The sequence below is a fragment of the Actinoplanes sp. GCM10030250 genome (genome assembly GCF_042666575.1).
Taxonomy (GTDB): domain Bacteria; phylum Actinomycetota; class Actinomycetes; order Mycobacteriales; family Micromonosporaceae; genus Actinoplanes.
The window spans coordinates 115,344-173,014 of sequence record NZ_JBHTDO010000016.1; the positions used below are offsets into that span (position 1 = coordinate 115,344).

The 57,671-nt window shown below is 70.4% G+C and carries 49 protein-coding genes and 1 pseudogene (2 of these 50 cut by a window edge); 20 read left to right on the plus strand and 30 right to left on the minus strand.

Features of this window, described 5'->3' with window-relative positions; all coding sequences use genetic code 11:
- The 3 genes from ACFQV6_RS21420 to pyrR all read right to left on the minus strand — a co-directional run.
- Positions 1 to 159 carry the 5' portion of a dihydroorotase gene (locus ACFQV6_RS21420; protein WP_378029305.1) on the minus strand. It extends 1,107 nt beyond the left edge of the window, so only the first 159 of its 1,266 coding nucleotides appear in the window; it begins with the start codon at positions 157 to 159; its stop codon lies beyond the left edge, outside the window.
- Positions 156 to 1,076 carry an aspartate carbamoyltransferase catalytic subunit gene (locus ACFQV6_RS21425; protein WP_378029306.1) on the minus strand — a complete coding sequence of 307 codons (921 nt, stop codon included), beginning with the start codon at positions 1,074 to 1,076 and terminating at the stop codon, positions 156 to 158. Before ACFQV6_RS21425 ends, ACFQV6_RS21420 begins: the two co-directional genes overlap by 4 nt.
- Positions 1,077 to 1,222: 146 nt before the next feature.
- Entirely contained in the window at positions 1,223 to 1,807 is a 585-nt protein-coding gene (gene pyrR, locus ACFQV6_RS21430) for a bifunctional pyr operon transcriptional regulator/uracil phosphoribosyltransferase PyrR (protein ID WP_378029307.1), read from the minus strand.
- A gap of 354 nt (positions 1,808 to 2,161) precedes the next feature.
- On the opposite strand from pyrR, the gene ACFQV6_RS21435 reads away from it, so the two are divergent.
- Positions 2,162 to 2,650, plus strand: a complete 489-nt coding sequence (locus ACFQV6_RS21435; protein WP_014446326.1) for a transcriptional regulator — start codon at positions 2,162 to 2,164, stop codon at positions 2,648 to 2,650.
- A 470-nt stretch (positions 2,651 to 3,120) separates the two neighbouring features.
- A complete protein-coding gene (locus tag ACFQV6_RS21440; protein WP_378029308.1) occupies positions 3,121 to 4,182 on the plus strand; it encodes an endonuclease domain-containing protein in 1,062 nt (353 codons plus the stop codon).
- Between the two features lie 401 nt (positions 4,183 to 4,583).
- Here the strand turns inward: ACFQV6_RS21440 and nusB are convergent, their stop codons facing one another.
- The 4 genes from nusB to aroB form a co-directional block, all read right to left on the minus strand.
- A complete protein-coding gene (gene nusB, locus ACFQV6_RS21445; RefSeq protein ID WP_378029309.1) occupies positions 4,584 to 5,018 on the minus strand; it encodes a transcription antitermination factor NusB in 435 nt (144 codons plus the stop codon).
- Positions 5,018 to 5,575, minus strand: a complete 558-nt coding sequence (efp, locus tag ACFQV6_RS21450; RefSeq protein WP_378029310.1) for an elongation factor P — start codon at positions 5,573 to 5,575, stop codon at positions 5,018 to 5,020. The genes nusB and efp overlap by 1 nt, the downstream gene beginning before the upstream one ends.
- A 75-nt stretch (positions 5,576 to 5,650) precedes the next feature.
- A complete protein-coding gene (aroQ, locus tag ACFQV6_RS21455; RefSeq protein WP_378029311.1) occupies positions 5,651 to 6,070 on the minus strand; it encodes a type II 3-dehydroquinate dehydratase in 420 nt (139 codons plus the stop codon).
- Positions 6,067 to 7,143 carry a 3-dehydroquinate synthase gene (gene aroB / locus ACFQV6_RS21460; protein ID WP_378029372.1) on the minus strand — a complete coding sequence of 359 codons (1,077 nt, stop codon included), beginning with the start codon at positions 7,141 to 7,143 and terminating at the stop codon, positions 6,067 to 6,069. Before aroB ends, aroQ begins: the two co-directional genes overlap by 4 nt.
- Before the next feature lie 111 nt (positions 7,144 to 7,254).
- On the opposite strand from aroB, the gene ACFQV6_RS21465 reads away from it, so the two are divergent.
- Positions 7,255 to 7,962 (plus strand): Clp protease N-terminal domain-containing protein, encoded by a 708-nt coding sequence (locus tag ACFQV6_RS21465; RefSeq protein WP_378029312.1) that lies wholly within the window; start codon positions 7,255 to 7,257, stop codon positions 7,960 to 7,962.
- 26 nt (positions 7,963 to 7,988) lie between these two features.
- Here ACFQV6_RS21465 and ACFQV6_RS21470 read toward each other — a convergent pair whose 3' ends face one another.
- Complete coding sequence (locus tag ACFQV6_RS21470; RefSeq protein ID WP_378029313.1) at positions 7,989 to 8,492, minus strand: shikimate kinase; 504 nt, start codon at positions 8,490 to 8,492, stop codon at positions 7,989 to 7,991.
- Positions 8,492 to 9,670 carry a chorismate synthase gene (gene aroC / locus ACFQV6_RS21475; RefSeq protein WP_378029314.1) on the minus strand — a complete coding sequence of 393 codons (1,179 nt, stop codon included), beginning with the start codon at positions 9,668 to 9,670 and terminating at the stop codon, positions 8,492 to 8,494. The genes ACFQV6_RS21470 and aroC overlap by 1 nt, the downstream gene beginning before the upstream one ends.
- 134 nt (positions 9,671 to 9,804) lie before the next feature.
- Between aroC and ACFQV6_RS21480 the strand changes: the two genes are divergently transcribed.
- Entirely contained in the window at positions 9,805 to 11,025 is a 1,221-nt protein-coding gene (locus tag ACFQV6_RS21480; RefSeq protein WP_378029315.1) for a multidrug effflux MFS transporter, read from the plus strand.
- Positions 11,026 to 11,126: 101 nt separating this feature from the next.
- Here the strand turns inward: ACFQV6_RS21480 and ACFQV6_RS21485 are convergent, their stop codons facing one another.
- From ACFQV6_RS21485 to ACFQV6_RS21540, 12 genes are all read right to left on the minus strand, one after another.
- Positions 11,127 to 12,008 carry a shikimate dehydrogenase gene (locus ACFQV6_RS21485; protein ID WP_378029316.1) on the minus strand — a complete coding sequence of 294 codons (882 nt, stop codon included), beginning with the start codon at positions 12,006 to 12,008 and terminating at the stop codon, positions 11,127 to 11,129.
- Between the two features lie 740 nt (positions 12,009 to 12,748).
- Entirely contained in the window at positions 12,749 to 13,930 is a 1,182-nt protein-coding gene (mltG, locus tag ACFQV6_RS21490; RefSeq protein ID WP_378029317.1) for an endolytic transglycosylase MltG, read from the minus strand.
- A 243-nt stretch (positions 13,931 to 14,173) separates the two neighbouring features.
- Positions 14,174 to 15,352 (minus strand): endolytic transglycosylase MltG, encoded by a 1,179-nt coding sequence (gene mltG, locus ACFQV6_RS21495; RefSeq protein WP_378029318.1) that lies wholly within the window; start codon positions 15,350 to 15,352, stop codon positions 14,174 to 14,176.
- 1 nt (position 15,353) lies between these two features.
- Positions 15,354 to 15,815, minus strand: a complete 462-nt coding sequence (gene ruvX, locus ACFQV6_RS21500; protein ID WP_378029319.1) for a Holliday junction resolvase RuvX — start codon at positions 15,813 to 15,815, stop codon at positions 15,354 to 15,356.
- Between the two features lie 204 nt (positions 15,816 to 16,019).
- On the minus strand, positions 16,020 to 18,704 hold the full coding sequence (alaS, locus tag ACFQV6_RS21505; RefSeq protein ID WP_378029320.1) for an alanine--tRNA ligase: 2,685 nt from the start codon (positions 18,702 to 18,704) through the stop codon (positions 16,020 to 16,022).
- Positions 18,701 to 18,991 carry a hypothetical protein gene (locus ACFQV6_RS21510; protein WP_378029321.1) on the minus strand — a complete coding sequence of 97 codons (291 nt, stop codon included), beginning with the start codon at positions 18,989 to 18,991 and terminating at the stop codon, positions 18,701 to 18,703. Before ACFQV6_RS21510 ends, alaS begins: the two co-directional genes overlap by 4 nt.
- 19 nt (positions 18,992 to 19,010) lie before the next feature.
- Entirely contained in the window at positions 19,011 to 19,460 is a 450-nt protein-coding gene (locus ACFQV6_RS21515; protein ID WP_378029322.1) for a DUF948 domain-containing protein, read from the minus strand.
- 80 nt (positions 19,461 to 19,540) lie between these two features.
- Complete coding sequence (locus ACFQV6_RS21520) at positions 19,541 to 21,886, minus strand: hypothetical protein (RefSeq protein WP_378029323.1); 2,346 nt, start codon at positions 21,884 to 21,886, stop codon at positions 19,541 to 19,543.
- Positions 21,887 to 23,139: 1,253 nt separating this feature from the next.
- A complete protein-coding gene (locus tag ACFQV6_RS21525) occupies positions 23,140 to 24,753 on the minus strand; it encodes a replication-associated recombination protein A (RefSeq protein ID WP_378029324.1) in 1,614 nt (537 codons plus the stop codon).
- Positions 24,754 to 24,860: 107 nt separating this feature from the next.
- Positions 24,861 to 25,085: a hypothetical protein gene (locus ACFQV6_RS21530; RefSeq protein WP_378029325.1), complete on the minus strand. Its 225-nt coding sequence runs from the start codon at positions 25,083 to 25,085 to the stop codon at positions 24,861 to 24,863.
- Between the two features lie 18 nt (positions 25,086 to 25,103).
- On the minus strand, positions 25,104 to 26,375 hold the full coding sequence (locus ACFQV6_RS21535) for an MFS transporter (protein ID WP_378029326.1): 1,272 nt from the start codon (positions 26,373 to 26,375) through the stop codon (positions 25,104 to 25,106).
- Complete coding sequence (locus ACFQV6_RS21540; RefSeq protein ID WP_378029327.1) at positions 26,375 to 26,977, minus strand: helix-turn-helix domain-containing protein; 603 nt, start codon at positions 26,975 to 26,977, stop codon at positions 26,375 to 26,377. The genes ACFQV6_RS21535 and ACFQV6_RS21540 overlap by 1 nt, the downstream gene beginning before the upstream one ends.
- A 116-nt stretch (positions 26,978 to 27,093) precedes the next feature.
- Here ACFQV6_RS21540 and ACFQV6_RS21545 point away from each other — a divergent pair, with 116 nt between their 5' ends.
- The 3 genes from ACFQV6_RS21545 to ACFQV6_RS21555 are packed head-to-tail and all read left to right on the plus strand — an operon-like array spanning position 27,094 to position 30,307.
- Complete coding sequence (locus tag ACFQV6_RS21545) at positions 27,094 to 28,005, plus strand: ATP-binding cassette domain-containing protein (protein WP_378029328.1); 912 nt, start codon at positions 27,094 to 27,096, stop codon at positions 28,003 to 28,005.
- Complete coding sequence (locus ACFQV6_RS21550) at positions 28,002 to 29,546, plus strand: ABC transporter permease subunit (protein WP_378029329.1); 1,545 nt, start codon at positions 28,002 to 28,004, stop codon at positions 29,544 to 29,546. The genes ACFQV6_RS21545 and ACFQV6_RS21550 overlap by 4 nt, the downstream gene beginning before the upstream one ends.
- The gene (locus ACFQV6_RS21555; protein WP_378029330.1) at positions 29,546 to 30,307 is read left to right on the plus strand and encodes an ABC transporter permease; all 762 of its coding nucleotides are present in this window, start codon (positions 29,546 to 29,548) and stop codon (positions 30,305 to 30,307) included. Before ACFQV6_RS21550 ends, ACFQV6_RS21555 begins: the two co-directional genes overlap by 1 nt.
- A 69-nt stretch (positions 30,308 to 30,376) precedes the next feature.
- Here ACFQV6_RS21555 and aspS read toward each other — a convergent pair whose 3' ends face one another.
- From aspS to ACFQV6_RS21570, 3 genes are all read right to left on the minus strand, one after another.
- Positions 30,377 to 32,179 (minus strand): aspartate--tRNA ligase, encoded by a 1,803-nt coding sequence (aspS, locus tag ACFQV6_RS21560; protein WP_378029331.1) that lies wholly within the window; start codon positions 32,177 to 32,179, stop codon positions 30,377 to 30,379.
- Positions 32,180 to 32,341: 162 nt separating this feature from the next.
- On the minus strand, positions 32,342 to 33,100 hold the full coding sequence (locus ACFQV6_RS21565; protein ID WP_378029332.1) for a hypothetical protein: 759 nt from the start codon (positions 33,098 to 33,100) through the stop codon (positions 32,342 to 32,344).
- 642 nt (positions 33,101 to 33,742) lie between these two features.
- Positions 33,743 to 34,933, minus strand: a complete 1,191-nt coding sequence (locus ACFQV6_RS21570; RefSeq protein WP_378029333.1) for an alanine racemase — start codon at positions 34,931 to 34,933, stop codon at positions 33,743 to 33,745.
- A gap of 122 nt (positions 34,934 to 35,055) precedes the next feature.
- Here ACFQV6_RS21570 and ACFQV6_RS21575 point away from each other — a divergent pair, with 122 nt between their 5' ends.
- On the plus strand, positions 35,056 to 35,976 hold the full coding sequence (locus ACFQV6_RS21575) for an aminoglycoside phosphotransferase family protein (protein ID WP_378029334.1): 921 nt from the start codon (positions 35,056 to 35,058) through the stop codon (positions 35,974 to 35,976).
- 122 nt (positions 35,977 to 36,098) lie between these two features.
- Here the strand turns inward: ACFQV6_RS21575 and ACFQV6_RS21580 are convergent, their stop codons facing one another.
- On the minus strand, positions 36,099 to 37,736 hold the full coding sequence (locus ACFQV6_RS21580) for a beta-N-acetylhexosaminidase (RefSeq protein ID WP_378029335.1): 1,638 nt from the start codon (positions 37,734 to 37,736) through the stop codon (positions 36,099 to 36,101).
- 91 nt (positions 37,737 to 37,827) lie between these two features.
- On the opposite strand from ACFQV6_RS21580, the gene ACFQV6_RS21585 reads away from it, so the two are divergent.
- The 12 genes and pseudogenes from ACFQV6_RS21585 to ACFQV6_RS21640 all read left to right on the plus strand — a co-directional run bounded on the left by ACFQV6_RS21585 (position 37,828) and on the right by ACFQV6_RS21640 (position 50,044).
- On the plus strand, positions 37,828 to 39,255 hold the full coding sequence (locus ACFQV6_RS21585) for a transcriptional regulator (RefSeq protein ID WP_378029336.1): 1,428 nt from the start codon (positions 37,828 to 37,830) through the stop codon (positions 39,253 to 39,255).
- Entirely contained in the window at positions 39,252 to 40,466 is a 1,215-nt protein-coding gene (locus ACFQV6_RS21590) for an amidohydrolase family protein (RefSeq protein WP_378029337.1), read from the plus strand. Before ACFQV6_RS21585 ends, ACFQV6_RS21590 begins: the two co-directional genes overlap by 4 nt.
- Positions 40,466 to 40,846 (plus strand): RidA family protein, encoded by a 381-nt coding sequence (locus tag ACFQV6_RS21595; protein WP_378029338.1) that lies wholly within the window; start codon positions 40,466 to 40,468, stop codon positions 40,844 to 40,846. Before ACFQV6_RS21590 ends, ACFQV6_RS21595 begins: the two co-directional genes overlap by 1 nt.
- A 174-nt stretch (positions 40,847 to 41,020) precedes the next feature.
- Positions 41,021 to 42,661, plus strand: a complete 1,641-nt coding sequence (locus ACFQV6_RS21600; RefSeq protein WP_378029339.1) for a serine/threonine-protein kinase — start codon at positions 41,021 to 41,023, stop codon at positions 42,659 to 42,661.
- Positions 42,662 to 42,882: 221 nt separating this feature from the next.
- Positions 42,883 to 44,970 (plus strand): acyltransferase family protein, encoded by a 2,088-nt coding sequence (locus ACFQV6_RS21605; protein WP_378029340.1) that lies wholly within the window; start codon positions 42,883 to 42,885, stop codon positions 44,968 to 44,970.
- Between the two features lie 158 nt (positions 44,971 to 45,128).
- Complete coding sequence (locus ACFQV6_RS21610) at positions 45,129 to 45,431, plus strand: urease subunit gamma (RefSeq protein ID WP_208470219.1); 303 nt, start codon at positions 45,129 to 45,131, stop codon at positions 45,429 to 45,431.
- A 2-nt stretch (positions 45,432 to 45,433) separates the two neighbouring features.
- Positions 45,434 to 45,736, plus strand: a pseudogene (locus ACFQV6_RS21615) (urease subunit beta); the annotation flags it as partial.
- A gap of 104 nt (positions 45,737 to 45,840) precedes the next feature.
- A complete protein-coding gene (locus tag ACFQV6_RS21620) occupies positions 45,841 to 46,086 on the plus strand; it encodes a hypothetical protein (RefSeq protein WP_378029341.1) in 246 nt (81 codons plus the stop codon).
- Positions 46,083 to 47,801 (plus strand): urease subunit alpha, encoded by a 1,719-nt coding sequence (locus ACFQV6_RS21625; RefSeq protein WP_378029342.1) that lies wholly within the window; start codon positions 46,083 to 46,085, stop codon positions 47,799 to 47,801. The genes ACFQV6_RS21620 and ACFQV6_RS21625 overlap by 4 nt, the downstream gene beginning before the upstream one ends.
- A gap of 70 nt (positions 47,802 to 47,871) precedes the next feature.
- Positions 47,872 to 48,516 (plus strand): urease accessory protein UreF, encoded by a 645-nt coding sequence (locus ACFQV6_RS21630; RefSeq protein ID WP_378029343.1) that lies wholly within the window; start codon positions 47,872 to 47,874, stop codon positions 48,514 to 48,516.
- Positions 48,506 to 49,264: an urease accessory protein UreG gene (ureG, locus tag ACFQV6_RS21635; RefSeq protein WP_378029344.1), complete on the plus strand. Its 759-nt coding sequence runs from the start codon at positions 48,506 to 48,508 to the stop codon at positions 49,262 to 49,264. The genes ACFQV6_RS21630 and ureG overlap by 11 nt, the downstream gene beginning before the upstream one ends.
- 33 nt (positions 49,265 to 49,297) lie before the next feature.
- The gene (locus ACFQV6_RS21640; protein ID WP_378029345.1) at positions 49,298 to 50,044 is read left to right on the plus strand and encodes an urease accessory protein UreD; all 747 of its coding nucleotides are present in this window, start codon (positions 49,298 to 49,300) and stop codon (positions 50,042 to 50,044) included.
- Between the two features lie 87 nt (positions 50,045 to 50,131).
- Here ACFQV6_RS21640 and ACFQV6_RS21645 read toward each other — a convergent pair whose 3' ends face one another.
- From ACFQV6_RS21645 to ACFQV6_RS21665, 5 genes are all read right to left on the minus strand, one after another.
- Complete coding sequence (locus ACFQV6_RS21645; RefSeq protein WP_378029346.1) at positions 50,132 to 51,034, minus strand: sigma-70 family RNA polymerase sigma factor; 903 nt, start codon at positions 51,032 to 51,034, stop codon at positions 50,132 to 50,134.
- Between the two features lie 222 nt (positions 51,035 to 51,256).
- Positions 51,257 to 51,541, minus strand: coding sequence for a hypothetical protein (locus ACFQV6_RS21650; protein WP_378029347.1), 285 nt, complete (start codon positions 51,539 to 51,541; stop codon positions 51,257 to 51,259).
- 272 nt (positions 51,542 to 51,813) lie between these two features.
- Positions 51,814 to 53,856 (minus strand): serine/threonine-protein kinase, encoded by a 2,043-nt coding sequence (locus ACFQV6_RS21655; protein ID WP_378029348.1) that lies wholly within the window; start codon positions 53,854 to 53,856, stop codon positions 51,814 to 51,816.
- 400 nt (positions 53,857 to 54,256) lie between these two features.
- Positions 54,257 to 57,010, minus strand: coding sequence for a cyanophycin synthetase (cphA, locus tag ACFQV6_RS21660; RefSeq protein ID WP_378029349.1), 2,754 nt, complete (start codon positions 57,008 to 57,010; stop codon positions 54,257 to 54,259).
- Positions 57,007 to 57,671: the 3' portion of a cyanophycinase gene (locus ACFQV6_RS21665; protein ID WP_378029350.1), read on the minus strand. The gene runs 157 nt beyond the window's last position; the window shows 665 of its 822 coding nt (coding positions 158-822); its start codon lies beyond the right edge, outside the window; the stop codon is at positions 57,007 to 57,009. The genes cphA and ACFQV6_RS21665 overlap by 4 nt, the downstream gene beginning before the upstream one ends.

A 57,671-nucleotide genomic window follows, 5' to 3' on the forward strand; every position in this document is an offset into this window, starting at 1 on the left:
GGTGTGTACGTCCACCAGGCCCGGCAGGGCGACGAGCCCGGCGGCGTTGATGACTTCGGCGGCACTATCGGACTTGTCCGTTATTTCGCCATTTTCGATGAACAAGTCGGTCGGCTCGGCGCCGAGGATCGAGACGTCCTTGAGCAGGTACGCCATCACTTGCCTCCCAAAAGCAGGTAGAGGACTGCCATCCGGACGCTGACGCCGTTGGCGACCTGTTCGACGATCGTGGAGCGGGGCGAGTCGGCCACCTCGGGCGCGATCTCCATGCCGCGGTTCATCGGACCCGGGTGCATGACGATCGCGTGCTCCGGGAGCTTGCCCATGCGGGCCACGTCCAGCCCGTAACGGCGGCTGTACTCGCGGGCGGACGGGAAGTAGGAGTCCTGCATGCGCTCGGTCTGCACGCGCAGCATCATCACCACGTCGCTGTCCGGCAGCACCGTGTCCAGGTCGTAGGAGACCTGGGTCTTCTCCGCCAGCGCCGCGGCGATGTCCACCGGGATCAGCGTCGGCGGGCCGACGAGCGTGACGTGCGCACCGAGCGTGGTCAGCAGCAGGACGTTCGAGCGTGCCACCCGGCTGTGCAGGACGTCACCCACGATCGCGACGCGCAGGCCGTCAAGACGACCAAGACGAGACCTCATCGTGTACGCGTCCAGCAGCGCCTGTGTCGGATGCTCGTGAGTGCCGTCACCGGCGTTGACCACCGAACCGTCGACCCACTCGGCCAGCCGGTGCGGAGCCCCGCTGGCGCCGTGCCGGATCACCACCGCGTCGGCGCCCATGGCCTGCAGGGTCAGCGCGGTGTCCTTGAGGCTCTCGCCCTTCGAGACGCTGGAACCCTTGGCCGAGAAGTTGATGACGTCGGCGGAGAGCCGCTTGGCGGCCGCCTCGAACGAGATCCGGGTCCGCGTGGAGTCCTCGTAGAAGAGGTTGACCACGGTGCGGCCTCGCAGCGCGGGCAGCTTCTTCACCTCGCGGCCGGAGAGCGCCGCCATCTCGCCGGCGGTGTCCAGGATCAGCGTGGCGGTGGCCGCGTCCAGGTCGGCGGCCGAGCGCAAATGCTTGATCAACTGAGGCCTCCCGGCAGCGTGCCGGTGGCCACGCGTCCATGCTCGATCAACTGAGGCCTCCCGGCAGCGTGCCGGTGGCCACGCGTCCATGCTCGATCAACTGAGGCCTCCCAGCAGCGTGCCGGTGGCCACGTGTCCATGCTCGATCAACTGAGGCCTCCCAGCAGTTTGACCTCGTCGGTGCCGTCGATCTCGGTGAGCGAGACCTTGACGCTCTCGCTGAGCGCGGTGGGGATGTTCTTACCCACGTAGTCGGCGCGGATCGGCAACTGCCGGTGACCCCTGTCGACAAGCACCGCGAGCTGCACCGAACTGGGCCGGCCGACATCGTTCAGCGCGTCCAGCGCGGCCCGCACCGACCGGCCGGAGAACAGCACGTCGTCGACGATGATCACCCGCAGTCCGTCGATGCCGCCGCCGGGCATCTCGGTCTTACCGAGCGCACGGGTGGCCCGCATCCGCAGGTCGTCGCGGTAGAGCGTGATGTCGAGCGAGCCCACCGGGACGTCGACGCCTTCGAAGGCGTGGATGCGGGCGGCGAGGCGGTGAGCGAGCGGGACACCGCGGGTCGGAATTCCCAGCAGCACGGTGCCGGTCGCGCCCGAAGTCTTCTCGAGAATCTGATGGGCGATCCGGTCGACGACCCGGTGCAGGTCGGACTCCGCCAAAATGATCTTGCTTGGGGTGTCTGCGCGTGGTTGTGCCACGGCGGACCTCCTTCCCCGCCTCACTGGACGGGTCGTTAAAGGACGTCGGTGTGGTCGAACACATCCCGGGCTGCGCTTCTGGACCGTTTGACTGCGCTTCTGGACCGTTTGACTGCGCTTCTGGACCGTTTGACTGCCGGACCGTCTGCTCGCTGGACCCCGGATCTTCCGACCGTATGGCTGACGCTACGTTACCAGTGCACGCAGCGTTGACCATGGTGACGTGCCTGACCCGAATCGGCCCCGGATCGACGCGGGCGCGAGGACTCATCGGTAACCAGCACTTGACCGGCAGGCGCAAACTCCGTACCGTCACGCAGCGTAGCGATCCGTGAGGAAAGAACCCTCGCGGGCCAGCACAGTACCGGGAGTGTCCGTATGCCGTCTGAGTACGCGAAGTCGCTGGGCGCTCGCCTGCGCTCCATCCGCCAGCAGCAGGGCCTGTCCCTGCAGGGTGTCGAAGAGAAGTCCAACGGCCGCTGGAAGGCGGTAGTGGTCGGCTCCTACGAGCGGGGTGACCGCGCCGTCACCGTGTCGCGCCTTGCCGAACTGGCCGACTTCTACCGTGTGCCCGTCTCCGAACTGCTGCCCGACGGCAGTGGTATCCGCCTCGAGGCGACCAACAAGATCGTGCTGGACCTGGAGAAGCTGTACGACACCACCGGCGAGGACCTCGCCTACGTGGCGCGGTACGCCCGGGCCATCCAGCAGCAGCGCGGCGACTACAACGGCCGCGTCCTCTCCATCCGCGCCGACGACCTGCGCGCGCTCGCCATCGTCTACGACATCTCGCCGTCCGGCCTCATCGAGCGCCTGACCGAGCAGGGTGTCCTCGTCGCCGACCCGCGCGCGTTCTTCGCCAGCTGATTTTTCGCACCACCCGTAACGCCCCCCGTAAGCCCGCGTCGCCCCCCGACGCGGGCTTTCGCCTTTCCGGCCCTTCCCGCCGCGCCACCGCCCCGCCGCTCGGCCGCCCCGCCGCTCGGCCGCCCCGCCGCTCGGCCGCCCCGCCGCTCGGCCGCCCCGCCGCTTCGCCGCCCGCCGCTTCGCCGCCCGCCGCTTCGCCGCCCGCCGCTTCGCCGCCCGCCGCTTCGCCGCCCGCCGCTTCGCCGCGCGACCTTTCTGCCGGGCCATCTCTCTGCCGCGGTTCTCTGCCGCGATCTTGTGAACCTCGGGCTCAACAGGCTCGTACAACTCCACAAGATCGGCCGCTGTCCACAGGGCGCGAAGGAAGCCGAGCGGAGGCGGGCGGTCCGGACCAGGGTGGAGGCGTGCAGCGAGAGCCTCCAGGATGGGATGCGGGTGATTTCGAATGGTTGATCTTCGAACAGGCAGGCGTGCTGACCACGCACCAGGCCGTCGAACTACTCGGCCGAGCTGCGGTCCGCCGACACCTCAAACAGGGCCGCTGGCGATCACTCAGCCGCGGCTTGCTGCTGACCCACAACAGCCGGCTCGACCACGACCAGCAGCTCTGGACCGCCGTCCTGGCAGCCGGTGAAGGCGCCCACCTGGCCGGCCACACCGCCATGATCGCCGGCGGCGTGACCGGCCTCAACGCCGCAACCGCCGGCGCGACCGGCCCCAACGCCGCAACCGCCAGCGCGACCGGCCTCAACGCCGCAATCGCCAGTGGGGTGGCCGGACTCCAAGCTCAGCCGATCGACGTGATCATCCCGGCGAGGAGGACACCCAGCACCCTGATCAAGCAGCTGCCGCCCGACATGTCACGAATTCGCGTACACAGAACGACCGTGCTACCCCCGGAACACCGCCAGATCGGCCGCCCACCCCGCACCAGCCTGCCACGGTCCGTCATCGACACGGCCGCTTGGGCCCGCAGCGACAACGCAGCACAAACCGTGATCATGATTGCCTGCCAGCAACGCCGTGTAACCGTCACCGGTCTCGCCGAAACCCTCGCCGTCCTTCCCCGGCTCCACCGCCATCGATTGATCGCCGAAACGATCAACAACCTGGCGGGAGGCGCCCTGGCCCTGTCCGAGGTCAATCTGGTCGCTCTCTGTCGTCGTCACCGACTCCCGCCGCCCGTTCTGCAGCAGCGCCGACCCGACGCCGACGGTCGAATCCGGTACATCGACGCCTACTGGCCCGCCTACCGACTACAGGTCGAAGTCGACGGCGCCCATCACATGACCGTCGAACACTGGGCCGCCGACATGCTCCGCCAGAACCAACTGTGGATCCGAGGCGACCGCATCCTCAGGTTCCCCGCCGGCCTGATCCGCACCGAGCCGGCCCTGGTAGCAGCACAAATCCGCCAAGCCATAGCCGCCGCCGGCCCCGAAGCATCCACCTCACCACCAGCGCAACTCCGCACCACCACCGCCGTACGCACAGACACGCCCGGCCGGCAGCCCAACGCCGCACCGCCCTGACCACCCCGCGCCGACTCCCCGCCGCCCAACAAGCACCAAGCCCGCGCCGCATCGCCCCGCACCCGCCGCCCTCCCGCCCCGCCGCTCGGCAGCTCGGCCGCTCGGCAGCTCGGCCGCTCGGCAGCTCGGCCGCTCGGCCGCTCGGCAGATCTTGGGAAGTTGACCGCCAACGGTATGCCGCAACGTCTCAAGATCGCGGGTTGCGACCAGCGACCGGCGACCGGCGACCAGCGACCGGCGACCGGCGACCAGTCCCGCGATCTTGTGGACTTCCCCGGCAACGGTGCACCACAGCTCCACAAGATCGCGGAACGCGGCGCGGGAGCGCCGTACGGAAAACGCGAAACGGCCCGGACCCGAATCGGCCCGGACCGTCTCGACGCAGCCCGCAAGGGGTGGAATCACCGAGTTGCGAAAGCCGCAATCCGGTCAAGCAACCCGTTCAAGAACCGGGGACTGTCGTCCGTCGACATCTCCCGAGCCAGCTCCACAGCCTCGGTGATAGCCACCGGGTCGTCGATGTCGGGTTCGTAGAGAAGTTCGTAGACCGCGATCCGAGCCAGATTGCGGTCGACGGCGGGCATGCGGTCGATGGTCCAGCCCTCGGCGTAACTGGCGATCAGCTCGTCGATCCGGTCGAGGTGCTTGCCGACGCCCTCGATCAGGCTGATCGCATATCCGAGGTGCTCGGGGTGCGGCTTGGCGATCCGGTCCAGGTAGGTGACAAGCACCTGGCTCGGCGGCAGGTTACGCAGGTCAGCCTCGAAGAGGACGTCCAGCGCTCGCTTGCGGGCCTTGCGACGCGCGAGCCGTTCCTTCTTGGGCCCTTCGGCCATCAGCTGCGGCCGAGGTAGCGGCCGTCGCGGGTGTCGACCTTGATCTTCTCACCGGTGGTGATGAAGAGCGGAACGTTGACGGTGGCGCCGGTTTCGACAGTCGCCGGTTTGGTGCCGCCGGTGGAGCGGTCGCCCTGCAGGCCGGGCTCGGTGTAGGTGACCTCGAGGAACACGCTGGTCGGCAGCTCGATGTAGAGCGGCACACCCTCGTGCGTGGCGACCGTGGCCTCGGCCTCGGGCAGCAGGTAGTTGGCGTTCTCGCCGACCGTGCCGCCGGAGACGGTGATCTGGTCGAACGTGTCGAGGTCCATGAAGACGTAGTCTTCGCCGTCCTGGTACAGGTACTGCATGGTGCGCTTGTCCACGGTCGCCGTCTCGACCTTGGTGCCGGCGTTGAAGGTCTTGTCGACGACCTTGCCGGAGAGGACGTGCTTCAGCGTGGTCCGCACGAACGCGGGACCCTTGCCCGGCTTGACGTGCTGGAACTCCACGACGGCCCACAGCTCGCCATCGAGGTTGAGCACCAGGCCGTTCTTCAGGTCGTTGGTGGAAGCCATGTCCTACCTTGATCTTGACGCGAATCGGTGACCGAACGAGTCTAGCGGCGCGGGCCCGTTCCCAGCGAATCGGGCTTACCGCGCGATGTGTTCCAGCGCCAGACGGTAGCCGTCGAAACCGAGCCCTGCTATCACTCCGGTCGCGACCGCCGAAATCACCGAATGGTGGCGAAATTCCTCTCGGGTGTGAATGTTCGAGATGTGCACCTCGATGAGCTTGCCGCGCAGCATCGAGCACGCGTCACGGACGGCGTAGTTGTAGTGCGTCCAGGCGCCCGGATTGAGCACCACGTCAGCGCCCTCGTCGGCGGCCTGGTAGAGCCACTCCAACATCTCATGCTCGGCGTTCGTCTGCCGTACCTCGACGGTCACGTCCAGGTCCTTGGACACGTTCTGGCACAGTCCGACAAGGTCGTCATAGGTGGCAGAACCGTACACACCGGGCTCGCGCAGACCGAGCCGGCCCAGGTTGGGGCCGTTCAGCACGTAGATCATCGGGCCACCGCCGCGTAGGCCCGGCGCAGCAGATCGTCGTCGGGGCCGGCCAGGATGCCCGGTTTCGCCAGGCCGTCGAGGACGACGAACCGCAGGGTCGCCGCCCGCGCCTTCTTGTCGACGCGCATGGCGGGCAGGAGGTCGATCCAGGCCTCTTCGGGGTACGACGTGGGCAGGTTCAAACTTTCGAGTACCACTCGGTGCCGCGCTGCCGTCGCCTCGTCCAGTCGCCCGGTGAGCCGCCCGAGCTCGGCCGCGAAGACCAGGCCCACCGCGATCGCGTCCCCGTGCTTCCACGTGTACTTCTCGCGCCGCTCGATCGCGTGCCCCAGCGTGTGCCCGTAGTTGAGGATCTCCCGCAGACCAGACTCCTTGAGGTCGACGCTCACCACGTGCGCCTTCAGCGTGATCTTGCGTTCGACCAGCTCACGCAGCACGTCGCTGCGCGGGTCAAGGGCCTTGCGCGGATCGTCCTCGATCAGCTCCAGGATTCGCGGGTCGGCGATGAACCCGCCCTTGACCACCTCGGCCAGGCCGGCCGAGACGTCCTCGGCGGGCAGCGTGTCCAGGGCGTCCAGGTCGCAGATCACGCCGGCCGGCGGGTGGAAGGCGCCGACCAGGTTCTTGCCGGCCGCGATGTTAACCGCCGTCTTGCCGCCGACAGCGGCGTCGACCATGCCGGCCACCGACGTGGCCACCGGCACCCAGCGAACTCCGCGCAACCAGGCCGCCGCGACATAGCCGGCCAGGTCGGTGGTCGCTCCGCCACCAACACCGACCACCGCATCCGTACGGGTGAACCCCGCCGCTCCGAGCTCGTCCCAGCAGCGAGCGGCCACCTCGATCGACTTGCCGCGCTCGGCGTCCGGCACCTCGATCGGCACCACCGTACCGACGCCCGCGGCCTTCACGATCGCCTCGGCGCGCTCCCGCAGCGGTGGCGGATAGAGCACCGCGACCCGGGTCGCGCCGTCGATCAGGCCGGGCAGCTCGCCCTCCAGGTTCCGCCCGACGATCACGTCGTACGGACGGTCACCAGTCACCGGGATCCGCGTCGGCGGATTGCTCCTCACCACGGCGGTCACCCTATCGGCGCGGCGACGGACCGCCAGCCCCCACCACCCGCATTCCACCCCTCGGATGGGGTTATATACAGGTAACCCCGAGCGGGTTACAAACGTCGTATGCCGAAAATCAACGTCTACCTGCCCGACGATCTCGCCGACGCCGTGCGCGAGACCGGCCTGCCCGTCTCCCCGATCTGCCAGCGAGCCCTCGAGCACGCGGTCCGCCGGATCACCACGATCCGCCAGGCCGTCCTCGACGAACTCGACCCGGCCTGGCTGGCCGAGCGCCTGCCCAGCTTCACCCCACGCCTGGTGACGGCACTGACCCTCGCTGTCCGCCGCGCCCAGGAGACCGGCGCCGCCGCGGTCACCACCGGCGACCTGCTGCACGGCGTCCTCACCGAGGGCCAGAACCTCGCCCTCCAGATCCTCACCGCGATGGACGTCGCCCCCGAGTCGCTGACCGCCCCGTCCACACCGGAACCGCCGTCCACCGCCGGCTCCCTGCGGTTCAGCTCCGCCGCGGCTGTCGCCCTCGAACTCAGCGTCGGCGAGGCGATCGGTTTCGGTCACAACTACGTCGGCTGCGAGCACCTGCTCATCGGCCTGGCCACCGAACCCGACGGCACCGCCGGCACCCTGCTCCGCTCCCGCGCCGTCGACGGCAAAGCAGCGAGGCGTACCGTCGCTGCCGCTGTCGCCGGATACGCCCACCTGCGCGCCACCACCCCCAGCGCCGAGCCCTCGGCCCTGCTTCAGGCCGTCCGTGCCGAACTGGCACCGCTGATCCAGCGCATCGAGCGACTGGAAACCCGCCTCGACTGAAGGCTGGGTCCGTGCCGGGCCGCGGGCTAGGCCCCGAGCAGAGTGACCACTTCGGTCGCGATGTCACCGGGCTCGCGCCCGTCCGTCGCGATCGTGTGGTTCGCCACCTCCAGGTAGAGGGGCTTGCGCTGGTCCATCAGGTACTTCAGCGTCGCGCGGGGGTTGATGGCCAGCAGCGGGCGGCCGGCGCCCATGCCGACCCGCTTGATCGCGTCGGTCAGTTCCACGGACAGGAAGACGACGGTGTGTTCGGCGAGCAGCTTCCTCGTACCGTCGTCCAGGATGGCGCCGCCGCCCAGCGCGAGCACGCCCGGGAAGGTCTCCAGGGTCTCGGCCACGACGGTGCGTTCCAGGGCGCGGAACGCGGCCTCGCCGTCGTCGACGAACAGCTCCGGGATCGGCTTGCCGGCGCGCTCCTCGATGATCGTGTCGGTGTCGGCGAAGGGCACGCCCAGGCGGGCGGCGACCGCGGCGCCGACGGTGGTCTTGCCGGCGCCCATCACGCCGACCACGACCGCGACCGGAGCCATCAGCGGATCACCAGCGCGTCGAGGTACGACGTCAGGTTGCGCCGGATCTCAGCGACCGAGTCGCCGCCGAACTTCTCGGTGGCGGCCTCGGCGAGAACCAGGGCGACCATCGCCTCGGCGACGACGGCGCCGGCCGGGACCGCGCAGACGTCGGAGCGCTGGTTGATCGCCGTGGTGGCCTCGCCGGTGACGATGTCGACGGTCTGCAGCGCCCGGTTGAGCGAGGAGATCGGCTTCAGGGCGGCGCGGACCCGCAGCGGCTCGCCGTTGGTGATGCCGCCCTCGAGGCCGCCGGCGCGGTCGGTGACACGCCGGACGCCGTCCGCGGTCGGGATGATCTCGTCGTGGGCGACCGAGCCGCGGGAGCGTGCCTGGGTGAAGCCGTCGCCGATCTCGACGCCCTTGACGGACTGGATCGACATGAGGGCGGTGGCCAGGCGGGCGTCCAGCTTGCGGTCCCACTGGACGTGGGAGCCGAGGCCGGGCGGCACGTTGTACGCCAGGACCTCGACGATGCCGCCGAGCGTGTCCGCGTCCTGCTTGGCGGCGTCGACCTCGGCGACCATGCGGGCGCTGGCCTCCGGGTCGAGGCAGCGCAGCGGGTCCGCGTCGATGCGCTCGAAGTCGTCGGGGGTCGGGATCAGGCCCGGTTTCGCGGCGACCGAGCCGAGCTCGATCACGTGCGAGACGATGTCGATGCCGAGCGCCTGCTTGATCAGGTGCTTCGCGACCACACCGACGGCGACGCGGGCCGCGGTCTCCCGGGCGCTGGCGCGCTCGAGAATCGGGCGGGCGTCGGTGTGCCCGTACTTCTGCATGCCGGCCAGGTCGGCGTGACCGGGGCGCGGCCGGGTCAGCGGCGCGTTGCGGGCCTGCGCGGCCAGCTCCGCCGGGTCGACCGGGTCGGCCGCCATGACGGTCTCCCACTTGGGCCACTCGGTGTTGCCCACGCGGATCGCCACCGGGCTGCCCAGCGTGACACCGTGCCGGAGGCCGCCGATGACCTCGATCTCGTCCCGCTCGAACTTCATCCGGGCGCCGCGCCCGTAACCCAGGCGGCGGCGCACGAGGTCACGGGTGATGTCCGCGCTCGTCACCTCCACCCCGGCGGGAACACCCTCCATCAGCGCGACGAGCGCCGGTCCGTGCGATTCACCTGCGGTAAGCCAGCGCAACACGGGTGACAGTCTGGCACGGCACGCGCACCGGGTGGCATGCGGTCGGCGTCATCCCGCCTGCCGGACACCCGAACGGCGGAGTCCCTCGTCACACCGGCGGAAAAACGTCGTACCCCCGACGTAAGTTCGCGGCCGTGACCACAGTCGCCGAGGAGAAGAAGACGAGCCGCTGGCTGCTCGTGGTCATCCTCGGGCTGATCACGACGATCGGGCCGCTCTCGCTGGATATGTATCTGCCGGCGCTGCCCGAGCTCGCCCGCGATCTGGGGGTCACCCCGAGCGAGGTGCAGCTGTCGCTCACCTCGTGCCTGGTGGGGATGGCGCTCGGCCAGCTGATCTTCGGGCCGCTGAGCGACAGGTGGGGGCGCAGGCGTCCGGTCGTGGTTGGCCTCTCGGCGTACGCGATGTTTTCCTTCCTGATCGCCCTCGCCCCGACAGCGCCGGCCCTGACCGGCTTGCGCCTGCTGCAGGGTCTTGCCGGCGGAGTCGGCGTGGTCATCGCCCGCGCGGTGGTGCGCGACGTCAGCTCGGGCGCGGCGGCGGCGAAACTGTTCTCCAGCCTCACGCTGGTCTTCGGGCTGGCGCCGATCGCGGCACCGAGCCTGGGCAGCCTGGTCCTGCGGCTGACGTCGTGGCACGGCGTTTTCGTGGCGCTCGGCATCATCGCGGTGCTGCTCACCCTGCTCGTCGCGATCGCGCTTCCGGAGACGCTGCCACCCGAGCGGCGCAGTCCCGGCGGCCTCTCCACGATCGGGCGCACCGCGCGCACGCTCTTCAAGGACAAAACCTTCCTGGGGTACGCGTTAGCTCAGTCCTTCACGTTCGCTGCGCTCTTCGCCTACATCTCCGGTTCCTCGTTCGTCCTGCAGGAGGGTTATGGACTGTCACCCACCGCCTACAGCCTGCTGTTCGGGGCGAACGCGGTCGGCCTGATCATCCTGAGCCAGGCCAACAACTGGCTGCTCAACCGGTGGAGCCTGACCCGCCTGATGTTCCTGGGTCTCGGCGTCCAGTCGGTGGCCGGCGTGCTGTCCCTGCTCGGCGCCGTCCTCGGCAACCTCGCGGTCCTCGCCGCCGGCCTGTTCCTGCTGGTCGGAGCAATCGCCGTCATCCAGCCGAACACGGCCGCGCTGGCCCTCGACCGCTACCCGGCCAACGCCGGCGCGGCGGCCGCCCTGCTCGGCGGCGTCCAGTCGGTGATCGCCTCAGCGGCGGCCCCACTCGCCGGCCTCGGCGACCCGGGCCAGGGCGTCCCGATGAGCATAGTGATCATTTCGTTTGCCGCCGCCGCGCTGCTCTCCACCCTGATCCTGACCCGAGGCGCCACCCACCGCCCCGCCGCCACCGGCTCTTGAGAGTGCCGCCGACGGCTCTTGACGCGCCGGCCGTCCGCCAGCGGTTCTTCGCGCGCCGCTCGCCCGCCAGCGGTTCTTGATGGCTTCGCCGCGGCTGGCCGTCAGCGGTTCTTGATGGCTTCGTCGAGTGCGGCCCGCATCGCTTCTTCGGGCGCCGCGTCCACTGCGGTGAACTGTTCGAACTGGCTGAGCGCCTGGGCGAGCAGCAGATCCAGCCCGGAGAAGACGGGCACCTCCGCCGCCGTGGCACCGGCAGCGAGCGGCGTTGGCCACGGGTCGTAGAGGGCGTCGAAGTACACACTCCCGACCCGCCACTTCACCTGATCCGTCAGCTCGTCGGCGGCACCTTTCGGCACCGTCGAGATGATCGCGTCGGCGTCGAACGCACCCGGCGCGTCCGACCAGGCGACGGTCTCCAGCTTGACACCCAGCGCCACCGCGACCGGCTCCAGCTCCTCGCGCGCCTCCGGCCGGCGGGTCACCACCACCACCGACTCGGCACCCAGCTCAGCCGCCGCCGCGAGGGCAGCCCGCGCCGTCCCGCCACCACCGAGCACGGTGATCCGCGGCGGCGCCTCCTTCACCGCGTGCCGGCCCCGGCTCACACCGAGCCCCGCCTCACGCAGCACCCGCACCATGCCACCGATGTCCGTGTTGTCCGCGTGCCAGGCACCGTCCGCCTGCCGAACCAGCGTGTTCGCCACCCCCGCCGCGATCGCCACCGGCGTAGCAACGTCGGCGATCCGCAGCGCGGTCTCCTTGAGCGGCATGGTCAACGACAGGCCGGCCCACTCCGGACCCAGACCGGCCACCAGGTCGGGCAGCTCCGACTCGGCACACTCGATAGCCTCGTACGTCCAGCCGGTCAGCCCACTCGCGGCGAACCCAGCATTGTGGATCACCGGGGACAGCGAGTGAGCAATCGGCTTCCCGCACACAGCGGCCTTCCGGCCGACAGCCGGGGTCTCGTGTTGGCTCTGCACGCGCCCACTCTACGGCTCCCGGTCACACCCCCACGCGGGGCGCGGCAGGCGTTCCGATCACGCTTTTCCATCAGTACGCCCAAGCCTCCACCCGACCCCGGCCCCCACACCCCGCCCGCAACCGCGTGTGCCATCCCACCCGCACTCCCCCCAAGTCCACCCATTCGAGTCCCGCACCCCCCGCTCCACCCTCATCCGCCACCCGAGTCCACATTGATCACGGTTGCGACGCCCTTGACCGCCGCGCTGAGCGTCCTCGGACCAGTCAAGCGGCGCGTTGACGTCAACAGCTGCACACATTGGGGTTGCGTGTGCGCCGACAAGGCCTATGACGTGGGTAAACGCACACACACCCCCAACGTGTGCACCCACTAACACAGCAACACGGCGGGGGCGCGGCGGCGCGGGGCGGCGGGACGGCGGCGCGGGGCGGCGGGACGGCGGCGCGGGGCGGCGGGACGGCGGCGCGGGGCGCGGGGAGAGGCGGGACGGCGGCGCGGGGAGAGGCGGGACGGGTGGGGTGAGGGTGACCACCCAGTCACAGCCCGGCGGGCGCCGGACGGCCTGGAGTTGCAGCGCGTCGCGGTGTAGCTCGGGTACCCCGTAGTTGGTTCTGAGAGCCCCGTGGGTCGTACCAAATAGGTGTTGCCCTAGGGAAGGACAGACACAGGTGTTGCCCTAAGGAAGGACAGACACGCAAAGAGGAACCACAACGCACCACAAACGCGCCACAACGCGCCTTATTTGTTGCAGAGCGGGATGCCGTTGCGGCACGCCTCTTGGATGTTGCGGTCGTGTTCCTCGTTGGTGACCGCGAACTTGCTCTTCTTGGTCTTCGGGTCGACGGCGACGAAGAAGATCCACGGGCCGGCCGGCGGCTTTACCGCGCCGCTGAGGGCTGCGCGGCCGGGGCTGTTGATGGGGCCGATGGGGAGGCCCTTGACGATCTCCGTGTTGTACGGGTTTTTCGGGTCCTCCATCTCCTTGGTCAGCAGCGAGCCGGAGTGTTTGGGGTCCTTGCCGTTGAGTTCCAGCCAGTAGTTCGTGGTGACGTCGAACTGGAGCGGGATCTTCTCCTTGTAGGCGCGGTTGTAGGCGACCCGGGCGATCTTGGGCATGTCCTCGGCGGTGCCGGATTCGGCCTGCGTCAGGGAGGCGACGATGAGTGCCTCGTAGGGCGACACGGAGAGGTTCTTCTGCACGTCGTCGGCGAAGGTGAGCTCGCCGGTGACGGTGAGGAAGTGGTCGACCATGACCTGGAGGATCTGCGGGGCGGTGGCTTTCGGGTCGAACTCGTAGGTGTCGGGGAAGAGGAAGCCCTCGGCGGTCTTGGAGACCTTCTTGCCGTCGGTGCGCTTGAACCACCAGTCCGGGATGCCGAGCGTCTCCGGGTCCTTGGCGGCGGTCTCGAAGTCTTTCGCCGGGATGCCGGTGGCCTTGGCGAGCAGCTCGTAGGTCTGCTTGGCGGTCTTGCCCTCGGGGATGGTCACGCCCCTGCTGACCCGCGACTTCGGGTCGAGCATCAGGGCCAGCGCGGATTCGGCTTCCATCTGCTTGCGCAGGTTGTACGTCCCCGACTGGATGTTCTTGCTCTTCGGCTCGGCCTCGGCCGCGTTGGTGAAGGCCTTGGTGCTCTTCACGACGTCGGCCTTGACCAGCTCGTTGCCGATCTCGGTGAGCGACGAGTCCTTCGCCACCGTGATCTGGACCGTCTCGGTCCCGGCGCCGGCGTAGTCGGCGGCGACGAAGAAGCCGCGCACCTTCGTGTAGCCGAAGTAGACACCCCCGCCGAGAACCGCCAGCAGGACGAAGGTCATCACGAACGCGGCCGCCGAACGGCCGCCGCTCTTGTTCGCACGATGCCTGCGCGGTCTGCTTTTCTCGGCGTCCTCGTCGAACGCCACATCCAGTTCGTCGATCATGTCTGCCTCCGCTGCCCGTCCAGCCGGCTCCGCAGGATTGTTGGTGTCTCAGCGAAACCTGCGAGCAGTGACCGCGTGACCCGGCACTGACGGGCACCATACCCATATCGATGCCTCATCGCCCACCCCGGCGACAATGCGCTCATTCGGCGGTCACACTCCGTTGAAAATTGCTCTGTCGAAACCCCCGGAACAGAAGGAACACCAGTGTCCAACGCTCCGGGGGTACCCGCGCAACGCCGGTCAGCAGATCGGAATGCCATTCTTGCAAGCCGTCTGAATGTTGGCCTTGTGGTCGTCATAGGTCACGCCGTACGCCATGGCGCCTTTCTGGTCCACTGTCACGAAGAAGTAGTATTTGCTCTTCGCCGGGGCCATCGCACCGCGGAGCGCCACATCGCCCGGGTTGCTGATCGGACCGACCGCCATCCCCTTGACGTCGTAGTTGTACGGGTTCTTCGGGTCGTGCAGCTCCGACTCGAGCAGCTTCTCGGACGATTTGGCGTCCTTGCCGCTGAGACGCAGCCAGTAGTTGACCGTACTGTCCAACTGCAGGCAGCCGCAGGGGAAGTTGCCGGTGTAGGCACGGTTGTAGAGCACCCGGGCCACCGGGCCCATGTCCTCGTCGAGCAGCGCCTCGACCTGGGCGATGGACGCCGCCACCAGAGCCTCGTAGGGCGAGATGTTGAGTTTGGCCCGCGCCGTGTTCGCGAAGTCCAGTTCGGTCATCTCGGTGTTGAAGTTCTTGATGAGCAGCTTGAGGATGTCGGCCGCCGCCGCGTCCTTGGGCAGTTCGTAGGTCGCCGGGTACAGGAAGCCCTCGATGTTGGTCTTGTCGACCTTCTTGTCGTCGTCGCGCTTGAACCACAGCGCGGGCACACCGAGCTTCTGCGGGTCCTTGCCGGCCTTCTTGAACTCGTCCACCGGGATGCCGCTGGCCTTGGAGAGCCTGTCGTACACCTGGAGGTAGGTGAGGCCCTCGGGCAGCGTGACCTTGTTGATGTTCTTGTTCTTCAGGTCGAGGAGCATGACCAGCGCGTCGCTGGCCTTCATCCCCTTACGCAGAACGTACGATCCGACTTGAATGTTCTTGCTGTCGGAATTGTCCTCGGCGGCGTTGATGAAGGCCGCGGCGCTCTTCACCACCCCCGCGGACTGCAGGTTGTTGGCGATGTCGGTGGCGGTGTCACCCTTCTGGACCTCGACGACCGCCTCGCCGGTGCCGGGACCGTCGTAGTCCTCCGCCGAGAGGAAGCCCTTCACCCGGTCGTAGCCGACCCACGCCGCTCCGCCGAGCCCGCCGACGAGCAGCAGCACCATAAGGAAGATGAAGGCGGACCTGCCGGGGCTGTCCTTCTTGCGATGGCGCCACCGCCCCCGGTCCACTCCCTCACCGAACGCCTGTCCTATGTTGTCGGACAAATCAGCCCTGCCTCCGCCGCGCGTTCAACCAGCCCTGCAGGATCTCGACGGCGGCCGCCTGATCGACGACCGCGCGCTGACGCTTGCCGCGCACACCCCGCTCGGACAACCTCCGGCTGGCGACGACGGTGGACATACGCTCGTCGGTGAGCACGATCGGCAACGGCGCGATCACCGGGGCCAGCCGCTGCACGTACGCCCGGATGTGGCCGGCCGCCACACCCTCACGCCCGCTGAGGTCCACCGGCAGCCCGACCACGAGCTCGATCGCCTCGTGCTCGGCCGCCAGCCGCGCCAGCTCCGTCATGTCCTTCGGAGTGCCGTCCGGGCCGGTCTCCCGATCCCGCGCCACCGTCACCACCGGACTGGCCAGGATGCCGTCGGGGTCGCATTTCGCCACACCGATCCGGACCTGGCCCACGTCCACGCCGAGGCGCACGCCCCGAGCGAAGCCCTGCGTCACGCCATCACCCGCACATCCTGCTCTGATCCAGATTCGACGAACCTCAGACGCGAAGAGTAGTTGCCGATCTTGAGTAAGCGCTATCCCAGGGGCACACGAATTACGCCCAAGAGCTTAACGAACACGCTTTTCGCACCTGAAAAAGCGCGGACGACAGCAAGCGGGCCCGTCACTGAGAGTGACGAGCCCGCTGCTGATCAATAACTATTGCGCCGAGTCGGCGACCGCCTGCTCGATCCACGCCAGCAGCCGCGGCGCCTCCGCGGCTGGCAGTCCGCCGCCCTGCGCCAGGTCGGCGTTGCCGCCACCCCGGCCGGACAGCGCGCCCTTGACCAGGTCCGCCGCCGACAGGCCCCGGCTCTTCGCGGCACCGTTGAGAGCCACGATCAGCGACGCCTTGCCGTTGGACCGCGACACCACGGCGACCACCGCCGGGCGGGCGCTGTCGATCTTGCCGCGGATCTCCTGCGCCAGCGTGCGAACGTCGTTGCCGGCCGCCCCCTCGGGCGCCTCGGTACCCACGTACGCCACGCCGCGCAGATCCTTCGCCTGGTCGGCCAGCGCACCGGCACCACCGAGCACCATCTGCGCCCGCAGCTTCTCCAGCTCCTTCTCCGCGTCGCGCAGCGCCGTGACGGTCTGCTCGACCCGGTCGGCGACCTGGTCGCCCGGCACCCGGAACAGCTCGGCCAGGCGGGACACCAGCAGGTGCTCCTTGGCCAGGAAGCCGAACGCGTCGATGCCGACGAGCGCCTCGACCCGGCGTACGCCGGAGCCGATCGACGCCTCGGTGAGAATTTTCACGAGACCGAGCTGACCGGAGCGGGCGACGTGCGTACCGCCGCAGAGTTCACGCGCGTAGTCACCGACCTCAACCACACGGACCTCATCGCCGTACTTCTCACCGAAGAGCGCCATCGCACCCAGCCGGCGGGCTTCCTCCTGGGAGGTGACGAACGCATGCACCTCGAGGTCGCGCAGCAGCACCTCGTTGATCTGCTGCTCCACGTCGAACAGCACCGACGGGTTGACCGCGCCCGGCGTGTGGAAGTCGAACCGCAGCCGGCCCGGCGCGTTCAGCGAACCCGCCTGGGTGGCCGACTCGCCGAGGAAGTTGCGCATCGTCTGGTGCACCAGGTGGGTGGCGGTGTGCGACCGGGAGATCGCCTTGCGCCGGTCGATGTCGATCTCCGCGAGGCCGCTCTCGCCGGTACGCACCTCACCGCTGACGACCCGCGCCTTGTGCACGATCAGGCCCGGCAGCGGCTGCTGCACGTCGACCACCTCGAGCCGTCCGCCGCCCACGTTGATCAGGCCGGTGTCCGACTGCTGGCCACCGCCCTCGGCGTAGAACGGCGTGGTGTCGAGCACCAGCTCGACGAACTCGCCCTCGCCCGCGACCTCGACGCTCCCGGAGGAGCCGATCAGGGCGCGCACCCGGGACTCCCGGCTGACCTCCTGATAGCCGGTGAACTCGACCGGGCCGCCCGCGTCCAGCGCCGACCGGTACGCCGAGAGGTCCGCGTGGCCCGTCTTGCGCGCCGCCGCGTCCGCCTTCGCCGCCGACTTCTGCTCGGCCATCAGCCGGCGGAAGCCGTCCTGGTCGACCTGCAGGCCCTGCTCCTGCGCGATCTCCAGGGTCAGGTCGATCGGGAAGCCGTAGGTGTCGTGCAGCTTGAACGCCTGGGCGCCAGACAGCTTTTGGTCGCCCTTTTTGCGCGTTTCGGCAAGAGCGGTGTCCAGGATCGTCGTGCCCGCCCGCAGCGTGGAGAGGAACGCGTCCTCCTCCGCGTACGCGTACGTGGAGATCCGCCCGAACTCCTCGGCCAGCTCCGGGTACGACGGGGACATGCAGTCACGCGCGATCGGCAGCAGGATCGGCAGCGCCGGCTCCTGCCAGCCGAGCAGCCGGATCGACCGGATCGCCCGCCGCATGATGCGCCGCAGCACGTAACCGCGGCCCTCGTTGGACGGCACCACACCGTCGCCGATCAGCATCAGCGCGGTGCGCACGTGGTCGGCGATCACCCGCAGCCGAACATCGTCCGGGTGCGACTGGTTGGCCGCGTGACCGGACTGCTTCCCGTAGTCCTTGCCGGTCATCTCCGCGGCGCGAGCCAGGATCGGACGGACCTCGTCGATCTCGTACAGGTTGTCGACACCCTGGAGGATCGACGCGATGCGCTCCAGGCCCATGCCGGTGTCGATGTTCTGCTTCGGCAGGTCACCGACGATCGTGAAGTCCTCCTTCGACTTCACATTGTTGATCTCGTACTGCATGAAGACCAGGTTCCAGTACTCCAGGTACCGGTCCTCGTCCACTTCCGGGCCACCGGAGGCGCCGTAGTCGGGACCACGGTCGTAGTACAGCTCGGAGCACGGGCCCGCCGGACCCGGGATGCCCATCGACCAGAAGTTGTCCTTCTTGCCGCGGCGCACGATCCGTTCCGCCGGCATCCCGGTCTGCTTCCAGATCTCGATGGCCTCTTCGTCGTCGAGGTAGACCGTCGCCCAGATCCGCTCCGGGTCCAGCCCGAAACCACCCTGCTCGACAGGCTTGGTCGACAGCTCCCACGCCAGCGGGATCGCGCCCGCCTTGAAGTAGTCGCCGAACGAGAAGTTGCCGTTCATCTGGAAGAACGTGCCGTGCCGGCTGGTCTTGCCGACCTCGTCGATGTCCGGCGTCCGGATGCACTTCTGCACGCTCACCGCGCGTGAGTACGGCGGGGTCTGCTGCCCCAGGAAGAACGGCACGAACTGGACCATGCCGGCGTTGATGAACAGCAGGTTCGGGTCCTCGATGGCCGGCAGCGGGGCACTCGGGACCACCGTGTGCCCGTTCGCCTCGAAATGCGCGAGATAGCGCCGCTTGATCTCCGCCGTCTTCATCGAATCCCCTCCTGCGAGCCGGGCCCCGCATCCTCGCGGAGATCGGCGAACTTGTCCTCGTACAGCTCCCCCGCGGCGAACGCCTCGTGGATCTGCTGCTCCCGCTCGGCCATGCCGTCGCGGACGTCCTCCACGAAGCTTCGCAGCGACTCCACGAGCCCGCCAGCGGATTCCGAGAGCGAGGTGGCGATGCCGCTGGGGCTGAACTCGTTGGCCTTCTGGTTGAGCTTGCGGACGACGATGGCGCCGACGGCCAGGCCGACACCGAGCCAGAGCAGGCGTTTCATGACGGCGTTCCCCTTGTCTTCAGCGACCGGCCTTACGGCGCTGCTTGATGGCGGCACGAACCTCGCGCTCGTCCTCGGCGTGGCGGCGGGCGGCGGACGCCTTGCGCAGGCCGTACCCGAACGAGGCCACCTTGACCAGTGGGTTGGCGGCGGCCGCGGAGACGACGGTGACGAGGTTGGCGATGTTCGCCGAGACGTTCTGGGCGTGCTCGGTCATCGTGTCGACCTTGGCGAGCTGCACGTTGACGCCGTCCAAAGAGACCTGAACCTGCCCGAGGGCGGTGTTCACGTTCTCCACCGTGGTGTTCACGTTGGTCAGCAACGGCCCGGTGCGGTCCACCACGTCGTTGATCGCCCGGGTGGCGGCGTCCACCGTGCGCCCCAGCTTGAGGATCGGCACGGCGAGCACGAGAACGAGCATCAGGAAGGCGCCAGCCGCGATCAGACCTGCGATTTCTCCGGCTTCCATGTAGCGCGTCTCCTATTCGGGTGGTCACAGGTACGGGTGGGATAACTAGCAGACCCTACCGTCCGTGACCACCGCGCGCGTCACGACGCCTGGGGTGTCGGGCTCAAGAGCGGATCGTCCTCCGGCAGCACCGTGTCCGGCGTCACGCCGACCGGGCCGGGCGCCTTGTCCGTCTTACCCCGCTGGTCGGCGATCGTGTTCTGCACCTTGATGTTGATCATCGATCCGGTGCACTCCTGAGGAGCGGCCTCACCGGCGGTCGCCTCCTCGCTGCCCGCCTCCGGCACCGTCTCGGCCAGCGTCTGGTCCACCTGACAGGCGGGCAGTCCGACGTAGAGGTCCAGAGTGAACTCGTCGCGCCGCCAGCAGCTGTAGGAGCCTTCCTCCTGCTTGATCGTCGTCTCCGGGCAGTCGGCGACCTTCCACTGCTTCCAGCCCGCGTCGGTGAGCGCCCGCGAATAGACCGCCGCCGTCTCCTGGAACGGTTTGTCCGACTCGGCGATCCGCTCCCGGAACCGGCACTCCAGGATGCACAGACGGCTGTTGCTGCCCTGATCCTCGACCTTGGTGGAGGCCCAGGACGGCACCTCCAGCGAGTCCAGCGAGGCGAAGACCGGGTCGTTGCTCAGCGCGCGGATCCCGAAGAACGCGGGCAGGACCAGCAGCACCAGCACGGCCAGCGACAACATCGAGACCAGGCGCAGCTGCCGCTGGGTGCGCAACTTACGGCGCAACTCCGCACCGGCACCGAGCAGACCGCCCTCACGCTCGTCAGCGCCGGCGCCGGCCTCTGCCTCCTTCTCTTCAAACTGCGGGGGTACGACCGAAGCACCTCGTCCGTCCGCCGGGCCACCCGCCGGCGACACGGGGGCGACCGATACGCGACCCGGCGCCGTGGCACCCATCCCCGCTCGTCCCGGCGCCGCGGTTGCCCGTCCTGGCGCTGCCGTCGCCCGTCCTGGTGCTGCGGTTGCTCGCGCTGAGGTTGCGGTCGCTCGTCCGGGGGGTGCGGCCGGTGGGCGGCCCGGCGTTGCGGCGCCGATCGCGGCGCGGCCCGGAGCTGTGGCGTCCGCCGGTGCGGGTGCGACCGAGGCGCGGCCGGGTCCGGCGGCTGCCTGCGGGCTGTCGAGGGTGTTGATGGCCTGTGAGGGACCGCCGTCGGGGGTGACCGTCGCGCGGCCGGGGACAGCAGCACCGGCACGGGCTGAAGCGATCGGACCGGTGCCGGGTCCGCCCTGGCCGGGTCCGCCCTGGCCGGGTCCGCCCTGGCCGGGCACGGATGCGCCGCCACGGGCGTTGGGTCCTCGGCCGCCGCGGTCGATCGGGCCTGTGCCGGGGTTTCTTGCTCCGCCCGGCGGCATCTTGGGGGCCGCGCCCATGGCTGCGGCCGGGCCTGCTGACGGGCCCATCCCTGCGGGGCCTGCTGCTGACGGGCCCATTGCGGCGGGGCCCATCGGTGCCGGACCGTTCTTCGGGCCTGCGGGGCCTCGTCCCGGCGCGCCGGGACGACCCTTGCCGCGGCCGGGACCCATGTCCTGCTCACCGCCGGGGCCGGCGGGTCGTCCGGTCACCTCGTAGCTGTCCGGGCCGTCCTCCCCATAGGGGTCACCGGCGTCCGGGCGCGGTCCACGACGGCCGGGTCCGGGCTGTCCGGGTACCGCCACACCGGCAGCACCACGGTCGCCGCCCTGCGGGGGAGCACCACCACGGGTACCGCGGCCGGGAACCGGCCGCTGGATCACGCCGGAGGTGCTGTCCGCCATCGCACCGGCTCGTCCCGGAACTGCCGGGGTGCGCGCACCCTCACGCCCGGGAACGACCGGTGGGATCACCGCGGCCGAGGCACGCACCGGCCGCCCGTCGCCGGGACCGATCCGCCGCGGGCCGGGCACACCCGGTCCGCCCTGCTGCTGATTCGGGGATCCGCCCTGGTTCGGGGATCCGCCTCTGTTCGGGCCGCCGTCGGCGTCCGGGCCCTGAGGAGGCTCGGCAGCCCGGCGCCGGCCCCGGGTCTCGTTCCCCGGCCGGACCACACCGTGTGCGCCAGTCTCCGAGCCCGGGCGCACCAGGCCGTGCGAGCCGGTCTCGTCGCCGGGGCGGACGAAACTGTGCGATCCGCTGTCGGTACCGGCCCGGAAGCCGTCACCCCCGCCGTGCCGGCCGGTGCGCTCCCCCACGGGTGGCGCGGCGTGTCCCCCCACGGGCGGCGCGGCATGTCCGCCGGCGGGCGGCGCGGCGTGTCCCCCCACGGGCGGCGCGGCATGTCCGCCGGCGGGCGGCGCGGCGTGTCCGGCGCGGTGGCCGGTGTCGCTGCCGGGAGCGGCGCTTCCCGCACGCCCGTGCCGGCCGGTGGGCTCGTCGGCCTCGTCCGCATGGGACCGGCGGCCACGCCCACGTCCCTGGCGGTCGTCCGCGGAGCCGGGCATCGGCGGAATAACACCCGACTGATGCCCCTGCTCATAGCCGGGAATCGGACCGGACTGGCGCCCGGATTGACGCCCCTGCTCGTAGCCCGGGATCGGACCCGACGGACGTCCCTGCTCGTAGCCCGGAATCGGACCCGACTGCTCGTAGCCGGGGATGGGGCCGGACTGGTTCACATCGTCGTACCCGGGCGGCTGCATCCGCGGGATCGGCCCGGACTGCTGAACCTGATCGAAACCGGGCCGGCCGGGCGACGTGGGCTCAGCCGGACGGAACCGGTCCCTGGGGGGCGGACCGCCCGCCGGGGAGGTCGGCCGCACACCGGGCGAGACGGGTCGTACCCCCGGCGCAGCGGGCCGCCCCGCGGGCGAGGTGGGCCGGACAGCAGGCGAGGTGGGCCGGACAGCAGGCGAGGTGGGCCGGACAGCAGGTGGAGTCGGCCGGCCAGCGGGCGAGATCGGCCGGACAGCGGGCGAGGTGGGCCGCACACCGGGCGCCGCGCCACGGGGCGGCGGCTGCACCTGGTGCGCTCCGGGTACCTCGGGAGCGTTACCGGAGAGCGGAACGGGCGAAGCACCGGCGGGCGGCATGCCCGCCTGGTTCGGCCCACCGAAGACCGGCCCCGACCCCGGATCGGCATCCATCTGCCGCCGGTTCTGACCGGGCTCCACCGGCCCGGCCGGGCGCGCACCCTGCGGCGGCGGACCACCGCGCCGCACACCGGGCGGAAGCTGCCCGGGCGGCATCTGACCAGGCGGCATCGGGCCGGACGGCACAGGCCCGGGCGGCATCTGCCGCGGCATCTGCCCAGGCCCAGACTGCCGCCGACCGGGCGGACCACCCTGAGGACCAGGCGGAGCAGCTTGCGGACCAGCCGGACCAGCCTGCGGACGAGGAGGACCAGGAGGGCCACCCTGCGGACCAGCCGGAATCGGCCCCGATCGCGCACCGGGAGAGACCGGCGCCACCGGCCCAGCACCCTCGAAAGCCCCGAAATCACCGGGCAGCGGCTCATCCGCGTCCGGATCATCATCCGGCCCCGGCGCCATCCGCCCGGACTTGCTGGCACGCCCCTCGCCCGGCGAACCCGGTCCGATCGCGGACCGATCCTCCTTGGCCGTACGGAGGTCGTCCAGCCAGCCGGTCTCCTCGCGCGGGATCTCCTCCGGGACAACCGGCTGCTCGGGACGGCCACGCCCGAAGCGACGCCCCTTCTTACCGGAGTCGTCGTCGGGCCGATCGGCACCCCGCGCTTTCACGGCTGTTCCTTCCCGGCGCTCTCGCCGTTGTCGTCTTCCCGCTTCAGGTCACTGTCGACGGCCGCCACACCTTCAGTTACGGCTCCCGGACCTTCAGCGATCACTTCGGTTGCAGAGTCCGCCGAAGACTGTGACGCATCCTCGGCGCGAGCACCACCCGCCGCGTGGTCCGGTGTGCCCGCCGAAGCGGTTACCGACCTGGTCGCACCCGGGGTTACGGGTGCCGGGCCGGAGGCACCCGAGCCCCGCACGATCCGGCGCAGCCGGGGCACCCGTTCGCCCACCGCGCGTTCGGCGCCGTGGTCGGTCGGCCGATAATAGTCCGTGCCGACGAGATCGTCCGGTGCGTACTGCTGGCGGACGACGCCGCGCGGATCGTCGTGCGGGTATCGGTAGCCGCGACCGTGACCCAGGCCACGCGCGCCCGGATAGTGGGCGTCGCGCAGGTGCTGCGGTACCGAGGCGCCGCGGCCGGCCTTCACGTCCGCCAGGGCTTCGCCGAGCGCTGTGGTGACGCTGTTCGATTTCGGCGCGGTGGCCATGTGCACGACGGCCTGTGCCAGGTTGAGCTGGGCCTCGGGCAGGCCGATGAGCTGCACCGCCTCGGCGGCGGCGATCGCGACGAGCAGCGCCTGCGGGTCGGCCATGCCGACGTCCTCGCTGGCGAAGATGACGATGCGGCGGGCGATGAACCGCGGGTCCTCGCCGGCGACGAGCATCCGGGCCAGGTAGTGCAGGGCCGCGTCGGGGTCGCTGCCGCGCATGCTCTTGATGAACGCGCTGATCACGTCGTAGTGGGCGTCGCCGTCCCGGTCGTAGCGGACGGCCGCCACGTCGACGGCGCGCTCGGCGGTGGCGAGGTCGATCTCCTTGACGTCCTGCGCCATGGCGGAGCTCGCGGCGGCCTCGAGGGCGGTCAGGGCTTTCCGGACGTCGCCTGACGCGAGGCGTACAAAATGATCTTCTGCTTCGGTGGTGAGGGTGATCGCACCGCCCAGACCGCGCTCGTCGGTGATCGCGCGGCGGATCAGGCCGCGGACGTCGCTCTCGTCGAGGGCCTGGAGGGTGAGCAGCACGCAGCGGGAGAGCAGCGGGGAGATGACCGAGAAGTACGGGTTCTCGGTGGTCGCCGCGAGGAGGGTGACCGTCCGGTCCTCGACCGCCGCCAGCAGAGAGTCCTGCTGAGTCTTGCTGAAGCGGTGAACCTCGTCGATGAAGAGAACGGTGGGCGGACCGCCGTAACGGCGCTCGCGGCGGGCGGTTTCGATCACCGCCCGGACGTCCTTCACGCCGGCGGTCAGCGCGGACATCGCGATGAACTTACGGTCGGTGGCGTTCGCCACGAGGTGCGCGATGGTGGTCTTACCGGTGCCCGGCGGCCCCCAGAGGATGACCGACATCGGACTCGAACCGGTGACGAGCTGGCGCAGCGGCGCTCCCGGCGCGAGCAGGTGCTGCTGGCCGACGAGCTCGTCGATGGTCGCGGGACGCATCCGGACGGGCAGGGGCGCGTCGGCCGGGGGCGCAGCGAAACCGGGGACACCGGCAGCCGCCGGAGCCGCCGGCGGTGTGCCCGGTGACGCGAGAGAGAAGAGCCCGTCCGTTTCCATCGCAATCGACAGTACCGGCCTTGCGGTGGTGATCCGAAACGCCGGGGCCCGAGGGATGGAAGCGCTCCCGCGGCCCGCCCCTGTGTGGGGCGGGCCGTTACGGAGCGTCAGCCGCGGCCGGGGCGGCGGCCGTAGAACCGGCGGCCCGAGCCGGAGCCGGAGCCGGTGCCACGCGGGCCGCTGCCGATGCCGGCCAGGTAGAGGGAGAGCAGCAGCAGGCCGAGGGAGGCCATCGTCGGGAAGTTGAACAGGTCCGGTGCGCCGAACTGGGTGTCGAGGAGGTCGGCGAGGAGCCAGACACCGAAGACGATGGCGGCAGCTATGGCGAGCATTGTTTCCTCCGGGGGGAGTCAGAGAGCCAGTGACCCGCTGATACCCGATGGGGACTGCTCTCGAAACTCCTTTTTGGGCCGCAGCAGATAGAGCGGTGCCGCTAGACCGAGTACCACCGCACCGGTGACGATCGCCGCCGGCGTGCCGGCCTGCCCGGCGACGGCGGTCAGCACGATCGCCCCGATCGCGAACCCGGGCTGTCCGACCATCGAGTTCAGCGAGATCAGGCTCGCTCGATACGCACCCTCCGCCTGCCGGTGCAGCAGACCGGCGTGCACCGGGTTGGCCGCGCCGTGCATCGCGTAACAGAGCAGGAACCCGGCGATCACCCCGGCCGGCCCGCCGAGCAGCCCCATCGCGACGATGGTCAGCGCCTGGACGATCTTCAGCGCGACACTGGTCCAGGCCGGTCCGAGCCGCCGGGCCAGCAGCGGCACGAGCGCCGCGCCCGCCGCGGAGGCCAGCCACGCCACCGAGTTCACCGGGCCGAGCAGTGCCGCCGCCGCGCCGGGATCGCCCATCACCTCGCTGAGCCGCACCGGCATCAACTTCTCGAACGTCACCATGCCGAAGCTCCAGAACAGCTCGACGAGGATCAGCGCGAACACCACCCGCGAGCGGCGGACCAGCATGAGGGCGCCGCCGATCGCCGCCGGCACACCGCGGACCGACGCCGCGAGACCCGCAAGACCGCGAGCCGGGCGATCCTCACTCATCAGCAGCGCCAGCGCCACCGTGCCCAGCAGGCTCAGGACCAGGGCAACCAGCACCGGTACGGTCAGCGCACTCACCGATCCGAGCGGTCCCCATCCGAGCGGTCCCAGCCAGACCAGTCCACCGGAGAGCAGAGCGCCCCCGGCGATGGCCAGCCCGAGGACCACCCCGCTGTGGCTCAGGCCGGCCTCGATGTCGGCTTCCGGATCCTCCGCCAGGGCGCTGTCGACATACCAGGCTTCCAGCGGTCCGCTGTCGAGTGCCCGGTAGACGCCCTGGAGCAGGTAGACGAGCGCGAACATCGGCACCGAGTCGGCGACGGTCCAGAGCACGATTGCGGCCAGGTTGACCACGCCGGCGATAAGCAGCACGGGCCGCCTGCCGACCGCGTCGGAGAGGCCACCGGTGGGCAGCTCGAGGAAGAGAACGGTGAAGCCCTGGATGGCGGCGACCGCGCCGACCTGGGCGATGCTGAGGCCACGCTCCAGCGGGAGCAGCACGATCACCGGGATCATCAGGCCGACCGGGAGCCAGCGCAGCCCGAGCAGGAGCAGGTAGCGGGAGCGGGTCGTCATCATTTCTCCTCCGGGCTCGGGTCCTCCGGTTTCGGGCTTCTCGGTAGTGCCGCCAGGTAGAGCGAGACCGGCCGCAGGCCCGGCCGGGGGTCCGCCTGGGCCGCGCGGTCGTGCCGCACGACCACCTCCTCGATCTCCTCCATCAGGGCGCGGACCTGCTCGGCGTCCAGGTGGAGCAGATAGTCGGAGAGCTCGCCCGCGTCACGCCACTCGGGTGGTTCGGCGGCCACACCACGGCGCCACTCCTCGGCCAGCTCGACGAACCGGCCGGCCTGGAACGTCTCCAGCCACTCGGCCGCGGCGGTCGCGTCGGGGTCGTCCAGGTAGTAGCTGCGCCGCCAGCTGGACATCTCGTGCGCGGCCCGCCACCAGCGCTGCCGCCCGCTGCCGGGCCGCTCCTCCTCAATGACGAGGCCGGCGTCGGCGAGCTGGCGCAGGTGATAGCTGGTGGCACCAGTGTTGGTGCTGAGCACGGCGGCCAGGTGGGTGGCGGTGGCCGGGCCGTCGCCGCGGAGCCGCCCCAGCAGCCGGATCCGCAGCGGATGGGCCAGCACCTGGATCTGCCGGCTCGTGAGATGCACCTGGTTCAGATCGTCCGCCATGGATCCACAATACATATGCACAGATTTTATGCAAAGTATTTGTGCATACTGGGATGACAGCGGGATGACAACCGGCGACACGCCCCTGTTATCGCCCGCCGCGTAGACCGTTCGGCATGAACGTCACCGTGGAGAATTTGCGCAAGCGCTACGGCCCGGCCGTCGCCCTCGACGGCATGTCCTTCGCCGTCGAGCCCGGCCAGGTCACCGGCTTCGTCGGCCCCAACGGCGCGGGGAAGTCCACCACCATGCGGGTGATTCTCGGCCTCGACCACGCCGACTCGGGCACCGCGCTGGTGGGCGGCCGGCCGTACCGGAGCCTCAGCCGGCCGCTCTGCCAGGTCGGTTCGCTGCTGGACGCCGGAGCGCTGCAGCCCGGCCGGACAGCCCGCAACCACCTGCTCTGGCTGGCCCACTCACAGGGCCTTCCGGCCGGCCGGGTGGACACCGTCCTGGAGCAGGCGGGCCTGGCCACCGCCGCCCGCCGGCGGGCCGGTGGGTTCTCGCTCGGCATGCGCCAGCGGCTCGGCATCGCCGCCGCCATGCTCGGCGACCCGCCGGTGCTGATGCTCGACGAGCCGTTCAACGGCATGGATCCCGAGGGGATCATCTGGGTGCGCGGCTTCCTGCGGACCCTGGCCGCCGAGGGGCGGGCGGTGCTGCTGTCCAGCCATCTGATGGGCGAGCTGGAGGACGTCGCCGACCACGTGGTGGTGATCGGCAGAGGCCGGGTGGTCGCCGACACCAGCGTCGCGACGTTGCTGGCCGACACGGCTGGTGGGCTGGTCACCGTACGCACCGTGGATCCGCAGGCCGGGCCGGCGCTCGCGGGGGCCGGGGGCGGCGTGACTGCTGGCGGGGCCGGGATCCTCGCTGTCACCGGGCTGCCCGCCGAGGTTGTGGTCACGCTGCTCAACCGGGGCGGCGTCAGGTTCTCGGAGGTGGCCACCCGGCGGACCACGCTGGAGGAGGCGTACCTCGAGCTCACCCGGGACGAGGTCGAGTACCGGGCGGAGGAGCTTCGATGAACCCGGCAGCTCTCCGTGAGTTCGCCCGGCTGTTGCGGGCCGAGTGGACCAAATTGCGTACCGTCCGAGGCTGGGTCGTGGCCCTGCTCGGCGGCATGGCGGCGATGATCGCGCTCGGCACGCTGACCGGCGTCCAGGGCTCGTGCGGCAAGACGAGCTGTGTGCTGCCGACCGGCCCGGACGGCCGGGAGGTCACCGACTCCTTCTCTTTCGTGCACCAGCCGCTGAACGGCGACGGCAGCATCACCGTGCGGGTCGCCGGGATGAGCGGGATGCTGCCGGCTGAGCCCGGCGCCGAGGAGAAGCAGGCGGAGGGCAAGGGGCCGCAACGGGCCGGAAGTCCGTCGGCTGGGACGCCTGGTCTCGCTCCGTGGGCCAAGACCGGGCTGATGATCAAGAACGGCACCGAGGAGGGTACGGCGTACGCGGCGATCATGGTGACCGGCGCTCACGGCGTACGGATGCAGCACGACTTCACCCACGACAAGGCCGGCTCGGCCGGCACCGCGCCTCGCTGGCTGCGCCTGACCCGCGCCGGCGACCGCATCACCGGTCAGGAATCGCCCGACGGACGCGCTTGGACCACCGTCGCGGAAGTGCGGCTCGACGGTCTCCCGGCCACCGTGCAGGCCGGCATGTTCGCGACCTCGCCGCAGTACAACAAGGTCACCGACAGCCTGCTCGGCAGCTCCGCGTTCGGCGGCCCCAGCCGGGCCACCGGCGAGTTCGACAACCTGGACCGGCAGGGCGACTGGCCGGCGCAGACCTGGACCGGCACCCGCATCGGCGGGGTCGTCACCGAACCCGTCGACGATCCCCAGCTCACCGGCCCGGTCTACCGGGTGACCGGCTCGGGCGACATCGCACCGGCCACCGCGGGGCTCGCCGGACTCGGCGTCACCATCACGCAGACCCTGGTGGGCACGTTCGCCGCACTCCTCGCGGTGGTGGTCCTCGGCGCCGTCTTCGTCACCGCGGAGTACCGGCGAGGGATGATCCGGACCACCCTGGCCGCGGCACCACGGCGCGGCCGCGTGCTCGCCGCGAAGACCGTGGTGCTCGGTGGCAGCACCTTCGTCGCCGGCCTGATCGCGTCGCTCCTGGTCGTCGAACTCGGCGGCCGGATGATGGTGTACCGCGGCGTCTACCTTCATCCCGCCCCGGCCGAGACCGAAGCGCGGGTCATCGCCGGGACCGCCGCCCTGCTCGCCTGTTCCGCGGTGCTCGCGATGGCCCTCGGCACGCTGGTGCGCCGCAGTCTCACCGCGGTCACCACCGGGATCGCGCTGATCGTCCTCCCCTACCTGCTGTCGCTGAGCGCGCTGTCCGGCGCGGCGGCCGAGTGGGTGCTGCGGGTGACGCCGGCCGCCGCCTTCGCCCTGCAACAGAGCACCCCGGCATATCCGCAGGTGGACAACCTCTACACGGCCGAGGCCGGTTACTTCCCGCTGCCGCCGTGGGGAGGACTGGCGGTCCTGGCCGGCTGGACGGTCGTCGCCCTGGCCGCGGCGGTCGTGGTGCTGCGCCGGCGGGACGCGTGATGCCCGGTCCGCGGATGGCGGTGGTGCGTGCGGAATGGACCAAGCTGTGGACCGTACCCGGAACTCTGTTGCTCCTGATTGTCGCGGCAGCGACGACGGTGGCGGTGGCGGTCCTCGCGGTGGCCACCGAGACGTGTCCCGAGCCGGAATGCGGTGTCGCGGCGATGCTCACCGGCGTCCGGCTCGGGCAGGCCGTCATCGCGATCGTCGCCGTCCTCATGATCAGCGACGAATACCGGACCGGGCTCATCCGGCTCACGTTCGCCGCTGTGCCGAACCGGTCGGGTGTGCTCGCCGCCAAGGCCGGGGTGCTCACTGTCGTGCTCACGGTCACGGCGGCTGTCGCGGTGCTCGGTTCGCTGCTCGGCGGCCGGCTCGTGCTGCCCGGGCGTGGATATGCGGCCCCGTCCCTCGCCGACGGTGAGGTGGCGCGTGCGGTGGGCGGGTCGGTTCTGTACCTGGTGCTGATCGGGCTGCTCGGCCTCGGGGCCGGAACGTTGCTGCGTAGTCCGGCGGGGGCGATCGGCACGGTTCTCGGGCTGATCTACGTGGTGCCGATTATGGCGGCGGCGGCTCCGGATCCTAAGTGGGAACGCCGCCTGCAGCAGATCGGGCCGATGGATGCGGGGCTGGCGATCCAGAAGACGGGGGATCTGGCGGGTTTGCCGGTGCAGCCGTGGCACGGGTTGGGTGTGCTGGTGTTGTGGGCAGCGGGCGCCCTTGTCCTGGCCGGTGTTCTGCTACATCAACGCGACGCCTGAGCTGGGGTTCGTCTGTCGCCCGTCGCACCTGTTCCGCGGCCGGGGTTGTCCCCCGGCCGCGGTGGGTGATCAGTTGGAGTGCTGGACCGGTGCGGCCTGGCCGTCGGTGCCGGGGGTGCCCGCGGCGGCCTTCGGCTTGGCGTCGATGCCCGCCTCGAGCCGCTGCTGCGCGGTGATCGGGGTGGGAGCCGTGGTCAGCGGGTCGAAACCGCCACGCGTCTTCGGGAAGGCGATGACCTCGCGGATCGACTCGTTGCCGGAGAGCAGCATGCAGGTCCGGTCCCAGCCCAGGGCGATACCGGCGTGCGGCGGCGGGCCGTACTTGAACGCCTCCAGCAGGAAGCCGAACTTGTCCGCGGCCTCCTCCGCCGTGATGCCGAGCAGCTCGAACACCCGGCTCTGCACGTCGGCCCGGTGGATACGGACCGAGCCACCGCCGATCTCGTTGCCGTTGACGACGATGTCGTACGCGTAGGCCAGCGCCTGATCCGGAGCGGTCTCGAAGGTGTCGATCCACTCGTCGTTCGGCGACGTGAACGGGTGGTGGACCGCGGTCCAGCCGCCCTCATCCGTCCGTTCGAACATGGGAGCGTCCACCACCCAGCAGAACGCCCAAGCGCTCTCGTCGATGAGGCCGGCCCGCTTGGCGATCTCGATACGAGCGGCGCCGAGCAACTCCTGCGCCTCCCGGCGCTCGGTCGCGGCGGCGAAGAAGACGGCGTCGCCGGGCTTCGCGCCGACCTGGTCGGCCAGGCCGGACAGGTGCTCGGGCGACAGGTTCTTGGCAACCGGGCCCTTCGGCTCACCGGTCTCCGCGTCGAGAACCACGTAGGCCAGGCCGCGGGCACCCCGGGCCTTCGCCCAGTCCTGCCAGCCGTCCAGCTCCTTGCGGGTCTGCGAGGCACCGCCCGGCATGACGACCGCACCCACGTAGCCACCGGCGTCGATCGCACCCGCGAACACCCGGAACGCGGTACCGCGCAGGTACTCGGTCAACTCGACCAGCTCGACGCCGTAGCGCAGGTCAGGCTTGTCGGAGCCGTAGCGGTTCATCGCGTCGGTCCAGGTGATCCGCGGGATCGGCAGCTGCACCTGGTAGTCGGCGAGCTCGCTCCACAGCTTGCTGACGATCTCCTCGCCGAGCGCGATGATGTCGTCCTGCGTGACGAACGACATCTCGATGTCGAGCTGGGTGAACTCCGGCTGCCGGTCGGCGCGGAAGTCCTCGTCCCGGTAGCAGCGGGCGATCTGGTAGTACCGCTCCATGCCGGCGACCATCAGCAGCTGCTTGAAGAGCTGCGGGGACTGTGGAAGCGCGTACCAGGTGCCCGGCTGGAGGCGGACCGGCACCAGGAAGTCACGGGCGCCCTCGGGGGTCGACCGCGTCAGCGTCGGCGTCTCGATCTCGTTGAAGTCCCGCGCGTGCAGGATGTCGCGGGCGATCTGGTTGGCGCGGCTGCGCAACCGCAGAGCCTTCGCCGGACCGGAGCGGCGCAGGTCGAGGTAGCGATACTTCAGGCGCAGGTCGTCGGAGGCGGTGATCGTGTCGTCCACCGGCAGCGGCAGCGGGGCCGCCTCGGAGAGCACGGTCAGCTCGCTGGCGACCACCTCGACGGCGCCGGTGGCCAGCTCCGGGTTCTCGTTGCCGGCCGGGCGGGCGTTGACCTCGCCGACGACCTTCACGCAGAACTCGTTGCGCAGCGCGTGCGCGTCTTCCTCGCGGAACACGACCTGGACCACGCCAGAGGCATCCCGCAGGTCGACGAAGATGACGCCGCCGTGGTCGCGCCGGCGGGCAACCCACCCGGCGAGCGTCACCGTCGTGCCGGCGTCGCTTGCGCGCAGGATGCCGGCGTCATGGGTACGGATCACGGAAACGTCTCCTAACAGAGTTCGCGGGGCGCACCCGACATTCTGTCAGGCACCCCCCGCGCCGCGCGCCACGGGCCGGTCACCGTCACACCAGCCGCCCGGTCACCCGCGCACCTGCCGGTCGGTCACCGGGGCGCCAGCTGCCGGCGCACTGCCGACCGGTCACCGGGGTACCTGCCACGAGGTGGCACGCAGGCCGGCGGTGCCGGTTCCGCCGACGTCGATGATCTCCACAAGCACAAGTTCGGCCGGATTACCGGAAGTCAGCACGCACAGCGCCGTACCCTTCTTGACCTCCACATCAGCCCCCGGCCCGAGCGGACTGGTCCGAATCGCCCGCAGACATCCCGCGGCATCAAGGTCGGCCCCGGTGCGCTGGCTGCCTGCCGCCGCCCCCGCGCCCAGACTGAGGCGGGGCGGCTCATCACCGCACCGACTGTCGTACCGCAAGTCCGCAGCCTGCTCCTCGGCATCCGCCCGCGGTTCGTCAAGGTCGAGGAAGAGCACCGCTGAGCAGCCCACCTGGACGCGCAGAGGCTCTTTGGCATACGAAACCGGATATTCCTCGGGCTCCGGCGGCCGGTTCGCCGCTTGGTTTCCGTTGCTGTTCCCGGCCTGGTTGCCGGTTCCGTTGCCGGCCTGGCTCCCAGCCTGGCTCCCAGCCTGGTTGCCGGTTCCGTTACCGGCCTGGCTCCCAGCCTGGTTGCCGTTTCGGTTGCCGGCCTGATTCCTGGTTGCGTTTCCGCCCCCCGCCAACGCCTGTGCCGTTTGCTCGTGCGCCGCCCGCGCCGCCTCCATCGCCCGCCACGACAGGAACCCGGCCGCCGCCGAGACGACCAGCGCAAGCACACTCAGCACCACCGCCAGAACATTCCCGGCACGACGCTTCGGTTTGGCCGCCCGCTCCTTCGACTCACGCAACGGCTCGGTCGGCCCCTCCGCCCCGCCAGTCCGTTCCGCCCCGCCAGTCCGTTCCGCCCCGCCAGTCCGTTCCGCCGCAGCCATCCGCTGCGAAGGCGGCGTCCACGGCGCAGGACTACTCGGCCGTGGCGCAGGAACACTCCCCGGGTAGGTCCCACCCTGATGAACGCCCGAACCTCCGGACTGCTGACTGCCGTCCCGTCGAGCCCCCTGATGCTGGCCGCCTTGGTGCTGGCCGCCCTGGTACTGACCTCCCTGATGCTGGCCTCCCTGAACCGCGCCTCCCGGCTGACCCCCAGGATGCTGGCTTCCTTGATGCGGATGCCCAGCCTGAACTCCCGCGTTCGCGGGATGATGCCCCGCAGCACCCGTATGGTCCCCGGGATACGTGGCGGCATTCTCAGCCGGCCGGTTGGCAGTCGGTTCGCTGGCAGCTGCACGGAAAACGGGCATGACGGACTCCAGCGGCGCAGGGGAAGAAAGCGCTTGATCAGCGCCTAATCACCATAAACAGCTGTGATCTCCATCAACCATCCCCCAGCGAGGCGACCCACCACGTGATGATTCCTCCTGTCGGCACACCCTTCTCACCTCTTCCTCGCCTTCTCACCTCGCCCTCTCACCTCTTCCTCTCGCCCGTGTTCAGAGGTAGGTGTGCAGCACGTCCACCACCCTTCTGTCCTCGTCCACCAAGGGGATGTCCCGCCATTTGTCGAAGGCAGTACACGGGTGCGAGATCCCGAACCGGATCAGCTCGCCCGGCTCCACCGTGACGCCGTCGACAGCGAGATACGTGTGGTGGTCGTTCAGCTTGCTAACCCGCAGCCCGGTCGCCGGTCGCAGCGACCCGTCGAGTCCGCGGATCTCCAGCGGTTCCGGCAGCCCTTCGTCGAACGGCGCGTCCCGCTTGCCCATCCCCGCGAACGCCAGCCCCGGCTCCGGCGTGGAGATCACCTGCGCCCAGATCTCCAGCGCCGCGGTGAGCGTGCCCTCCCCGGGAACCCGGACGAACGGCGTCCGCTCCCGGTAGAACCCGTCGTCGTGGGTGACCGACGCGCCGCTGCGCAGGATCACCCGCGCCCGCCCGCTGACCCCGGCGAAGCGCTCGGCGACCCGATCGAACCAGGCGCTGCCCCCGGCGGTGAGAATCGGATCCTTCGGCAGCAGGCCCGCCTTCTCCAGCCGCTCGAACCCCTCGACGACCCGGTCCAGGAACTCGTCGACGCCGGCCTGATCGGGTAGCTGTCCCTCGTACCCCGTCACCCCCACCAACTCGACACCCGGCGCCGCAGCGACGGCCCGCGCCACGTCCTCGAGTTCGTCCAGAGTCCGCACCCCGGTACGCCCGTCCACGTGCCCGAGCTCGGCGAACACCCGGAACGGCCCGCCGGCCGCGGCCGCCGCGTTCACCCCGGCGATCGAATCAACCTGGAAGTACACCTCCCAGCCCGCCGCACACTGCTCCGCCAGCCAGCGCAGCGCCGACGGATCAAGGATCTCGTTGGCGATCAGCACCCGCTCGATGCCGAGCCGCCGCAGCACGAGTGCCTGGTTCGGGGTCGCCACCGTCATCCCCCACGCACCGGCACGAAGCTGCGCCTCGATCAACCCGGGCGCCATCGTCGTCTTGGCGTGCGGGGCGAAGTCCAGGCTGTGCCGCCGGCAGAAGTCAGCCATCGTGGCGATGTTGGCCTCCACCGCGGAGCGCCGAACCACCAGCAACGGCCAGGTGAAATCACCGGCGAAGATGCTTGGTCGATCCGCCGCTATCCGCTCCGGGCTCCGGGACTCGTCCGGCGACCAGAACCCCTTGCTCCGCCAGTCGATCGTCACGTTGTCCTCCCTTGTCGGCCGATGCTGGACCCATGCCGGCCGCCGCTAGACCCTTGTCGGCCGCTGCTGGACCCTTGTCGGCTGTTGCTGGACCCTTGTCGGCTGTTGCGAGACTTCCTGTCATGGTCGACATTGCGCTGCCTGCCACCTTCACCCGGACCGTCGAGGAGTGCTGGGGAGCCGACGGGCGGCGGTGGCTGGCCGGATTGCCCCAGATCGCGGGACAGGTCCTGGGGAAATGGGATCTGACCATCGAGGATCCGTTTCCGTTGAGCATGAACTGGGTGACCCGGGTACGCCGGTCGGACGGGACAACGGCCGTCCTGAAACTCGGCGTGCCGGAGGGAGGGCACCTCGCGGACGAGGCCACCGCCCTGGAGTTCTTCGGCGGGAAGGGTGCGGTGAGGCTGCTGGCCCGCGACGACATCCAGGGTGCCTTGCTGATCGAGGAGGCCCGGCCCGGTGTGCAGGCCCGCTCGCTCGTCCCGCACCGGGACGTCGACGCCACGGCCGCGCTGATCGACGTGATGCGCCGGCTGCACCGGCCCGCACCGCCCGGCCTGCCTCTTCCGGACCTGGACCGCCGGGTCGCCTCGTTCGACGACCATCTGCGCCGGTTTCCCGATGACGGCCCGGTTCCGCGGCACCTGGTGGAGCGGGCCCGGGAGCTTTTCGCCGGCCTCTGCGCCACCGCCACCGAGCGGGTGGTCCTCCACGGCGACCTGCACCACGACAATGTGCTGACCGCCGACCGGGAGCCGTGGCTGGCCATCGACCCGCACGGTGTCATCGGCGATCCCGGTTACGAAGCCGGCGCGCTGCTCTACAACCCGGATCCCGAGGGCACCGACGACACGGTTCTGGACCTCGCCGAAGCCCGGATCGAACAACTCGCCGACGGGCTCGGCATCCCCGTCGAACGGGTGACCGCCTGGGGTTTCGTGCAGGGAGTGCTCTCCGAAGTGTGGACCTTCGAGGGGAACGGCACGGCGAACATGCGCTCGCTGCGCCTTGCAGAGCGGCTCCTGCCCCTGCTGTCCTGATCTCATGAGCTGCTCCGGCGCAGGTCTCATGACGCACTCCAGCGCAGGCTTCAGGGTGCGCTCCAGCGCCGGTCTCATGGCGCGCTCCAGCGCAGGCTTCAGGGTGCGCTCCAGCGCCGGTCTCATGGCGCGCTCCGGCGCAGGTCCGCGGTCATCTCGTGCAACTGGGCGAGCCGGTCGTCCAGCCGGCGAGGACTTCCCGGTGCGTCCGGTCGCGCGTCCCAGGGTCGGGGCCCCGCCAGTGGCCGGTAGTTGACGCCGAGCGCATCGAGCCTGGCCAGATGGGCGGGCAGACGGCTGGAGAACTCGGCGAAGTCCCGGGCCGGCGGGCCCCAGACCGTCTCGGCGAAGGCGCACAGCCGGGGAAAGGCCTGGTAGTCGACGCGCCGGGCGGACTCCAGATGCTCCGTCCAGATGTTGGCCTGCCCGCCGAGGACCAGGGCGGCCTCGGCTGCCGTGAGACCCTCGGGAATCGGCTCGAAGGCATACACGTCTGCCAGCGTGAGCCGGGTGCCGACCGGCGTGGGCTCACCGGGGTCGTCGGACTGCCGGTAGTCCAGATAGACCGAGGTGTCCGGACAGGCGACCACCTCGTGTCCGGCCCGGACGGCATGGGAGGTCGGCGCCACACCACGCCAGGCGGCCACCACCGAACCCGGTGGAGCGCCACCCGCCAGGATCTCGTCCCAGCCGTAGAGCCGGCGACCGCGGCCGGCGAGATGCTCGGCCAGCCGGGCGGTGAACCAGGGCTGCAGCTTGTCGGGTCCTGACAATCCCTCCGCCCGGGCGCGCTCCCGCGCCACAGCGCTCTCCTGCCACTCCGTGACCGGGCACTCGTCGCCACCGATTCCGATCAGCTCGCTCGGAAAGATGTCGCAGACGTGGTCGAGCACGGCCCGGCAGAAGTTGAGCGCCTCCGGGCCGACGTTGAGAACGTGCGACGAGACGCCCCAGGACGGACGCACCGGCCCGGCATAACCGTGCCCCAACTCGGGATAGGCGGCGACGGCGGCCTGCATGTGACCGGGCATGTCCACCTCGGGCACGACCGTGACGTGCCGATCCGCCGCGTAGGCCACGATCTCGCGCAGGTCGTCGCCGGTGTAGAACCCGCCGTGGGGCCGCCCGTCGAAGGCGCTGTGCGAGCGGGAACCGAGCATGGTCGTCTCCCGCCACGCACCCACCGAGGTGAGCAGGGGCCGCCCGGGCACCTCGATCCGCCAGCCCTGATCGTCGGTGAGGTGCAGGTGCAGCACGTTGAGCTTGTGGAACGCGGCGAGGTCGACGAGGCGCAGAACGTCGGCGACCGGCATGAAGTGCCGGGCCACGTCGAGCATCACCCCGCGCCAGGCGAAACGTGGCGCATCCACGACCCGGCACCCCGGCACACGCCAGGGGCCGTCAGCGATCCGGGCTCGGCGCAGCGAGGCCGGTGGCAGCAGCTGCCGCAACGTCTGAGCACCGTAGAAGACGCCCGCAGCCGAACCGCCCTCGATCCGGAGCCCGCCCGGGGAGGCGTCGAGCACATAGCCTTCGGCGGGCAGCCCGGGATCGATCCGGAGGTGGACGCCGCCGCCATCGCTGTCGCCGGGAGGCAGGTAACAGCCGGTGGCCGCGCCGATCGTGGCACGCAGCCAGGACGCGACTCCGCCGAGACTCGGATCCGCCTCCACCCGCGTCGCGGCGTCGAGCAGGAAGAAGCCGTCGGTGACCGTGACCGAGCCGGGTCGAGGAACAAGGTTCGTAAGTGGCTCGTTCATGACGCCTCCTTGACCTGGCGAGCGCTTAGGAGGACGCTACAACGAACCACATACGAACCACCAGGGTTTCGCGGATCGGGAAAGGAGCGCCATGAGAATCGGGCTGATCGTCCACACCGGTCATCGCGAGCGCTTCACCGAGGCGGCAAGGACCCTGACCGGCGTCTCGTTCGCCTGGGCGTTCTACGAGCGGGAGGAGCAGATCCGCGACCTGATCAGCGGTCTGCTGGCACCCAGTGACCTAGACGGATTGCTGCTCGGCCTGGTGCCGTTCGCTCGTGCCCGCGACCTGCTGCCCCCCGGGCTGCCGGTCGCCGTGACGCGGTCCGCGGCGCTCGATCTGGCTCTGGCGTGGGCGCGGGCAAGGGGCAACGGCTGGCCCGCCACACCGGTCAGCATCGACACCTTCACCGAGGAAACCGTCACCGAGGTGGCCACCGCCCTCAGCCTGGACCGGTCGGCCATCGCCACCCTGCCGTTCGACCCCGACCAGCCGATCGCCGAGGTCGTCGAGTTCCACCGCCGGCAGCTCACCCGCACCGGCGCGCACTACGTGATCAGCGTCCGCACCGGGGTCGCCGCCGCCCTCGACGGCCGGGCCGCCGTGCTGCACGCTCTGGCCACCCCCGGCACGATCCGCGCCGACCTGCACGAGCTCGTCCTGCGGGTGCGACGCCGGCGCGCCGACGAGCAACGGTTCGCGGCAGCCGTCTTCCGCGCCCCCGCGGCGAACACACGGGAGGCGCTCCGCCAGGCCCTGCAAGACCTCCCCGAGCTCGCGGACGCGTGGGTCGAGGAGCACGGGCCACGCGGCGTGGTCGCGTTCGCTCCGGCAGCAGCCTTCGAGTCGCTGACCCAGCACTGGGTCTGCGCCCCCGGCCCCTGGCACACCCCGCGCCCGGCAGCGTCCGAGCCCAGCACAGCCGGCGCTGCAGCCTCCGAGCCCAGCACAGCCGGCGCCACAACCTCCGAGCCCAGCACAGCCGGCCCCACAACCTCCGAGCCCGGCCCAATGCCGGGTGTCGGCGCCGTGGCCGGGTTCGGCATCGGCTCCTCCGCCCGGCGCAGTGTCGCCCTCGCGGAGCAGGCCGCCGACCGGGCTGAGCGAGACGGCATCCCGGCGGCATACCTGATCACCGACGATGGAGTCATGATCGGGCCGATGGGGACGTCCGGCCCCACCCTCACCTACACCTACCGGCAGCACGGTGGCCTCGAGACGCTGGCAACCCGGGCCGGGCTCAGCCCCGCCACGCTGTCCCGGCTGGCCGCGCTGGAGCGTTCCCTCGCCGGGCGGCCGGTCTCCCCCGGCGAGCTGGCGAGCGCCCTCGGCATCACCGACCCGAGTGGGCGGCGCCTGATCCGCAAACTCGCCGAGGCCCGGCTGGCAGTCCCGGACGGCAGCACCCAACCGCACCACAAGGGCCGCCCGGCACGTCTCTACCGTCTCTCGATCGCCTCGGCCCTGGCCGCGAGTGAGGCCTTCCCGGCCGACAACCCTCAGGACGGCGCCCCATGACATGGGATCTTCTGCTGACCGGCGGCCGGCCCGGTGACGTGGCGGTCCGCGACGGTCTGATCGCCGCGGTCGGGCCTGAGCTCCCCCGCGACGCCCGCCAGGTGATCGACGTGCCCGGCAGGCTCGTCACCCCCGGCCTGATCGACCTTCACACACACGTCGGCCCCGGCTACTGGGGCATCGATCCCGACCCGATCGCCTGGTGCTCCGGGGTCACCACCTGGGTGGACGCCGGTTCCGCGGGAGCCTTCACCCTGTCCGGCCTGCGCCGCGTCGCCGCCGAATCCGCCGTCCGGGTGCCGGCGCTGCTCAACATCTCCGCCCTGGGCCTCGCCGGGCGGACCGGAGAAAACCGTGACCTGGCAAACTGCGACACCGCATTGGCGATCGACACCATCCAGGCAAACCGCGACCTGATCCGAGGCATCAAGGTCCGCATCGACATCGAGTCCGTGGGCGCCAACGGCGTCGAGCCGCTGCGCCGCGGCATCGCCGCCGCCGAGACGTGTGGTGTGCCCGTCATGGTCCACATCGGCGCCCCTCCACCCGCCCTCGACGAGGTGCTCGACCTGCTCCGGCCCGGCGACATCGTCACCCACTGCGCCAGCGGCATCGCCGCCCCACTCGGCCCGGCGGTGCACGCCGCCTCCGCCCGCGGCGTGCTGCTCGACCTCGGCCACGGGTCCGGCGGCTTCGCGTTCGACGTGCTGGAGGCCCAACTGGACGCCGGTCTGCGGCCGTACACGATCTCCACCGATCTGCACGCCCGCTCAGTGCACGGCCCGGTGTTCGACCTGCCCACCACGATGGCCAAGCTCCTCGCCGTCGGCCTGCCGCTGTCCGACGTGGTCGCCGCGGTCACCGAACATCCGGCCCGGGCGCTGGGCCTGCCCGGCGGGACACTCACGGTGGGTGCCCCGGCCGACCTCGCGATCTTCGACGTACGAGCGGAGCACTTCCCCGTCGTCGATGCTCACCGCCAGGTCCGCACCTCCCCCACCCGGCTCGTCAACGAGGCCACCTACGTCGCCGGCCGTCTCCTGACACCGCGACTGCCCGCCCCACCCGCACCCTGGATCCCACTCACCGAAGCGCAGCGGTCAGCCCTGGCCGATCGCGAGCGCCGCATCCGTCACCTGCTCTCCACGCCGCTTGTCGACGTGGACGGGCTGGCCGAACAATTTCCCAGACCGAACCCGAGGAGTTCCTGATGCCCAAGCGTGCTGTGCTGACCGACAAGGCAGCCCCGGCCGGCGGCCCCTACTCGCACGCCGTCGTCGCCGGCGACACCATCTACCTGGCCGGAGCAGTCCCCGCCCTGCCCGACGGCACGTGGGTCACCGGTTCCTTCGCCGAACAGGCCCACGCCGCCTTCCGCAACCTCGCAGCCGTCGCCGAGGCCGCCGGCTCCAGCCTCGACCAGGCAGTCCGCCTCGGCGTCTACCTGCGCGACTTCGGTGACTTCGACGAGATGAACGAGATCTACAAGCAGTACATCAAGGGCGACCACCTCCCGGTCCGCACCACCCTCCCCGTCCCCCTCGTCGGCTTCGACATTGAAATCGACGCCGTCCTCTACACCGGCCCCTGACACCCACTCGCGAGGACCCGCCCCGCCACCGGGGCGGTCCGGCGAAACCAACCAGCCAGCAGGTCGGCCTGCGCAGCCCCACCCCGGGCGACGCCGGGCGGACCCGCCCAGCCACTCGGGCCCACCCGCCCAGACGGGGGATAGCGATGGACATAAGTGGGTACCGGGGCTTCCATGCCTTCTCCCGGAGAGTTGCTCGGTGCCCGCTATCGGCTGGACGACCGAATCGCCGCGGGCGGCATGGGGGAGGTGTGGCGGGCCACCGACACGGTTCTTGAGCGGCCGGTGGCGGTGAAGACGTTGCTTGCCGGGTTTGCGGGCGACGTGGGGTTCCGGACCCGGTTCCATCACGAGGCGCGGGCCATGGCGGCGCTCCGGCATGCGGGGGTGGCGCCGGTCTACGACTTCGGGGACACCGGTGAGGGCGCCTTCCTGGTGATGGCCAGGGTGGACGGGCTGCCTCTGGACCGGTGGATCGCCGAACGTGGGCCGTTGTCCCCGCACCAGACGATGTCGATCGTGGCACAGGCGGCTCGCGCGCTGGGAACGGCGCACGAAGCGGGGATCGTGCACCGTGACGTGAAGCCCGGGAACCTGATCATCGAGCCTGACGGCAACGTGGTTCTCGTGGACTTCGGGGTTGCCCGCTCGGCTCACTCGGCCGATCTCACCGGTGCGAAGGAGGTGGTCGGTACGGCGCTCTACATCGCTCCGGAGCAGGTCGCCAAGCGGACCACCGGGCCCTCCGCCGACCAGTACGCGCTGGGCATCGTGGCGTATCACTGCCTTGCCGGGAGACCGCCGTTCATCGGCGACAACCCGCTGGCCGTCGCGTTGCAGCACCTCGACAGTGAGCCGCCGCCCCTGCCCGCGAGCGTGCCCGCCCCCGTGCGGGACCTGATCGCCACCGCCCTGGCGAAGGACCCGGCTGCCCGCTTCCCCTCCGCCTTCGCGATGGCCGAGGCCGCCGACACCGCCGCGGCCCAGACCCGCGACACCAACACCAACACCAACGGCCTCGGCGCAGCAGGCACACCGGGCAACGTGGCGGCCGCTGACCAAGTCGGCATCACAAAGACGGCCATCGCGCCCTTCATCGGATCGGCTGCGGCACCGCCGGCCCGCCCGCACCCCGCTTTCGCTACCGAGACCGACATCGGAAGCGACACCGGAAGTGGCATCGGGAGCACTACTGGGGACGGCACTGAAGGCGGCATCGCAGGAGGCGGCATCGCAGGAGGCGGCATCGCAGGAGGCGGCATCGCAGGAGGCGGCATCGCAGGAGGCGGCATCGCAGGAGGCGGCATCGGGAGCAGCACCACGAGCCCCGCCAACTCACCGCCCGTCTCCGACACCACGCGCTGGACACCCACCACCATCCCCGCCCCACCCGCGAACCCCCGCCCTCGCCCTCAAAAGGCACTGATCGCGCTAGCCGCGGGCCTCCTGACACTCCTGGGAATCGGTGCCGTGTTCGCCTTCGCCGACCCGTTCGGGTATTTCGACGAGCCCGGATCGTCCACTCCGGCGCCCGCCGTCTCCGTTCCCGAGCGCTCAGCCGCCCCCGCCAAGAAGGGCAACTCCGGCAAGGGAAACACCACCACCAAACCCACCAAGAAGGACGAATCCCGCGCCCCCGCTGACGAGGACGACGATCAAGAGGAGGCGACGAGACCCGCGGCGACCAGCCCGGCAGCGACCGCTACGGCGACACGGACCCCGGAGGAGACAACGACAACCACCGACGCCCCGGAGGAGGAGCCGACGACCACGACGGCACCTGAAACTCCGGCCCAGCCTGAGCCGACCGAGTGACAAAAGTCTGGTTGACCGCCCGTGCCTACGCTGTGAATCGATCGGTAGTATCCCCGACTCTGCCTCGTTGAACTGGGCAGATATCCGGCCACAGCTTCCCCCCAAGGCAGGTCATGTCGGTCACCATTGACAGTGTTGTTGAACGGTCGCGCCCGGAACCCCCGGCGTCCCCAGCCCCAGCGGCGCGGCCACATCTCGGTTTCCGGCCCGACATCGAGGGCATGCGCGCTGTCGCTGTGACACTGGTCGTGCTCTCGCACGCCGGCCTCACCGGGCTCGCGGGCGGCTATGTCGGTGTGGACGTCTTCTTCGTCATCTCCGGCTTCCTGATCACCACGCTGCTCGTGAACGAGCTGAGCCGGAGCGGCACCGTCTCCCTCGCCCGCTTCTACGCGCGGCGCGCTGTCCGGCTGCTGCCGGCCTCGACCGTGGTGCTGGGCGCCACGGTGGTCGCCGCCTGGTTCTGGCTGCCGTCGACCCGGTTCAACTCGATCAGCCTGGACGCCCTCTACGCCACCTTCTACGGGATCAACTGGCGGCTCGCGAGCGAGGGCGTCGAGTACCTCAACGCCGACGCCGCGCCGTCTCCGCTGCAGCACTTCTGGTCGCTGGCCGTGGAGGAACAGTTCTACCTGATCTGGCCGCTTCTGATCCTGCTGTTGGCAATGACAGCGAAGCGCAGAAGCACAGCGAAGGGCAGAAGCACAGCGAAGGGCGGGAGCACAGCGAAGGGCGGGAGCACCAGGAAACCGCTCGTCATCTCGCTCTTGGTGATCACCGCGGTATCGCTGGCGGTGAGCGTCAACCAGACGCAGACGTCGGCGCCGTGGGCGTACTTCGGTGCGCACACCCGGGCCTGGGAGCTGGCCATCGGAGCGCTGGTGGCGATCGGCGCGGCTCGGCTCGCGGGGCTGCCCGGCAAGCTCGCGGCCGTGGTGACCTGGGCCGGTCTGGGCGCGGTGGTGGCGTCGGCGCTGCTCTACACCGAGGAGACGCCGTTCCCCGGGTCGGCGGCGCTGCTGCCGGTGCTCGGTTCGGCGGCGATCATCGCGGCGGGCTGTGCGGCACCGAGGGGCGGGGCCTCGGTGGTGCTCGGCACGCGGCCGTTCCAGCTGATCGGGCGGTACTCGTACAGCTTCTATCTGTGGCACTGGCCGATGCTGATGATCGGTCCGCCGGCGCTCGAGATCGAGCCGACGCTGCGGGTGAACCTGCTCTTCGCAGCGGGTTCATTGATTCTCGCCGTTGTCTCGTACCATGTGGTGGAAAATCCCTTCCGGACGCTGACCTGGATCAAATCGCACTCCTGGCGCGGCCTCGGTCTGGGTCTGGGTCTGTCCGGCGCGATCGCGGCGATGGCGCTGGTGGCGGGCGGGCACACGCCGCCGCTGCCGACCGGCGACGCCGCACCCGACACGGTGCTGACCATCGCGCAGGCCGCCGACCCGCGGGCGCAGGTGCGTGCCCTGCTGGCTGAGTCGGCCGGCGTGCGCAAACTGCCGGAAAACCTGCTTCCCCGGCCGCTGAAGGCCTCCAAGGACAAGCCGGTCATTTACCGAGATGACTGCCATGCGGGGTACGAGGACAGCTACGTGCTGCGACCATGCTGGTACGGCGACCCGAGCGGAACCGACGAGATGTTCCTGTTCGGCGACTCCCACGCCGCGCACTGGTTCCCGACCTTCAACGAAATCGCCACGGAGCGTGGCCTGAAGCTGGCGAACCGGTCGAAGAGCGCCTGCCGCGCGGCGACCGTGCTGGTCTACAACGGTGTGCTGAAGCGGCCCTACCAGGAGTGTGTCGACTGGCGCGAATCGGTCTTCAAGGAGATCGAGTCGCTGAAGCCGAAGTACGTGGTGATGTCCTCGAGCGGCGGCGACCCGGGCGGCATGGTCACCCCGGACAACGTCCCGCTGGACGAGGGACCCGACGGCGACCTGCTCTGGGCCAAGGCCTGGGTCAAGTCGTTCGAGCGGCTCAAGGCGACCGGGGCGAAGCTGGTGCTGGTCCTGGACACGCCGTGGCCGGCGGGCTCCACGCCGGAGTGCATCGTCACGAACCCGAAGCGGCTGGACAAGTGCGCCCGCCCGTTGCCGGAGGCCATCCTCGAGCCGTCGCGCCGGAACATGGTCGCTGAGGCGGCCCGGAAGCGCGGCGTCACGGTGATCGATACCCAGCCGTGGTTCTGCACCGCCCAGGTGTGCCCGGCGATCATCGGGAACGCCATGGTGTGGCGGGACAACAGTCATCTCAGCACCACAGTCGCGACCGCGATGACTCCGCTGATGCGTGAGGAGTTCCCCCGCTGACACGGTGAGCCGACGACATGAGGAGCCATGGGATGGCGGCAGCAACGGAACGCCCGGATCGAGCCGGATGAGGCCCGGCCACGTGCTTTGATCACCAAAGGGTTACACGTCGGAAACTTCCACCTGCGAGCATTCCGGAGCGCGATCGGGAGGTCCCTTTGTTCCTCAGCCAGCACGAGCAGGAGCGCCTGCTCATCCACGTCGCCGCCGACGTCGCCAGGCGCCGGCGCGAGCGGGGCCTGCGGCTCAACTATCCGGAAGCCACCGCGATCATCACCGCTTTCCTGCTGGAGGGTGCGCGCGACGGGCGTACGGTCGCGGAGCTGATGGACGCCGGCCGGCGGGTGCTGACCCGTGACGACGTCCTCGACGGAGTGCCGGAGATGCTCGCCGAGGTGCAGGTCGAGGCGACGTTCCCGGACGGCACGAAGCTCGTCACCGTGCACGGGCCGATCTCGTGACGATCCCCGGCGAGATCCTCTTCGGCGACGGCGACATCGAGATCAATTCCGGTCGTCCCACTCTGAGCCTGACCGTGCACAACACCGGCGACCGGCCCGTCCAGGTCGGCTCGCACTTCCACTTCGCCGAGTCGAACGCGGCGCTGGAGTTCGACCGCCCGGCCGCCTGGGGACACCGGCTGGCCGTGCCCGCGGGCACGTCGGTCCGTTTCGAGCCGGGGATCCCCCGCGACGTCGTGCTGGTGCCGCTGGCCGGCAACCGGATCGTCCCGGGTCTGCGCGGTCTGGCCGGCGGGCCGCTGGACGAGCTGCCGCCGCCGTCCGAACCCGACCCCACCGACATCGAACCGGCCGGCTCCCTCGACGAGGACACCGGCGAGAGCTCCAGCAGCGAAAACGGGAGCCCCCGGTGATCAGCGCGCAGCAAAAACGGGACACCGGCGCGCAGCAAGAACGGGACACCGGCGCGCGGCAAAAACGGGACACCGGCGCGCAGCAAGAACGGGACACCGGCGCGCGGCAAGAACGGGACACCGGCGCGCAGCAAGAACGGGACACCGGCGCGCGGCAAGAACGGGACACCGGCGCGCGGCGAGAGCGGGACACAGGCGCGCAAGAGGTGCCCGATGCGCAACGAAGCGGAGATGCGGCATGAGCACTCTGGACCGCGGCCGCTACGCCGCCCTCTACGGACCGACAGCCGGCGACCGCGTCCGGCTCGCCGACACCAACCTGCTCATCGAGATCGAGGAGGACCGCAGCGCCGGTCCGCGTCCCGGTGACGAGGTCGTCTTCGGCGGCGGCAAGGTCATCCGCGAGTCGATGGGCCAGTCCCGCGCCACCCGCGCCGAGGGCACACCGGACACGGTGATCACCGGCGTGATCGTTCTCGACCACTGGGGCATCGTCAAAGCCGACGTCGGCATCCGGGACGGCCGCATCACGGCGATCGGCAAGGCCGGCAACCCGGACACCATGGACGGTGTGCACCCCGACCTGGTGATCGGTGCGGGCACCGAGATCATCGCGGGCAACGGCAAGATCCTGACGGCCGGCGCGATCGACAGCCACGTACACCTGATCAGCCCGACCATCCTGGACACCGCACTCGCCTCTGGCATCACCACGATCATCGGTGGCGGCACCGGACCGGCCGAGGGCACCAAGGCCACCACCGTCACCCCGAACGCCTGGCACCTGGCCCGGATGCTCGAGTCCCTGGACACCTGGCCGATCAACGTGCTGCTGCTCGGCAAGGGCAACACCATGTCGGCCGAGTCGATGTGGGAGCAGCTGCGCGGCGGTGCGGGCGGCTTCAAGCTGCACGAGGACTGGGGCACCACGCCGGCCGCGATCGACGCCTGCCTGAGCGTGGCGGACGCGTCGGGCGTCCAGGTGGCGATCCACACGGACACGCTGAACGAGGCGGGGTTCGTGGAGGAGACGCTGCGGGCGATCTCGGGACGATCGATCCACGCCTATCACACCGAGGGCGCGGGCGGCGGTCACGCACCGGACATCATCACGGTGGCGTCGCACCCGAACATCCTGCCGTCGTCGACGAACCCGACCCGGCCGTACACCCGCAACACCCTCAGCGAGCACCTGGACATGCTGATGGTCTGCCATCACCTGAACTCCGCGGTCCCCGAGGACCTGGCGTTCGCCGAGAGCCGGATCCGGCCGTCGACGATGGCCGCGGAGGACTTCCTGCACGATCTCGGTGCGATTTCGATGATCGGGTCGGACTCGCAGGCCATGGGCCGGGTGGGTGAGGTCATTCTGCGTACCTGGCAAACAGCGCACGTGATGAAGGCGCGCCGCGGTGCCGCGCCTGGCGACAACGTCGCGGACAACAACCGGGCGAAGCGCTATGTAGCGAAATATACGATCTGCCCGGCGATCGCGCACGGCATGGCCGCGCAGATCGGCTCTGTCGAGCCTGGGAAATTGGCTGATCTCGTGCTGTGGGATCCCGCTTTTTTCGGCGTACGACCGGCGCTCGTCATCAAGGGCGGGATGCTCGCGTACGCCCAGATGGGTGACGCCAACGCCTCGATCCCCACCCCTCAGCCGATGCTGCCCCGCCCGATGTTCGGTTCCTACGGCGTCGTGCCGTCACAGACGTCGGTGGCCTTCGTCGCGCCCGCGGCGATCGACGCCCTGCTCAGCGACCGGATCGGCGTCAAGCGAGCCCTGGTGCCGGTGGCGGACACGCGCTCGGTCGGCAAGGCCGACATGCCGCTCAACGATGCCCTGCCCCGCATCGAGGTCAGGCCCGACACCTTCGAGGTACGCATCGACGGCGAAGTCATCGAGCCGGACCCGGTGACGGAGCTCCCGATGGCCCAGCGCTACTTCCTCTTCTGACCATGCCACTTCCGACCATGCCACTTCCGACCGTGCCGCTTCCGACTCCCCCGGCCTCGAACGTCTCGCGATGAGCCTGGCCACCCTGCTGCTGCTCGCCGACGGCCGGCTGCCGTCCGGCGGCCACGCGCACTCCGGCGGTCTCGAACCGCAGATCGCCGCCGGCCGGGTACGCGACGTGGACGCCCTCGACGGCTTCCTGCGCGGAAAGCTGGCAACAACCGGCCTGGTGACGGCGGCGTTCACGGCCGCCGCCTGCGCCGACATCTCACGGGCCGCGGAACTCGACGCCGGCCTCGACGCCCGTACGCCCTCACCCGCCCTGCGGAAGGCGAGCCGCGCACAGGGCCGCGCTCTCCTGCGAGCCGGCCGCGCCATGTGGCCGCTCGCCGCGATCGGCCGCGAACCACACCAGCCTGTCGCACTGGGTGCCCTCGCCTCGGCAGCAGGCCTGACGCCGGGCGACGCGGCGGTCGCGGCCGCCTACGGCACGATCACCGGTCCGGCCAGCGCGGCGGTCCGGCTCCTCGGACTTGATCCGTACGCGGTGCACGCGCTCCTCGCGCGGCTCGCCCCCGAATGTGACCGGATCGCGGAACTCGCCGCGGCACGGCCGACCGCCCCCGCCGACGAACTGCCGGCCGCGGGCGCCCCCCTGCTCGACATCGGCGCCGAGCACCACGCCACCTGGGAGGTGCGTCTCTTTGCATCCTGAAACGAAGCACCCTGAAACGAAGCACCCTGAAACGAAGCATCCTGATCAGCACGAACACGGTCCTGAAGAAGTCCCACACACCCACCCGGACCCCGGAGTCGACCCGCACGAACCGCTCCAAACCGGCCCCCGAGCCCTGCGCATCGGCATCGGCGGCCCGGTCGGCTCCGGCAAGACCGCGCTCGTAGCGGCCCTGTGCCGCACCCTCGGCACCGAGCTGCGCCTGGCCGTGGTCACGAACGACATCTACACCACCGAGGACGCCGACTTCCTCCTGCGCAACGGTGTGCTCCCCGCCGAGCGCATCCGCGCCGTGGAGACCGGCTGCTGCCCGCACACCGCGATCCGCGACGACATCTCGGCCAACCTGGACGCCGTCGAAGATCTGGAGGCCGCGCTCGGTCCCCTCGACCTGGTGCTGGTGGAGAGCGGCGGCGACAACCTGACCGCCACGTTCAGCAAGGGCCTCATCGACCAGCAGATCTTCGTGGTGGACGTGGCCGGCGGCGACAAGGTGCCCCGCAAGGGCGGTCCCGGCGTCACCACCGCCGACCTGCTCGTCATCAACAAGACCGACCTGGCTCCGCTGGTGGGCGCCGACCTCTCCGTGATGGACCGCGACGCGAGGGCCCGCCGCGGCGACCTGCCCACCGTCTTCCTCTCCCTGACCGAGGACAGATCCGCCACCCCGGTCGCCGACTGGATCCGCACCCTGGTGACCGCCCGAACCGCCACCGCCAGTGCCTGAACCCCTCCCGGCCCGCACGATCCGGGAGCACTGATGCGGGCACAGGCACGCCTCACCGCGGAACTGGACAGCCGTGGCCGCACCCGGCTGTCCGTTCTGCACAGCGAATCACCGCTGCTGTTGCGCCGCACCGGCCCACCCACCGCGGGCGGCGGCGTGACAGTGCACCTGGTGGGCGGCGCGGCCGGTCCGCTGCGCGGAGACGATCTGCGCCTGGACATCGAGGTTGGCCCCGGCGCCGACCTGGAGATCCTCAGCGTCGCCGCCCAACTCGCGCTACCGGGCCGCCCCGCGCCTGCCTCCCGCCTCACCGTCACCGCCTCGGTCGCGGCCGGCGCCACCCTGCGCTGGCTCCCCGAGCCCCTCATCGCCGCGTCCGGTTGTGATCACATCGCCGTCACCCGGGTCACCGTCGAACCGGGCGGATCCCTGCTCTGGCGCGACGACCTCGTCTGCGGCCGGCACGGCGAGGGCCCCGGCAACTTCCAGGCGAAAACCATGATTTCGTACGCGGGAAGCGCCCTCTACCACCACGAGCTCACGGTCGGCCCCCGAGCCGACGGCTGGGACGGCGCCGCGGTTCTCGGCAGTGGCCGCGCCATCGGCACCCTGGTGGCCGCCGGCCCGTACCTCCCGCATCCCGGCATCGCCGGCCCGAACGCCGCCGTGATGCCCCTCGCCGGCCCCGGCATCCTCGCCACAGCCGTCGGCACCGACATCCGCGAGGTCCGCGCCGCCCTCGACCCCCTGTGCCGCCCGGCCGTTCAAAAGGCCGCCTGACCAGTCAAAGGCCGTCTGACCAGCCGCAAGACCGGGAAAACCGCGAAGGACGGCCATCGGCCGCCCTTCGCCATCCCAAGTCCCACCTCAGGCAGCCACCGCTATCGGTACCCCATGACTGTCCGTCAACGCCAGCCTTGTATGCAGACTCCCCTGCTGCGCGACCTTCGCGAAATACTCCGTCCGCCGCCGCTGCAGACACCCTTTACGGGTCCGCGGCCCGCCGGCCGCCACCGTCAGCAGCTCCGGCGCGAGAGAGCTGTTCAATCCCTCTCTCAACAGCCGCAGCGCCTCCGTGCGCAGCTGCGAGATCCGCGACTCGGTGACCCCGAGCCGCGCCGCCACCTCGCTGAGCGGCTGCTCTTGCAGGAACGATTCCTCCACGACCTGGCGGAGCCGTTCGGGCAGCGCCTGGATGGCCTGATGCAGGTAGCCGAGGCGTTCCCGCTTCAGCAACAGGTCCTCCGGCCCTTCGGACAGCTCCGGCACCATCTCCTCGGCCGCCCCGGTGGGGAAGCCCTGCAGGCTGAGCAGGGACGCCTTCTGCACATCGTCCTCGACGGCGGCCAGTTCGGAGACGCCGATCCCGAGAACTTCGGCGACCTCGGCATCACTGGGTGTGCGGCCGAGGGCGGCGGTGAGCTCCTGCCGGGCGGCGATCGCCCGGCGGGCCCGGGCCCGGACCGAGCGGCTGGCCCAGTCCTGCCCGCGAAGTTCGTCCAGCAGGGCACCGCGGATCCGGACCGCCGCGAAGCGGTGGAACGGGATGCCACGGGTCACGTCGAAGGAGCGCGCGGCGCCGAGCAGGGCCGCGAACCCGGCTGACGACAGGTCATCTGAGTGGACATGGCCGGGGACACGGTTGAGCAGCTCCCGGACCAGATGGCCAACCATCGGCATGTTCTCGCGGATCAGGTCCTCGATGTCGCGCGCCGACGGCGCGTCGTGGGCGATGCCGATGGTGGCGGGGAGTTCGGTCGTGATGGTCACGTAGGTCCTCCTCGCTCGTGCGAACCAGCTGGTGAAAACCGGCTGACGAGAAGAAGAGTGGCCGTCCCAAGGTGCAGCGGGGCCCGAACTCAGTTGCTTTTGTGGAGTTTTTTCATGAAAAACCTCAGGCCGGTGGGGACCACGGCGGACCTGTAAGAATGCCGAAGCCCTCCCCGGCCTGCGAGAAGATCGCGAGCGAGAAGGGCTGGAGTTGCCTCCGGGTCAGTGCATGACCGGCATGCGCGGTGCCAGCACCGCGATCAGCTCGGTGTGCACCCAGGCCATCCGGCGGACGGCGGACTCCGGGTGGTCACCGAACTCGGTGGCCACGCCGGCGGCGCACCCGTCGCTGCCGTGCCGCAGGATCATCATGGTGATGGCCTCTTCCACGATCTTCCGGCTGGGACACTGGGACGGCTGCAGGTAGGAGACGAAGAGCGCCTCGGCAGCCAGATCCTTGACTGTGCTCATCATGATGTCGAACTCCCCGATGTCGACGACCTGCAAGAACTCCGGCTGACACCCGCGTCTGGACTCGGGCGTGAGCCGTCGAACCACCTCTACGGCCATCGCCCATCATCCCTGCGGGTTGCTTACCGGCCGGCAGCCACGCCGTGCGAAAGTGCCGCAATCGGGGCGTCCGGCCTGGTCGTCGTCACCGGCGTCGCCGCGTGCGGATCGGAGCAGAAGCGTCTGTCGGTATCGACTTCACCGTAACGCGGCGATCGGTCGTTCGGCTCCTGGTTTTCCGCCTCGGTCCGACCGATCGCCGTATCCGGTCACTCCTCTTCACAGTCCGCCGGGTCGCAAGGCTCCAGGGAGGTGCCCGGAACGGCCGGTGGGGACGTGCTCTTGGTCGGCTCGACCACCGGGTCCGTCGTCGGGCCCTCCGACTCCAGCGGCGAGGGATCCACCGGACCGGTCGGGTCGGTGGTGGTCGCCGTCGTGGTGGTGGTCGTGGTACCCACCGTCGGGCTGGAGGTCGTGCTGCTGGTCCCCGGTGTGGGGTCGGTGGTCGGCTTCGCGCCGGGCGACTGGGACGACGTGGAGGTCGGCGTGATCACCACGATGCCGCCGGGCCCGATCGAGACGCCGGTTCTCGGGGTGTCCTCGATGTCGTCGACGTCGCCGAGCCGCGCGTTGCCGTCGGACAGGTACTCCACCGGCCGGGACGGCTCGCCCGGCTTGCCGGAGACGAAAGTCTCGCAGGTCAGGTTGTTGAGCTTGAAGACCATCGGAGCGGCGTTGCTCTCCTCGTACCGCCCGGTGATCTGCATCGTGGTGGTGCGCTGCGACTCCAGCACGGCGGCCGAACTGACCTTGACCTGCCGGTCCTGCTGGCTGAGCTGAAGCTTGCCGTTGCCGTTGAGCACCTGGTCGCCCGGCATCACGAACCACAGGTCCCAGTCCTCGACCGGCACCTCGGCGCGGTTCGCGAGGGTCACCTGGGCCTTGAAGCGGTCACCCTCGTCGGACCAGACGGCGTAGCTGACGACGCACTGTCCCGCCGCCGGTACGACGCTGGGCTGCGGCGCGCCCGTGGCACCGGCGGCCTTGTCGTCGCGTGACTGCCCGACCGCCGTCCACCCGTAGGTGAGCGCGCTGAGCAGAGCGACAGTGCCACCGAGCACCACGGCACGCCGGGCCCTGGTCTGGTTGCGCGTGGCGCCCGGCTTGTTCGGCGGGGCTCCGGGCGGCGGTCCACCGGCGCCGGGACGCAGCGGAGGTGCCGAAGCGGCACGCAGGGGTGCCTGGTCGGCCGGCCGGGACGCGGCGGCCTCGGTGACGGCCGCGGCACGCACCGGGTGCACGCTGTCGGGGTCGGTCGGTCCCTGGGTGTCCACCGTGCCGTCGTTCGACGCGGCCGGCCCGGTGGCGGCCGCGGCCGGGCCGATGCCTGAGTACGGATAGCCGGACGGGAGGATGAACGTGTCCTCGCCGTCCCGCCAGTCGGCTTCGAACCCGGCGGTGATCAGTGGGGCCGAGGCGGAGACACCGGCAAGCAAGTGGGCCGTCTCGGCGCTGGACGGCCGGTCCTGCGGCCGCTTCTCCAGGCACCGGCGGATCAGCGCGTCCACCGCGGGCGGAAGCCCCTCGACCGGCGGCAGCGGCTCGGGCTCCACATACTGGTGTGCACGCAGCAGCGCGGTGGTGGTGCCCACGTCCCACGGCAGCTGGCCGATCAGCATCCGGTAGATGAGCAGCCCGGTCGCGTAGACGTCGGTGGCCGGGCTGACCTGGCCACCATCGAGCCGCTCCGGAGCCAGATAGGCCGGGGTACCGAGGAGGCTGCCGTCGTCGTCGGTGTCGTTCTCGCCGATCAGCGCCGAGATGCCGAAGTCGACCACCTTGGCGCCGCCCGCGGTCAGCATGACGTTGGCCGGGGTGACGTCGCGGTGCACGATGCCCCGCGAGTGCGCGGCGGCCAGGGCGGCCGCGACCTCGGCGCCGATCCGCACCGCGGTCGGCCAGTTCAGCACCCGAACCCGGGCCAGGACGGCGGCGAGCGACTCGCCGTCGACGAGCTCCATCACAACGTAGGGAACCGGCTCACCGTCGAGCGTGGTGGCCTCGCCGTAGTCGTACACATTGGTGATGTTCGGGTGAGTGAGCCGCGCGGCCGCCTGCGCCTCGGCACGCAGCCTGCGCCGGAACGAGGGGTCGGCGCTGGTCGAGGGTGGGAGGACCTTGACAGCGACCTGACGCCCCAGAACTTCGTCGAACCCTCGCCACACCACTGACATCCCGCCGGCACCGAGACGCTCGACCAGCCGATAGCGACCGGCGAGCAGACCCGAACCGGGCAGGTCCGTCGTGCTCATGTGCCCCCACATGCGCGCTTTGAAGAAACGTCGGGCTGCACCGCCATGCCGACCGACGCCGGGAGAGTCGGGCCCTCCATCGGACTCCGAGCATCCCCCATAGACGGCGTGGATGTTAGTACCAATCGGCCGACAGATCGACAGGGCACAGCACGATCTACCAGGCACTCGTTACGGTCAGTACGGCACCGCGAGCCCGACGTACGGAGCGATTCGTCGTGCGGGAAAGGGCTTTCTGCCGTGGTACGCACACGTAGCGCCACGGCGGCGGTGAAAGATTGCCCGCTTCGTCGGAACTTGCAGCCTCAACCTTACGGATGAGTCCACTTCGGATCACGTCACGATCGGTCAGAAAGCCACTACGGAGAGAGATCGACTCTGTCCAAGATCTGTCATGGCCTCACACCAGTTTCCGGGACGGTGTCAGGCTCCGCGCAACCGCCGGAATCGCACCGGAAGCGGGCGAATGCGGCAACATCGACCCCGCGGCCACCGGGGCCCCGCCTGCGGGCACCGCGCCCAGTTCCGCCATCAACGCCCGGATCGGCGCCCACTTCTCGTAGATCACGAGCACCACCTCCCCCGGAGCGGCGAGGCGTACCGCGCGGACCACGGCGTCGCGACAGCCGTCGGCGCGCTCGGCGCAAAGCTTCGGCCGGCGGGCCCGCATCTCGCGCTCGACGAACGCCGAGACCTCGCCGGGCCGGCGCCCCCGGGGGTCGCTGTCGTCGTAGAGCACCACCCGGGTCACACCGTCGGCCAGGATCTGCGCCGAGGCGGCAAGCAGGTCATCGCGGCGATCACCGGGCAGCGTGACCGTCGCTACACAGCGTTCGGCCCCCCAGAGCCGGTGAAGAGTACGGAGAGTAGCGGCGAGGGCGGCCGGATTGTGAGCGTAATCAAGAAAAATCGAGACCTCACCGAGACGGAAAAGGGTGCCACGGCCCGGGTTCTCCACGCTGAAGTCGAATTCGGCGAGCCGGTCCACCAGGGTTTCCGGCCGGGCGCCGAGGGCCCTGGCTGCGGCGATGGCAGCGAGCGTGTTCGCCGCGACGTGCAGGGCCGCTCCGCCGTACGCTCCGGGAACCTCGGCCAGCCGCACCAGCGGAGTGCGGCGTGCCCCGGTCGCCTGAACCAGCCAGCCGTCGTGCAGGACGTAGGCCGTGGCTCCGCGTGCCAGGTGCTCGGTGACCACCGGGTTGGTGGCGTCCAGCCCGAACCAGACGAGCCGCTTGCGGTCCGCGCGCACCCGGGGCCGGTCGGCCAGGCTGCGTACCCAGGGGTCGTCGGCGTTGAGAACAAGCGTCCCGCCGTCCCGCACTCGCTCCGCGACCAGGGCCTTGACGTGCGCCAGGTCGTCGATCGAGTCCAGCCCGTCCTGGCCGAGGTGGTCGGCGGTGATGTTGGTGATCACGCCGACGTCCGACCAGTCGTAACCGAGGCCGCGCCGCAGCAGCCCGCCGCGGGCCGTCTCCAGCACCGCGACCTCCACCTGCGGGTCGCCGAGCACCATCTGCGCCGACCGCGGGCCGGTCGCGTCGGAGACGTGGACGGTCCGGCCGTCGATCACCACACCGTCGGTGCTGGTGACACCGACCCGGGTGCCGTTGCCGCGCAGCAGGTGTGCGGTGAGCCTGGTGACCGTCGTCTTGCCGTTGGTCCCGGTGACCGCGACCGTGGGGATCCGCCCGTCCGACCCGCCGGCGAACATCGCCCGGACGATCGCGTCGCCGACGTCCCGGGCCCGTCCGTGCACCGGCGCGAGGTGCATCCGCAGGCCCGGCACCGCGTTGACCTCGATCACCCCGGCGGTGATCTGCTCCGGCTCGCCGATCGGCGGCACCGGTGCCGCGATGTCCGGCAGCCGCAGATCGATGCCGGCGATGTCCAGGCCGACGAGCGCGGCGACCCGCTGGCAGAGCCGGGTCACGTCGGGATGCAGTTGGTCGGTGACGTCCCGGCTGGTGCCGCCGGTGGAGAGGTTGGCGTTCTCGCGCAGCCACACCACCTCCTCGGCGGCCGGCACGCTCTCCGGCTCGTGGCCCTGACCGCGCAGAACCCGGGCCGAGGTGTCGTCCAGGGTGATCCGGGTCAGCGCCCGGGAGTGCCCGATGCCCCGGCGCGGGTCGGTGTTGGTCCGCTCGACCAGCTCCCGCACGGTGGCCCGGCCGTCCCCGACGACGTGCGCGGCGATCCGCTCGGCGGCCGCCACCACCTCACCGGCGACCACCAGCACCCGGTAGTCACGGCCGCTGAGCTGGCGCTCGACCACGACGTCACCACCGGCCTCGGTGCAGGCCCGCTCGACGCCGGCCGCGGTGGTCAGGTTGAGCGCGACGTGACGCCCGTGGTTGCCGGTACGCGGCTTCACCACCACCGGACCACCGAACTCCTCGAAGAGCTCCACCGCCTCCGCCGGGTTCCGGGCCGCTCCGCCCGGTGCGACCGGCACCCCGGCCTCCCCCAGCACGCGGCGGGTGACGTGCTTGTCCCCGGCGATGTCCACGCCGAGGCCGCTCGTCCGGTCGGTCATCGCGGCCCAGGCCAGCCGGCGCCGGTTGCCCCAGCCGAGCCGGATCAGGCTCAGGTCGTCGAAACGTTCCACCGGGATGCCGCGCCGCCGGGCCGCCGCGATGATCGAGCGGGTACTCGGGCCGGTCGCCTCCCGCTCGGCGAGGGCGGCCAGGCCGGCGAGACGTTCGGTGAGCGTTGCGGCGCCCGGGCCGGAGCCGCCGTGCACCTCGAGGACCAGGTCGATCGCGGTGGCGATCAGTTCACCGGGTACGTGTGACTCCGGTGACTCGTCCACCGGGCACTCCACGATCACGTCGTACACGCCGGGCTCCCCCGCCGCGACGGTGCGGCCGAAGCTCACATCCCGCCCGATCAGCTGGGACAGTTCGATGCACACGTGCTCGGTGACGTGGCCGAAGTAGGTTCCGTTGCGCAACCGGCTGACGAACCCGCCCGGCGATCCGGCCGCACAGTGGTGCTCGGAGAGGCCGGGCAGCGCACGCAGCAGCCGCTCGGTGAAGCCGGTGACGTCACAGGTCTCCTGACCGCTCAGCTCGTCGAGGCACAGCCGGGCGACCACCGCGGGCCGTGACAGATAGACGTTGGGGCCGCGCAGGCGGCGCAGGGACTCGATCTTCATGCGGCTTCATCCCGTTCAGCGGCGGGCGTGCCGATAACCGGCCGTCGGCCCGTGAGGTGGAAGGTGTAACCGGCCGGCAGCACGTGGATACATGCCCCGGCCAGCGCGATCGGGCCCGTCCGCGGGACCCGGATGTCGATGGCGGTACCGGCGTCGACGACGGTGACCGCGCCGCTGCCCAGCACCTCGAAACAGTTGCCGTCGGTCAGGATGGCGGTGTCCTCGTCGATGCCGACACCGAGCTCGTGCGGGTACCGCGCCACCGCACTGAGCAGCCGGTTGAGCCGGCCGCGCTGGGCGAAATGCTGGTCGATCAGGACGCCGGGCAGGAACTCCAGGCCCGGCCCGGTGGTCACGCACTGAGCGGTGACCCCGGTGCCGTCGCCGCCGGTGATCATGGTGCCGGACATCATCGCGGCGCCCGCGCTGGTGCCGGCCAGCACCAGCCCCTCGGCGGCGACGAGCGTCTGGAGCAGCGAGTCGGTCGCCGTACCGCCGATCACGCTGGTGATCCGCTCCTGGTCGCCGCCGGTGAAGAAGACGCCGGTGGCCGCACGTAGCACCGGCTCGACGGTGGGCGCGTTCGCCTGTGAGCGGGAGGTGAGCCGAAGCGCTTCGACACTGCCGGCTCCGAGGGCCGAGAACCTGTCGACGTACGAGG

Bases quoted from the DNA above. Each gene is read 5' to 3' on its own strand.
- ACFQV6_RS21550 (WP_378029329.1), top strand. From the start codon at position 28,002: ATGAACCCGGCAGCTCTCCGTGAGTTCGCCCGGCTGTTGCGGGCCGAG.
- ACFQV6_RS21580 (WP_378029335.1), bottom strand. From the start codon at position 37,736: ATGAACGAGCCACTTACGAACCTTGTTCCTCGACCCGGCTCGGTCACG.
- ACFQV6_RS21510 (WP_378029321.1), bottom strand. From the start codon at position 18,991: ATGAAACGCCTGCTCTGGCTCGGTGTCGGCCTGGCCGTCGGCGCCATC.
- ACFQV6_RS21465 (WP_378029312.1), top strand. From the start codon at position 7,255: ATGCCGAAAATCAACGTCTACCTGCCCGACGATCTCGCCGACGCCGTG.
- cphA (WP_378029349.1), bottom strand. From the start codon at position 57,010: ATGAAGATCGAGTCCCTGCGCCGCCTGCGCGGCCCCAACGTCTATCTG.
- ACFQV6_RS21545 (WP_378029328.1), top strand. From the start codon at position 27,094: ATGAACGTCACCGTGGAGAATTTGCGCAAGCGCTACGGCCCGGCCGTC.
- ACFQV6_RS21630 (WP_378029343.1), top strand. From the start codon at position 47,872: ATGAGCCTGGCCACCCTGCTGCTGCTCGCCGACGGCCGGCTGCCGTCC.
- ACFQV6_RS21520 (WP_378029323.1), bottom strand. From the start codon at position 21,886: ATGCCCGGCTCCGCGGACGACCGCCAGGGACGTGGGCGTGGCCGCCGG.
- ACFQV6_RS21590 (WP_378029337.1), top strand. From the start codon at position 39,252: ATGACATGGGATCTTCTGCTGACCGGCGGCCGGCCCGGTGACGTGGCG.
- ACFQV6_RS21625 (WP_378029342.1), top strand. From the start codon at position 46,083: ATGAGCACTCTGGACCGCGGCCGCTACGCCGCCCTCTACGGACCGACA.
- ACFQV6_RS21470 (WP_378029313.1), bottom strand. From the start codon at position 8,492: ATGGCTCCGGTCGCGGTCGTGGTCGGCGTGATGGGCGCCGGCAAGACC.
- ACFQV6_RS21555 (WP_378029330.1), top strand. From the start codon at position 29,546: ATGCCCGGTCCGCGGATGGCGGTGGTGCGTGCGGAATGGACCAAGCTG.
- ACFQV6_RS21575 (WP_378029334.1), top strand. From the start codon at position 35,056: ATGGTCGACATTGCGCTGCCTGCCACCTTCACCCGGACCGTCGAGGAG.
- ACFQV6_RS21600 (WP_378029339.1), top strand. From the start codon at position 41,021: ATGCCTTCTCCCGGAGAGTTGCTCGGTGCCCGCTATCGGCTGGACGAC.
- nusB (WP_378029309.1), bottom strand. From the start codon at position 5,018: ATGGCCGAAGGGCCCAAGAAGGAACGGCTCGCGCGTCGCAAGGCCCGC.
- ACFQV6_RS21585 (WP_378029336.1), top strand. From the start codon at position 37,828: ATGAGAATCGGGCTGATCGTCCACACCGGTCATCGCGAGCGCTTCACC.
- efp (WP_378029310.1), bottom strand. From the start codon at position 5,575: ATGGCTTCCACCAACGACCTGAAGAACGGCCTGGTGCTCAACCTCGAT.
- ACFQV6_RS21640 (WP_378029345.1), top strand. From the start codon at position 49,298: ATGCGGGCACAGGCACGCCTCACCGCGGAACTGGACAGCCGTGGCCGC.
- ACFQV6_RS21530 (WP_378029325.1), bottom strand. From the start codon at position 25,085: ATGCTCGCCATAGCTGCCGCCATCGTCTTCGGTGTCTGGCTCCTCGCC.
- ACFQV6_RS21605 (WP_378029340.1), top strand. From the start codon at position 42,883: ATGCGCGCTGTCGCTGTGACACTGGTCGTGCTCTCGCACGCCGGCCTC.
- ACFQV6_RS21655 (WP_378029348.1), bottom strand. From the start codon at position 53,856: ATGAGCACGACGGACCTGCCCGGTTCGGGTCTGCTCGCCGGTCGCTAT.
- aroQ (WP_378029311.1), bottom strand. From the start codon at position 6,070: ATGATCTACGTGCTGAACGGCCCCAACCTGGGCCGGCTCGGTCTGCGC.
- alaS (WP_378029320.1), bottom strand. From the start codon at position 18,704: ATGAAGACGGCGGAGATCAAGCGGCGCTATCTCGCGCATTTCGAGGCG.
- mltG (WP_378029317.1), bottom strand. From the start codon at position 13,930: ATGATCGACGAACTGGATGTGGCGTTCGACGAGGACGCCGAGAAAAGC.
- ACFQV6_RS21595 (WP_378029338.1), top strand. From the start codon at position 40,466: ATGCCCAAGCGTGCTGTGCTGACCGACAAGGCAGCCCCGGCCGGCGGC.
- ACFQV6_RS21525 (WP_378029324.1), bottom strand. From the start codon at position 24,753: ATGGAAACGGACGGGCTCTTCTCTCTCGCGTCACCGGGCACACCGCCG.
- ACFQV6_RS21540 (WP_378029327.1), bottom strand. From the start codon at position 26,977: ATGGCGGACGATCTGAACCAGGTGCATCTCACGAGCCGGCAGATCCAG.
- ACFQV6_RS21435 (WP_014446326.1), top strand. From the start codon at position 2,162: ATGCCGTCTGAGTACGCGAAGTCGCTGGGCGCTCGCCTGCGCTCCATC.
- ACFQV6_RS21515 (WP_378029322.1), bottom strand. From the start codon at position 19,460: ATGGAAGCCGGAGAAATCGCAGGTCTGATCGCGGCTGGCGCCTTCCTG.
- ACFQV6_RS21535 (WP_378029326.1), bottom strand. From the start codon at position 26,375: ATGACGACCCGCTCCCGCTACCTGCTCCTGCTCGGGCTGCGCTGGCTC.